At 71.8% G+C, this 57,671-nt stretch carries 50 protein-coding genes (1 of these 50 cut by a window edge); 37 read left to right on the forward strand and 13 right to left on the reverse strand.

The features are described 5' to 3' along the window. Positions 1–179 precede the first annotated feature (179 nt). Entirely contained in the window at positions 180–1,031 is an 852-nt protein-coding gene (locus tag EMA17_RS07095) for a PAC2 family protein (RefSeq protein WP_126636026.1), read from the reverse strand. Positions 1,032–1,379: 348 nt separating this feature from the next. On the opposite strand from EMA17_RS07095, the gene metH reads away from it, so the two are divergent. The 5 genes from metH to EMA17_RS07120 all read left to right on the forward strand — a co-directional run bounded on the left by metH (position 1,380) and on the right by EMA17_RS07120 (position 9,272). Next, complete coding sequence (gene metH / locus EMA17_RS07100) at positions 1,380–4,856, forward strand: methionine synthase (RefSeq protein ID WP_126636027.1); 3,477 nt, start codon at positions 1,380–1,382, stop codon at positions 4,854–4,856. A 71-nt stretch (positions 4,857–4,927) separates the two neighbouring features. Next, positions 4,928–5,776 (forward strand): putative RNA methyltransferase, encoded by an 849-nt coding sequence (locus EMA17_RS07105; protein ID WP_126636028.1) that lies wholly within the window; start codon positions 4,928–4,930, stop codon positions 5,774–5,776. 128 nt (positions 5,777–5,904) lie between these two features. Beyond that, positions 5,905–6,609 (forward strand): HAD family hydrolase, encoded by a 705-nt coding sequence (locus EMA17_RS07110; RefSeq protein WP_126636029.1) that lies wholly within the window; start codon positions 5,905–5,907, stop codon positions 6,607–6,609. Between the two features lie 615 nt (positions 6,610–7,224). Then, positions 7,225–8,598, forward strand: coding sequence for a sensor histidine kinase (locus EMA17_RS07115; protein WP_218042681.1), 1,374 nt, complete (start codon positions 7,225–7,227; stop codon positions 8,596–8,598). Continuing rightward, positions 8,595–9,272, forward strand: coding sequence for a response regulator (locus EMA17_RS07120; RefSeq protein ID WP_078978583.1), 678 nt, complete (start codon positions 8,595–8,597; stop codon positions 9,270–9,272). Before EMA17_RS07115 ends, EMA17_RS07120 begins: the two co-directional genes overlap by 4 nt. 34 nt (positions 9,273–9,306) lie before the next feature. Here the strand turns inward: EMA17_RS07120 and EMA17_RS07125 are convergent, their stop codons facing one another. Beyond that, positions 9,307–10,218, reverse strand: a complete 912-nt coding sequence (locus EMA17_RS07125; RefSeq protein WP_126636030.1) for a RecB family exonuclease — start codon at positions 10,216–10,218, stop codon at positions 9,307–9,309. Between the two features lie 180 nt (positions 10,219–10,398). On the opposite strand from EMA17_RS07125, the gene EMA17_RS07130 reads away from it, so the two are divergent. Then, a complete protein-coding gene (locus EMA17_RS07130) occupies positions 10,399–11,841 on the forward strand; it encodes a cellulase family glycosylhydrolase (RefSeq protein ID WP_126636031.1) in 1,443 nt (480 codons plus the stop codon). A 356-nt stretch (positions 11,842–12,197) separates the two neighbouring features. Here EMA17_RS07130 and EMA17_RS07135 read toward each other — a convergent pair whose 3' ends face one another. Then, positions 12,198–13,373, reverse strand: a complete 1,176-nt coding sequence (locus EMA17_RS07135) for a site-2 protease family protein (RefSeq protein WP_307721529.1) — start codon at positions 13,371–13,373, stop codon at positions 12,198–12,200. A gap of 95 nt (positions 13,374–13,468) precedes the next feature. Here EMA17_RS07135 and EMA17_RS07140 point away from each other — a divergent pair, with 95 nt between their 5' ends. Further along, complete coding sequence (locus tag EMA17_RS07140) at positions 13,469–14,377, forward strand: tRNA (adenine-N1)-methyltransferase (RefSeq protein WP_126636032.1); 909 nt, start codon at positions 13,469–13,471, stop codon at positions 14,375–14,377. A gap of 98 nt (positions 14,378–14,475) precedes the next feature. Further along, positions 14,476–15,237 (forward strand): hypothetical protein, encoded by a 762-nt coding sequence (locus EMA17_RS07145; RefSeq protein ID WP_160161334.1) that lies wholly within the window; start codon positions 14,476–14,478, stop codon positions 15,235–15,237. A 33-nt stretch (positions 15,238–15,270) separates the two neighbouring features. Here EMA17_RS07145 and EMA17_RS07150 read toward each other — a convergent pair whose 3' ends face one another. After that, positions 15,271–15,558: a ferredoxin gene (locus EMA17_RS07150; protein WP_126636034.1), complete on the reverse strand. Its 288-nt coding sequence runs from the start codon at positions 15,556–15,558 to the stop codon at positions 15,271–15,273. A 224-nt stretch (positions 15,559–15,782) separates the two neighbouring features. On the opposite strand from EMA17_RS07150, the gene arc reads away from it, so the two are divergent. The 6 genes from arc (at position 15,783) to prcA (ending at position 21,910) form a co-directional block, all read left to right on the forward strand. Beyond that, positions 15,783–17,549 (forward strand): proteasome ATPase, encoded by a 1,767-nt coding sequence (arc, locus tag EMA17_RS07160; protein WP_078978592.1) that lies wholly within the window; start codon positions 15,783–15,785, stop codon positions 17,547–17,549. A gap of 220 nt (positions 17,550–17,769) precedes the next feature. Next, positions 17,770–19,275: a depupylase/deamidase Dop gene (dop, locus tag EMA17_RS07165; protein WP_126636035.1), complete on the forward strand. Its 1,506-nt coding sequence runs from the start codon at positions 17,770–17,772 to the stop codon at positions 19,273–19,275. Between the two features lie 175 nt (positions 19,276–19,450). After that, positions 19,451–19,660 carry a ubiquitin-like protein Pup gene (locus tag EMA17_RS07170; RefSeq protein WP_078978594.1) on the forward strand — a complete coding sequence of 70 codons (210 nt, stop codon included), beginning with the start codon at positions 19,451–19,453 and terminating at the stop codon, positions 19,658–19,660. Between the two features lie 192 nt (positions 19,661–19,852). After that, positions 19,853–20,272: an endonuclease VII domain-containing protein gene (locus tag EMA17_RS07175; RefSeq protein WP_307721530.1), complete on the forward strand. Its 420-nt coding sequence runs from the start codon at positions 19,853–19,855 to the stop codon at positions 20,270–20,272. After that, positions 20,224–21,069 carry a proteasome subunit beta gene (prcB, locus tag EMA17_RS07180; RefSeq protein ID WP_126636037.1) on the forward strand — a complete coding sequence of 282 codons (846 nt, stop codon included), beginning with the start codon at positions 20,224–20,226 and terminating at the stop codon, positions 21,067–21,069. Before EMA17_RS07175 ends, prcB begins: the two co-directional genes overlap by 49 nt. 64 nt (positions 21,070–21,133) lie before the next feature. Continuing rightward, a complete protein-coding gene (prcA, locus tag EMA17_RS07185) occupies positions 21,134–21,910 on the forward strand; it encodes a proteasome subunit alpha (protein ID WP_126636038.1) in 777 nt (258 codons plus the stop codon). Positions 21,911–22,019: 109 nt separating this feature from the next. On the opposite strand, the gene EMA17_RS07190 is transcribed toward prcA, so the two are convergent. Further along, positions 22,020–23,042 (reverse strand): LacI family DNA-binding transcriptional regulator, encoded by a 1,023-nt coding sequence (locus EMA17_RS07190; RefSeq protein ID WP_126636039.1) that lies wholly within the window; start codon positions 23,040–23,042, stop codon positions 22,020–22,022. Positions 23,043–23,176: 134 nt separating this feature from the next. Here EMA17_RS07190 and EMA17_RS07195 point away from each other — a divergent pair, with 134 nt between their 5' ends. From EMA17_RS07195 to EMA17_RS07215, 5 genes are all read left to right on the forward strand, one after another. Next, positions 23,177–24,451, forward strand: a complete 1,275-nt coding sequence (locus tag EMA17_RS07195) for an MFS transporter (RefSeq protein WP_246126499.1) — start codon at positions 23,177–23,179, stop codon at positions 24,449–24,451. A 9-nt stretch (positions 24,452–24,460) separates the two neighbouring features. Further along, positions 24,461–25,822, forward strand: coding sequence for a Pup--protein ligase (pafA, locus tag EMA17_RS07200; RefSeq protein WP_078978599.1), 1,362 nt, complete (start codon positions 24,461–24,463; stop codon positions 25,820–25,822). A 99-nt stretch (positions 25,823–25,921) separates the two neighbouring features. Then, positions 25,922–26,758 carry an ABC transporter ATP-binding protein gene (locus tag EMA17_RS07205; protein WP_246126500.1) on the forward strand — a complete coding sequence of 279 codons (837 nt, stop codon included), beginning with the start codon at positions 25,922–25,924 and terminating at the stop codon, positions 26,756–26,758. A gap of 179 nt (positions 26,759–26,937) precedes the next feature. Further along, entirely contained in the window at positions 26,938–27,750 is an 813-nt protein-coding gene (locus EMA17_RS07210; RefSeq protein ID WP_160161335.1) for an FKBP-type peptidyl-prolyl cis-trans isomerase, read from the forward strand. Positions 27,751–27,832: 82 nt separating this feature from the next. Further along, a complete protein-coding gene (locus tag EMA17_RS07215) occupies positions 27,833–28,210 on the forward strand; it encodes an FKBP-type peptidyl-prolyl cis-trans isomerase (protein WP_126636041.1) in 378 nt (125 codons plus the stop codon). Between the two features lie 805 nt (positions 28,211–29,015). Here EMA17_RS07215 and EMA17_RS07220 read toward each other — a convergent pair. After that, the gene (locus EMA17_RS07220) at positions 29,016–30,110 is read right to left on the reverse strand and encodes a DUF3866 family protein (RefSeq protein ID WP_126636042.1); all 1,095 of its coding nucleotides are present in this window, start codon (positions 30,108–30,110) and stop codon (positions 29,016–29,018) included. 127 nt (positions 30,111–30,237) lie between these two features. Here EMA17_RS07220 and EMA17_RS07225 point away from each other — a divergent pair, with 127 nt between their 5' ends. The 9 genes from EMA17_RS07225 to EMA17_RS07265 all read left to right on the forward strand — a co-directional run bounded on the left by EMA17_RS07225 (position 30,238) and on the right by EMA17_RS07265 (position 39,521). Then, positions 30,238–31,221: a helix-turn-helix transcriptional regulator gene (locus tag EMA17_RS07225; RefSeq protein ID WP_126636043.1), complete on the forward strand. Its 984-nt coding sequence runs from the start codon at positions 30,238–30,240 to the stop codon at positions 31,219–31,221. Further along, positions 31,218–32,183, forward strand: coding sequence for a helix-turn-helix transcriptional regulator (locus tag EMA17_RS07230; protein ID WP_126636044.1), 966 nt, complete (start codon positions 31,218–31,220; stop codon positions 32,181–32,183). Before EMA17_RS07225 ends, EMA17_RS07230 begins: the two co-directional genes overlap by 4 nt. Positions 32,184–32,301: 118 nt before the next feature. Next, on the forward strand, positions 32,302–32,505 hold the full coding sequence (locus EMA17_RS07235; RefSeq protein WP_078978606.1) for a hypothetical protein: 204 nt from the start codon (positions 32,302–32,304) through the stop codon (positions 32,503–32,505). A 32-nt stretch (positions 32,506–32,537) separates the two neighbouring features. Next, a complete protein-coding gene (locus tag EMA17_RS07240; protein ID WP_126636045.1) occupies positions 32,538–32,765 on the forward strand; it encodes a hypothetical protein in 228 nt (75 codons plus the stop codon). A gap of 128 nt (positions 32,766–32,893) precedes the next feature. Then, the gene (gene tatA, locus EMA17_RS07245) at positions 32,894–33,175 is read left to right on the forward strand and encodes a Sec-independent protein translocase subunit TatA (protein WP_126636046.1); all 282 of its coding nucleotides are present in this window, start codon (positions 32,894–32,896) and stop codon (positions 33,173–33,175) included. Between the two features lie 34 nt (positions 33,176–33,209). Then, positions 33,210–34,160, forward strand: coding sequence for a twin-arginine translocase subunit TatC (gene tatC, locus EMA17_RS07250; protein ID WP_246126501.1), 951 nt, complete (start codon positions 33,210–33,212; stop codon positions 34,158–34,160). Between the two features lie 26 nt (positions 34,161–34,186). Beyond that, positions 34,187–35,074 (forward strand): YegS/Rv2252/BmrU family lipid kinase, encoded by an 888-nt coding sequence (locus EMA17_RS07255; protein ID WP_126636047.1) that lies wholly within the window; start codon positions 34,187–34,189, stop codon positions 35,072–35,074. Positions 35,075–35,202: 128 nt separating this feature from the next. Continuing rightward, positions 35,203–37,974, forward strand: coding sequence for a DEAD/DEAH box helicase (locus tag EMA17_RS07260; RefSeq protein ID WP_126636048.1), 2,772 nt, complete (start codon positions 35,203–35,205; stop codon positions 37,972–37,974). A 122-nt stretch (positions 37,975–38,096) separates the two neighbouring features. Beyond that, a complete protein-coding gene (locus EMA17_RS07265; RefSeq protein WP_218042684.1) occupies positions 38,097–39,521 on the forward strand; it encodes an amidase in 1,425 nt (474 codons plus the stop codon). 18 nt (positions 39,522–39,539) lie between these two features. Here the strand turns inward: EMA17_RS07265 and EMA17_RS55235 are convergent, their stop codons facing one another. From EMA17_RS55235 to EMA17_RS07290, 5 genes are all read right to left on the reverse strand, one after another. Continuing rightward, entirely contained in the window at positions 39,540–41,288 is a 1,749-nt protein-coding gene (locus EMA17_RS55235; protein ID WP_160161336.1) for an RNA polymerase sigma factor, read from the reverse strand. 243 nt (positions 41,289–41,531) lie between these two features. Next, positions 41,532–42,260, reverse strand: a complete 729-nt coding sequence (locus tag EMA17_RS07275) for a hypothetical protein (RefSeq protein ID WP_126636049.1) — start codon at positions 42,258–42,260, stop codon at positions 41,532–41,534. A gap of 154 nt (positions 42,261–42,414) precedes the next feature. Next, on the reverse strand, positions 42,415–43,356 hold the full coding sequence (locus EMA17_RS07280; RefSeq protein WP_126636050.1) for a 5'-3' exonuclease: 942 nt from the start codon (positions 43,354–43,356) through the stop codon (positions 42,415–42,417). 65 nt (positions 43,357–43,421) lie between these two features. Then, entirely contained in the window at positions 43,422–43,796 is a 375-nt protein-coding gene (locus EMA17_RS07285; protein ID WP_020552020.1) for an STAS domain-containing protein, read from the reverse strand. A gap of 218 nt (positions 43,797–44,014) precedes the next feature. Beyond that, positions 44,015–45,262 (reverse strand): amino acid deaminase/aldolase, encoded by a 1,248-nt coding sequence (locus EMA17_RS07290; protein ID WP_126636051.1) that lies wholly within the window; start codon positions 45,260–45,262, stop codon positions 44,015–44,017. Positions 45,263–45,415: 153 nt separating this feature from the next. Here EMA17_RS07290 and EMA17_RS07295 point away from each other — a divergent pair, with 153 nt between their 5' ends. Both EMA17_RS07295 and EMA17_RS07300 read left to right on the forward strand, forming a co-directional pair. Continuing rightward, the gene (locus EMA17_RS07295; RefSeq protein ID WP_126636052.1) at positions 45,416–46,939 is read left to right on the forward strand and encodes a carboxyl transferase domain-containing protein; all 1,524 of its coding nucleotides are present in this window, start codon (positions 45,416–45,418) and stop codon (positions 46,937–46,939) included. Positions 46,940–47,957: 1,018 nt separating this feature from the next. Then, a complete protein-coding gene (locus EMA17_RS07300) occupies positions 47,958–48,695 on the forward strand; it encodes an SseB family protein (RefSeq protein ID WP_246126502.1) in 738 nt (245 codons plus the stop codon). Positions 48,696–48,785: 90 nt separating this feature from the next. On the opposite strand, the gene EMA17_RS07305 is transcribed toward EMA17_RS07300, so the two are convergent. Further along, positions 48,786–49,154 (reverse strand): DUF1844 domain-containing protein, encoded by a 369-nt coding sequence (locus EMA17_RS07305; RefSeq protein ID WP_126636054.1) that lies wholly within the window; start codon positions 49,152–49,154, stop codon positions 48,786–48,788. Positions 49,155–49,528: 374 nt separating this feature from the next. On the opposite strand from EMA17_RS07305, the gene infC reads away from it, so the two are divergent. From infC to pheT, 7 genes are all read left to right on the forward strand, one after another. Further along, positions 49,529–50,224 carry a translation initiation factor IF-3 gene (gene infC, locus EMA17_RS07310; protein WP_126636055.1) on the forward strand — a complete coding sequence of 232 codons (696 nt, stop codon included), beginning with the start codon at positions 49,529–49,531 and terminating at the stop codon, positions 50,222–50,224. Positions 50,225–50,318: 94 nt separating this feature from the next. Continuing rightward, the gene (rpmI, locus tag EMA17_RS07315; protein ID WP_078978620.1) at positions 50,319–50,513 is read left to right on the forward strand and encodes a 50S ribosomal protein L35; all 195 of its coding nucleotides are present in this window, start codon (positions 50,319–50,321) and stop codon (positions 50,511–50,513) included. Between the two features lie 120 nt (positions 50,514–50,633). After that, positions 50,634–51,026 carry a 50S ribosomal protein L20 gene (gene rplT / locus EMA17_RS07320; RefSeq protein WP_020552013.1) on the forward strand — a complete coding sequence of 131 codons (393 nt, stop codon included), beginning with the start codon at positions 50,634–50,636 and terminating at the stop codon, positions 51,024–51,026. A 73-nt stretch (positions 51,027–51,099) separates the two neighbouring features. Next, positions 51,100–51,948 carry a TrmH family RNA methyltransferase gene (locus EMA17_RS07325; RefSeq protein ID WP_126636056.1) on the forward strand — a complete coding sequence of 283 codons (849 nt, stop codon included), beginning with the start codon at positions 51,100–51,102 and terminating at the stop codon, positions 51,946–51,948. 136 nt (positions 51,949–52,084) lie between these two features. Beyond that, on the forward strand, positions 52,085–53,134 hold the full coding sequence (locus tag EMA17_RS07330) for a sensor histidine kinase (RefSeq protein ID WP_174861320.1): 1,050 nt from the start codon (positions 52,085–52,087) through the stop codon (positions 53,132–53,134). A 158-nt stretch (positions 53,135–53,292) separates the two neighbouring features. Then, positions 53,293–54,414 (forward strand): phenylalanine--tRNA ligase subunit alpha, encoded by a 1,122-nt coding sequence (gene pheS, locus EMA17_RS07335; RefSeq protein WP_126636058.1) that lies wholly within the window; start codon positions 53,293–53,295, stop codon positions 54,412–54,414. Continuing rightward, the gene (gene pheT, locus EMA17_RS07340) at positions 54,414–56,921 is read left to right on the forward strand and encodes a phenylalanine--tRNA ligase subunit beta (protein ID WP_126636059.1); all 2,508 of its coding nucleotides are present in this window, start codon (positions 54,414–54,416) and stop codon (positions 56,919–56,921) included. Before pheS ends, pheT begins: the two co-directional genes overlap by 1 nt. A 90-nt stretch (positions 56,922–57,011) precedes the next feature. Here the strand turns inward: pheT and EMA17_RS07345 are convergent, their stop codons facing one another. Then, positions 57,012–57,671, reverse strand: partial view of an arabinofuranosyltransferase AftB family protein gene (locus EMA17_RS07345; RefSeq protein WP_126636060.1) — the 3' portion only. The gene runs 1,209 nt beyond the window's last position; the window shows 660 of its 1,869 coding nt (coding positions 1,210–1,869); the start codon falls outside the window, past its right edge — the gene reads right to left on this strand; the stop codon is at positions 57,012–57,014.

The following is a 57,671-nucleotide window of genomic DNA, read 5'->3' on the forward strand; positions in this document are numbered from 1 at the left end:
GTCCGGCGTTTGAGGACAGGCGGGGCGCAGCCCGGTTGCGGGGGCGTTCGGGCCCAATTCCAGCCCGTCCGGCGTTTGAGGACAACCGGGCCGGAGGCCGGCCACCGACGGACGCCAACGGCGTCGAGCGCACCGGCCCCCGGTCCCAGCCCCATCAGGGCCATGTGGCCGCGAGCCTTTCACCCCTCCGGCTGATCACCCTTACGCTTCAAATACCGCTCGAACTCCGCCGCGATCGCATCGCCCGACGCCTCCGGCAGGTCCTCGGTGTCCCGCGCCGCCTCCAGCGACCGCACGTACTCCGCCACCTCGGTGTCCTCGGCCGCGAGCTGATCCACGCCCACCTGCCACGCCCGCGCGTCCTCCGCGAGCTCGCCCATCGGCACGTTCACGTCGAGGAAGTCCTCCAGCCGCCGCAGCAGCGCCAGCGTGGCCTTCGGCGACGGCGGCTGCGCCACATAGTGCGGAACCGAGGCCCAAAACGTCAGCGCCGGCATGCCCGCGTGCGCGCACGCCTCCTGGAACACGCCCACGATCCCGGTCGGCCCCTCGTAGCGCGACTGCTCCAGCCCCACATTGCGCGCCACCACCGGGTCGGAGGTCGTCCCGTTGACCGGGACGGGCCGCGAGTGCGGCGCGTCGCCCAGCATCGCGCCCAGCACCACCACCGTCTCCACGCCCAACTCGTGCGCGAAGCCCAGCAGTTCGTTGCAGAACGAACGCCAGCGCAGATTCGGCTCTATCCCGTGCACCAGCACCAGGTCGCGGCGCGGCTCGGTCAGCCGGACCACCGACAGCCGCGTGGTGGGCCAGGTGATCCGCCGGGTGTCGCCGTCGAGCCATATGGTCGGCCGGTTCACCTGGAAGTCGTAATAGTCCTCGGCGTCCAGCGCCGCGAACACCTCGCCCTTCCAGACCCGGTCCAGGTGCTCGATCGCGGCGGAAGCGGCGTCGCCTGCGTCGTTCCAGCCCTCGAACGCGGCCACCATGACGGGGTCGATCAGCTCGGGCAGGTCGTCGAGCTCGATCACCCAGTGCCTCCTTCCGGCCGGGGCCGGGATCCGTGCGCCGCGGCCGACCGTACTCCGGGACCGCGAGAGCTGTACGGTCCCCACATTACGGGTTGCGGCACCCGCGACCAGACCCGCCGGCGCCGACTTCGCCCACAGTGAAATCGACGCCCCGCCCGGCGGCCACGCGGCCAACGCGCCCCATACGGCCCGCTAAACACGAGTGACCGGACGGTGACCAGTGGGACACGTCACCCGCGAGTCATCGAGCTCCCGACGAGGATCGCATTAAGCTGGCGCTCTGGCCCGAGCCGTCACGACGGCACCGGGCAAGCCGACAGCCGTCGCACCCATCGGAGACGCATTCTCATGACAGCAACCCCGCAGCAACTTCGCGAAGCACTCGCCACCCGCGTCGTCGTCGCCGATGGAGCGATGGGAACCATGCTCCAGGCCCAGGATCCCAGCCTGGACGATTTCCAGGGCCACGAAGGCTGCAACGAGGTCCTGAACGTCACCCGACCCGACATCGTGCGCAACGTGCACAAGGAATACTTCGACGTCGGCGTGGACTGCGTCGAGACCAACACATTCGGCGCCAACCTCGGCAACCTGGGTGAATACGACATCCAGGACCGGATCTACGAACTCGCCGAAGCCGGCGCCCGGATCGCCCGTGAAGTGGCCGACGGCTACACCACGCCCGACCGCCCCCGCTGGGTGCTCGGCTCGATCGGCCCCGGCACCAAGCTGCCCAGCCTCGGCCACGTGCCCTTCGCCACGCTGCGCGACGCGTTCGAGGTCAACGCCGCCGGCCTGATCGACGGCGGCGCGCACGCCCTGCTCATCGAGACCAGCCAGGACCTGCTGCAGACCAAGGCCTCGATCATCGGCGCCCAGCGCGCCCTGAAGAAGGCCGGCGTCGACCTGCCGATCTTCGCCCAGGTCACCGTCGAGACCACCGGCGCCATGCTGATGGGCTCCGAGATCGGCGCCGCGCTCACCGCGCTGGAGCCGCTGGGCATCGACTTCATCGGCCTCAACTGCGCCACCGGCCCGGTCGAGATGAGCGAGCACCTGCGCCACCTCGCCAAGCACGCCGGCATCGGCGTCACCGCGATGCCCAACGCCGGCCTGCCGATCCTGACCAAGGACGGCGCGCACTACCCGCTCAGCCCCGACGAACTGGCCGACGCGCACGACACCTTCACCCGCGACTACGGCCTGGCCCTGGTCGGCGGCTGCTGCGGCACCACCCCCGCGCACCTGAAGGCCGTGGTCGAGCGGGTGCACGGGCGCGAGCTGACCCCGCGCAACCCCCGCCACGAGCCCGCCGCCGCCTCGCTCTACCAGTCGGTGCCCTTCCGCCAGGACCTGTCGTACCTGTCCATCGGCGAGCGCACCAACGCCAACGGCTCCAAGGCGTTCCGCGAGGCCATGCTCGAAGGCCGCTACGACGACTGCCTCGACATCGCCCGCGACCAGACCCGCGACGGCGCGCACATGCTCGACCTCAACATCGACTACGTCGGCCGCGACGGCGTCGCCGACATGCGCGAACTCGCCGGCCGCCTCGCCACCGCCTCCACCCTGCCGATCATGCTCGACTCCACCGAGCCCGAGGTCCTCGAAGCCGGCCTCGAACTGCTCGGCGGGCGCGCCGTGGTCAACTCGGTCAACTACGAGGACGGCGACGGCCCCACCTCCCGCTTCCGGCGCATCATGCCGCTGGTCAAGGAGCACGGCGCGGCCGTGGTCGCGCTGACCATCGACGAGGAGGGCCAGGCCCGCACCGCCGAATGGAAGGTCCGCGTCGCCGAGCGGCTGATCACCGCGCTCACCGAGGAGTGGGGGATCGCGGTCTCCGACATCATCATCGACGCGCTCACCTTCCCCATCGGCACCGGCCAGGAGGAGACCCGCCGCGACGGCATCGAGACCATCGACGCGATCCGCGAGATCAAGCGCCGCCACCCCGAGGTGCAGACCACCCTCGGCCTGTCCAACGTCTCCTTCGGCCTCAACCCGGCCGCGCGCATCGTGCTCAACTCGGTCTTCCTCAACGAGTGCATCGAAGCCGGCCTCGACTCCGCGATCGTGCACGCCAGCAAGATCCTGCCGATGGCGCGCATCCCCGAGGAGCAGCGCGAGGTCGCCCTCGACATGGTCTACGACCGCCGGCGCGAGGACTACGACCCGCTCCAGCGCTTCCTGGAACTGTTCGACGGCGTCGACGCCAAGTCCGTACGCGCCACCCGCGCCCAGGAACTGGCCGCGCTCCCGCTGAACGAACGCCTGGAGCGGCGGATCATCGACGGCGAACGCGCCGGCCTCGAGGAGGACCTCGACGAGGCGCTGCGCGAACGCAGCGCGCTGGTGATCATCAACGACACCCTGCTGGCCGGCATGAAGGTCGTCGGCGAGCTGTTCGGCTCCGGCCAGATGCAGCTGCCGTTCGTGCTCCAGTCCGCCGAGGTGATGAAGTCCGCCGTCGCGCACCTGGAACCGCACATCGAAAAGGTCGAGGGCGAGGACGGCAAGGGCACCATCGTGCTCGCCACCGTCAAGGGCGACGTGCACGACATCGGCAAGAACCTCGTCGACATCATCCTGTCCAACAACGGCTACAACGTGGTCAACATCGGCATCAAGCAGCCGGTGGCGGCCATCCTCGAAGCCGCCGAGGAACACCGCGCCGACGTGATCGGGATGTCCGGCCTGCTGGTCAAGTCCACCGTGATCATGAAGGAAAACCTCCAGGAGCTGAACACCCGCGGCCTGGCCGCCGGCTACCCCGTCATCCTCGGCGGCGCCGCCCTCACCCGCGCCTACGTCGAAGAGGACCTGTACGACATCTACGCCGGCGAGGTCCGCTACGCCCGCGACGCCTTCGAGGGCCTGCGCCTGATGGACGCCCTGATGGGCGTCAAGCGCGGCGTACCCGGGGTGGAGCTGCCCGCGCTGCGCCGGCGCAAGGTCGCCGCCGCCAAGGTGATCGAGACCGAGCCCGAGGAGATGCCCGCCCGCTCCGACGTGGCGATCGACAACCCCGTGCCCACCCCGCCGTTCTGGGGCGACCGCGTGGTCAAGGGCATCCAGCTGAACGACTACGCGTCCTGGCTGGACGAGCGCGCCACCTTCATGGGCCAGTGGGGCCTCAAGCCCACCCGCGGCGGCGACGGGCCCTCCTACGAGGAACTCGTCGAGACCGAGGGCCGCCCGCGCCTGCGCTACTGGCTCGACCGCATCGTCACCGACAACCTCCTCGACGCCGGCGTGGTCTACGGCTACTTCCCGTGCGTGTCCAAGGGCGACGACCTCATCGTGCTCGACGACGCCGGCAACGAGCGCACCCGCTTCACCTTCCCGCGCCAACGGCGCGACCGGCACCTGTGCCTGGCCGACTTCTTCCGCCCCGAGGATTCCGGCGAGATCGACGTGGTCGGCTTCCAGATCGCCACCATGGGCCCGCGCCTGTCCGGCGCCACCGCCGAACTGTTCGCGGAGAACTCCTACCGCGACTACCTCGAACTGCACGGGCTGTCCGTACAACTCGCCGAGGCCCTCGCCGAATACTGGCACGCGCGCGTGCGCGCCGAACTCGGCTTCGCCGGCGAGGACCCCGCCGACCTCGACGGCATGCTCAAGCTGCACTACCGCGGTGCGCGCTTCTCGCTCGGCTACGGCGCCTGCCCCGACCTCGAGGACCGGGCCAAGATCACCGCGCTCCTGCGGCCCGAACGCATCGGCGTCGAACTGTCCGAGGAGTTCCAACTGCACCCCGAACAGTCCACCGACGCCATCGTGCTCCACCACCCCGAGGCGAACTACTTCAACGCCCGCTGACCCACCCACCCACACCGGTCCCGGCCGGGGCGCCATCCGCCCCGGCCGCACCGGCGGCCCGAACGAGGCACATGCTCGGCGACGTCCCGCACACCCTCGCCTGCCCGCACTGCGGCGCCGACCTGGCGGGGGAGGACACCGGCCTGCGCTGCGCCGCCGGGCACACCTTCGACATCGCCCGCCAGGGCTACGTCAACCTGCTCACCGGCGCCGGCCCCACCGGTACCGCCGACACCGCCGCCATGGTCGCCGCCCGGGTCGACTTCCTCGGCGCCGGCCACTACGACCGGCTCGGCGACGCGCTCGCCGCGGCCTGCGCCGACGCGCCGCCCGGCACCCTCGTCGACGTCGGCGCCGGCACCGGACACCACCTCGCGCGCGTCCTGGACGCGCTGCCGGACCGCCGCGGGCTCGCCCTCGACATCTCCAAATACGCGCTGCGCCGCGCCGCCCGCGCCCACCCCCGCATGGGCGCGGCCGTCTGCGACGCCTGGCGCCCGCTGCCGGTGCGCACCGGCGTCGCCGCCCGCGTACTCAACGTGTTCGCCCCGCGCAACCCACCCGAACTGCACCGCATCCTCCACCCCGACGGCGCCCTGGTCGTCGCCGCCCCCGCCCCCGGACACCTCGGCGAACTCGTCCCCGCCCTCGACCTGCTCCGCGTCGACGCGGACAAGCGGGAGCGGATCGACGCCAAACTCGCCCCCTGGTTCACCGTGCGCGCTCGGCGGACCCTCACCTACCCCATGACGCTCGACCACGCCGCGATCGCCACCGTGGTCGCGATGGGCCCCAGCGCCTGGCACACCGACCCCGAAGACCTGCGCACACGGCTCGCCGCGCTGGCGAACCCGCAGGTCGTGACCGCTTCGATCACCGTTTCCGTATACGACCCCGTTCGGCGGTTGCCCAATCCCTGACGACGCCGCACAATCGAGGACCCGCCGGAGCCAACCGGCGGATCCGACCCCTGGAGAACCCGCGTGAGGAGATTCACCCACCCCATCCACACCACCACGCCGCGCACCGGCGGAGAGGCGGCCACCCGATGACGGCAGCGCTGACGACCACCACCGGAGCCCGCCCGGGCCACGGCCTCCAAGCCGTCCTGTTCGACATGGACGGCACCCTGGTCGACACCGAACGCCACTGGTTCGCCACCGAGACCGCGGTGATGGCCGACCTCGACTTCACCCTCACCGCGCAACACGCCGAGCAACTCCTCGGCAGCCCCATGGAGCGCGCGGTCGCCTACCTGCTCTCGGTCTCCGGCCTCGACGTGCCGCCCGGCGAACTGGAGCACCGGATCAACACCGACATGGTGCGCCGCCTGCGCGACGGCGTGGACCTGCGCCCCGGCGCCAAACGGCTGCTCGCCGAGGTCGACGACGCGGGCGTGCCGTGCGCGCTCGTCACCGCCTCCCAGCGGCTGATCGTGGACGCCGTACTGCCCTCGATCGGCGCCCACCACTTCCGCCTCACCCTCGCCGGCGACGAGATCGCGCGCACCAAGCCGCACCCCGACCCGTACCTGACCGCGGCCCGCCGGCTCGATGCCGAACCCTGGGCCTGCGTGGTCGTCGAGGACTCGCCCACCGGGATCGCCGCCGGCGAGGCCGCCGGGTGCGCCGTGCTGGCCGTGCCGAGCATGACGCCCATCCCGCCCGCGCCCACGCGCACCGTGGTCGACTCCCTCGAGGAAGTCGACCTCGCGTATCTGCGCGACCTGGCCCGGGCCCGCGTCGCCCGCTGACGGGCGCCACCGCCGCCCCCGCGGTCGCCACACCCGCAAAGCCGCCACACCCGTAAACGGGTGGGAGCGGACGGGCCCGAAGGCCCGCCCGCTCCCACATCCCCGTGTTTCCCCCGTACCGCTTTCCCCGTTCCCCGCGGTTCCCCCGAACCGCGGTTCCCGTGCTCCCCTGGTTCGGTCCCCGCGATTCCCCCGAATCGCGGTTCCCGTGTCCCCCGAACCGGAGCCCCCGTGCTCCGACCCACAGTTCCCCGTCGGTCCTGTCGACCTCCCGGCGGCGGTTTCCCCCGTCCCCGTGACCGCCGAGAGGTCTCCCGGTCGTGCTCCGCCCGATCCCCGAAGGAATCGGACCCCCGTAGTACTACCCCCGTAGTACTGCCCGTGGTTCCCGTTGCCGGGTTCCCCGTGTGATGTCCAGTGTTCGCGATCGGAAAGGGCAGGGCTTCAGGGAAGTCCCTCGCGTTGTCCCGCACTCCCTCGCGCGCCCCGCCAGACCGTTGAGTACGGACCGCGACTCCGCCCCTGGGAGGAGATCGCCCCACCGCTCCTCCCAAGGGACGAGACCGAGGCCCCGGGGGGTCAAAACCCCCGGCCGGGGGCCCTACCTTAAGAGACGTGCGCGCCGTGACCCCCGACCCGGACACCCCCGCCGGGACCTCAGACCGACCCGCCCCGAGCGACCTCGCGCCCCGGGTCGTGCGACCACGGGCCGGCCTCGCCGACATCGTCCACGAACTCGGCCGCGACGCGCAGCAACCCTGGCCACGCCCCACCGTGCTCGACCTGGCCCTGGTGGTCCTGCTGTCGGTGTTCTCCGTCGGCGGCCTGTACTTTCGCGAACTCGGCATGCGCGACGTGCGCGACCCCGACGTGTGGGGCGTACTGCTCGCCCTGCTGACCGCGGTGCCGCTGCTGTGGCGCGGCGCGCACTCGCTGCGCGTGCTCGTCGCCGTCAGCGCCGCCGGCCTGCTGCTCGCCGGCGCGCACTACGAGTCCGCGGGCGCCGGCATCGGCCAGATCGTCGCGCTGTACGCCGTCGCCGTCGGCCGCTCCCGGGTACCCGCCGCCCTCGCGCTCGCCTTCACCGAGAGCGCCACCGTCGTATGGCTCGCGCTCCGCGACAGCGACATCGTCTTCCTCGACGTGGTGGCCAACCTCGCCGCGATCTTCGCCGTCTGGGCCTTCGCCCGCAGCGTCGGCTTCCGCCGCGCCTACACCGCCGAACTCGAGGCCCGCGCCGAGCGCCTGGAACGCACCCGCGAAGCCGACACCCGCGCCGCGATCGCCGAGGAACGCGGCCGCATCGCCCGCGAACTGCACGACGTCGTCGCCCACCACGTCTCGGTGATGACCGTGCAGGCCTCCGCCGCGCAGCGCATGGTCGCGCGCAACCCCGACCGGGCCAAGGAGGCGATGGCCGCCGTCGAGCAGACCGGCCGCGGCGCCCTCGTCGAGATGCGCCGCCTCGTCGGCATCCTGCGCGACACCACCGACGCCGTCGGCGGCCCCAACGAGGGACACAACGCCCCCCAACCCGGCCTGGACCAACTCGACACCCTCGTCACCCAGGTCCGCGAGGCCGGCCTGCCCGTCGAGCTGTCCCTGGAAGGCGCCCCCTGCGCCCTGCCGCCCGGCATCGACCTCGCCGCCTACCGGATCGTCCAGGAAGCCCTCACGAACACGCTCAAGCACGCCGGCCCCGCCGAGGCCCGGGTGCTGCTGCGCTACAGCCGCACCGAACTCCTGGTCCGCGTCGCCGACGACGGCCGCGGCGGCAGCACCGCGCCCACCGGCGAACGCACCGGACACGGCCTGCTCGGCATGCGTGAGAGGGTCTCCCTCTACGGTGGACGCCTGTACGCGGGACCCCGCGCCCAGGACGGCTTCGAAGTCCTCGCCCGCATCCCCCTGTCCGCCACGAACCCCAACGACACCGCCGCCCCGCCGGACGGTGTCGCCCCCGACCGACTGGAGCAGACCCGCCCATGACGATCCGCGTCATCCTGGTCGACGATCAGCCGCTGCTGCGCACCGGCTTCCGGATGATCCTGGAGGCCGAACCCGACATCGCCGTCGTCGGCGAGGCCGCCGACGGCGAACAGGCCGTCGAACAGGTCCGCGCCCTACAGCCCGACGTGGTGCTGATGGACATCCGCATGCCCCGGATGGACGGCGTCGAGGCCACCCGCCGGATCGCCGGATCGGGCCGCGACGGGGAGAACGCCGCCCGCGTCCTCGTGCTCACCACGTTCGACCTCGACGAATACGTGGTCGAGGCGCTGCGCGCGGGAGCCAGCGGCTTCCTGCTCAAGGACGTGCCCGCCGACGACCTCGTCGCCGCCATCCGGGTCATCGCCGAGGGCGAGGCGCTGCTCGCGCCCAGCATCACCCGGCGCCTGCTCGACATGTACGCCGCCCGGCTGCCCTCCGCCGAGGACCCCACCCCCGACACGCTCGCGATGCTCACCGAGCGCGAGGTGGAGGTGCTGCGCCTGGTCGCGCGCGGGATGTCCAACGCGGAGATCGCCGCCGAGCTGTACGTCAGCGAGACCACCGTCAAGACCCACGTCGGCCACGTGCTGACCAAACTCGGCCTGCGCGACCGGGTCCAGGCCGCCGTCTACGCCTACGAGAGCGGCCTGGTGCGCCCCGGCGCCATCTGAGCGCCCGCCCGCCGAGCCCCGCCGGACGGGACCGCTACGGGGCCGGCACCACCGGCAGCGGATACACCGGGGGTGTGCCGCCGAACTCGGGGCACACCTCCCGGTGGTCGCACCAACCGCACAACTTCGACTTGCGCGGCAGCCACTCGCCCGTGCGCGTGGCCAGGTCGATCGCCTCCCACAGCGCGCGCAGCTTGCGCTCGACCGCGAGCAGCTCGCCCTCGTCCGGGTCGTAGGTGATCACGTCGCCGCTGCCCAGGTAGACCAGCTGCAACCGGCGCGGCACCCGGCCGCCTTGGCGCCACAACACCAGGGCGTAGAACTTCATCTGGAACAGCGGCTTGTCCTGGAACATCGGCGACGGCGCCTTGCCCGTCTTGTAGTCCACCACCCGCAGATCGCCCGCCGGCGCCACGTCCAGCCGGTCCACGACCCCGCGCAACACCAGGCCGTCCTCCAGCGTGGTCTCCACGTAGAGCTCGCGCCGGGCGGGCTCCAGGCGATTCGGATCCTCCAACGTGAAATAGCGCTCCACCAGCTTGTCGGCGTCGGCCAGCCACGTGCCCAGGCCCGCGACATCCTCACCGAACAACTCGGCCAGCTCCGGCCGCTCGGCCGACAACGCCTCCCACGCCGGCCGCACCATCGCCACCGCCCGCTCCGGCGTGCGCTGCCCGCTCGGCAGGTCGAACAGCCGCTCCAGGACGGTGTGCACCACCGTGCCGCGCGTGGCCGCCGCGCTCGGCTTCTCCGGCAGCTTGTCGATCACCCGCAGCCGATACAGCAGCGGGCACTGCATGAAGTCGGCGGCCCGCGACGGCGACAACGACACCGGCGGCCGCGGCTCCCGCGCACCGGCCTGGGCGGGCACCGCGACACTCGGCGCGACGGCGGGATCGACATCGGCCGACGCGACGCCGGCGGCTTCGGAGGAGCTGGCACTCATGCCGCACACCCTATGCGCGCACGGCGACACCCTGTGCGCCCGAGCGGGTCGAAGGCCCTTCGAAGGCCCTGTCCATCGCGACTACCAGTCAGTAGAGTCCGGCTCCGCGAGGCGCGGCACCGGCCCGCGCGTCCCACGCACGCCCTCCCCGTCCCCTCCCCTCGTCACGACGGAGGCCCCATGCGCGTCCCCACCCGCACCCGACTGCTCGGCGCCGCGACACTCGTCGGCGGCCTGCTCCTGGCGGGCCTGCCCGGCCCCGCGTACGCGCAGGGCGGGCACCACGGCCGCGGACCCGACAAGATCACCGTCGGCGACCGCACCTTCATCGCCGACGAGCACGGGCGGGCCACCCAGTGGCGCGGCTTCAACATCGGCGACAAGGCCCACCGCGGCGCGCAGGCGTTCCGCGACGTCACCGAGAACCAGTTCCGCGAACTGTCCACGCGCGGCTTCAACCTCGCCCGGGTGCTGTTCTTCTGGGACGACCTGGAACCGCGCCCGGGCCGCTACGACCGCGACTACCTCGCCCGCATCGGCCGCATCCTCGACTGGGCCGAGAAGTACCACGTGAAGGTGATCCTCGACGCGCACCAGGACGTCTACGGGCCCTACTTCTCCGACCACCGCGGCAACCCCGAGTGGACCACCCGCGACGAGGGCCTGCCGTACGAGCCGGTGCCCGGCGACTGGTTCGCCGAGTACTACACGCCCGGCGTCCAGGCCGCGTTCGACCACCTCTACCAGGACCGCGACCTGCGGCGCGCGCAGGCGGCCATGTGGACCAGGGTCGCCGCCGCCTTCGGCCGGCACCCCGCGGTGCTCGGCTACGACCTGATGAACGAGCCGATGGGCCGCTTCCTCGACGGCGAGGACATCCCCACCGCCGCCGCCCGGCTCGAATCGACCCGGATCACCGACATGTGGAACCGGCTCACCGACGCCATCCGCCTCGTCGACCGCCGCAACTGGATCTTCGTCGAACCCACCCCGATCGTCGGCCTCGGCGTGCCCACCGCGCTCGGCCCGATCAGCGACGACAAGGTCGCCTATGCCCCGCACTTCTACGAGACCGCCATGGAGACCGGCGCCGACTACGACCCGGCCGGCGGCTTCATCGAGAACTACGAGGCCGCGATCACCGCCTACCCCAAGGCGAACAAACTCCCGCTGATCGTGGGGGAGTGGGGCCCGCCCGACCAGTCGCTGCCCAACATCCCGCTGTTCTACCGGCGGATGACCGCCGCCATGGACCGCTTCGGCACCGGCTGGGCCGGCTGGCAGTGGTGCAACGGCGGCGGCTACTGCACCTTCGACGCCGACGGCCGGATGAAGCCCAACAACACACTCCTGATCCAGCCCTACGCCCGCGCGGTGGCCGGAAACCCGGAGTCGTACACCTACGACATCGACACCCGCACCTACACGCTGACCTTCACCGCCCGTCGAGGCACCGACGCCCCCACGGAGATCACCCTCCCGAAGGACGTCTACGCCCAACCCCCCACGATCCGCGCCACCGGCCCCGGCCGAGCCCGCGTGAACACCCACGGCACCACGACCCACATCGACACCCCGACCCCGGGGCGATACACGGTGACGATCGTTCCGAAGGGCGGCTGAGTATTGGCGCCTGGCTGCGGGGTGGGGGGGTGGGGGTGGGGCGTGGCGTGGGCGGAGGGTCGCACGTCTGCTCCGCAGCCGCGGCCGGGTCTTCGCTCCGCGCCGAGACGCGCGTCCGCTACGCGGCCGGGGGCGCTGCGGACGGTGGTGTGGGGCTGGGCTGGACGGGGGGGTTGCGTCGCGTCGCGGTACGCGTCCGCTACGCGGCCGGAGGCAGCCCACTCAGCCCGGCCGGCGTTTGAGGCCAAAAAAGGTCCGCCATTACCTGTCGCGACCTTGATGCGTGGCGTGAGTAAGACCCTCGGCCCGGCCGGCGCATGAGGCCACGCGCGGCGTGTGAGGCCGGAAGCTCGTGCTCAGCCTCGCATCATGGCCAGAAACGCATGTTCCACGTCCGTCCGAGCCAGTACCCCGTACACCCGCCCATCCGGCTCCACGGCCAGATACTCACTCGCGGGAGCGCCCCGCATGGCCACCAACAACTCCTCACCCGCCAAATCCGCCGGCACCCGCATCCCCTCCGCCAGATCGCGCGCCAACGCTCCCACCGCGACCCAGGGCCGACGGTGCTCCGGCGTCGCCAACACCGCCGCCTCGCGCACCAGCGCGACCGGATCCCCGGCCCCGTCCACCACGACCAGCCCGCGTGCGCCCTCCTCGTGCGCCCGCCGCAACGCCTCCGCCAACGGCATGTCGGCCGCCACCGGGATCGCCCGCCGCGTCAGCACCCGCACCCGCAACTGCGGCAACCGCTCGCGCAACCGCTCCGCCCGCAGCGACTGCACCGCACCCGCCCACATGAAACCGGCCACCAGCGCGCCGAAGATCATCGTGTACGTACGCGCGCCCGCGTCCGCCCCCAGCGACCACGCCAGCGCGGCGACCAGCACCACCACCGCCAGCACCCGCCCCGCCCACGACGCCGCGATCGTGCCCGCCAACGGCCGCCCGCTGAGCCGCCACACCACCGCCCGCAACATTCGGCCACCGTCCAACGGCAACCCCGGCAGCAGGTTGAACGCCGCCACCAGCAGATTGGACACCGCCAACAACGCGATCATCCGCCCCGGCAACGTGTCCACGTCCAGCGCCAGGCCGATCACCCAGAACCCGCCGCCCAGGACCAGCGACAACGCCGGCCCCGCCGCCGAGACCAGGAACTCGTGCCGCGCCGTCTCCGGCTTGTCGATCTCCGACACCCCGCCCAGGAACTGGATGGTGATCCGCCGCACCGGCAGGCCGAGCCGTAGCGCCGTCACCGCGTGCGCCAACTCGTGCACCAGCACCGACACGTACAACAGCACCGCGAAGCCGAACGACAACACGAACCGCCACGGCCCCAGATCCGGGAACAGACTCTCGAACGTCGGCGCGAACAACACGGTGATCACCGCCGCGATCACGAACCAGGTCGGCGCCACATAGACCGGCACCCCGAACGGGCGCCCCATGAGCAGGCCACGCCTCGGCTCCCGGCGCGGAGCCTCGTCCTGCCGCACCCGGCGTCCCTGCGGCCTGCTCGAATCAGTCACGGTCAAGATGCTATGCAACCGAGCCCCGGTTCGACCCCCATGGCCCCCGGACCCACGCGTCGGAGCGTCGCCGCCGACCGACTAGGCTGACCCCCATGTCCGAACCGACCGGTACCGCGCGCAGGCGCGGACCCTTCCAGGTCGGGGACCAGGTTCAGCTGACCGATCCCAAGGGCCGCCACCACACCTTCACCCTCGAAGCGGGCAAGGCGTTCCACACCCACAAGGGCTCGTTTCAACACGACGCGCTGATCGGCGCCCCCGAAGGAACCGTCGTACGGTCCACCGGGAACACCGACTACCTCGCGCTGCGACCTCTGCTCCCCGACTTCGTCCTGTCCATGCCCCGCGGCGCCGCGGTGATCTACCCCAAGGACGCCGGCCAGATCCTCGCGATGGCCGACATCTTCGCCGGCGCCCGCGTCGTCGAGGCCGGCGTCGGCTCCGGAGCGCTGAGCACCTTCCTGCTCCGCGCCATCGGCGACAGCGGGCAGCTCGCCTCCTACGAACGCCGACAGGACTTCGCGGACATCGCCCGCAAGAACGTCGAACGCTACTTCGGCGCCCCCCACCCGGCGTGGAAACTGACCGTCGGCGACCTCCAGGACAACCTCGTCGAGACCGGCGTCGACCGCGTCATCCTCGACATGCTCGCGCCCTGGGAATGCCTCGACGCGGTCTACAAGGCGCTCGCCCCCGGCGGCCTGGTCTGCTGCTACGTGGCCACCACCACGCAGCTCTCGCGCACCGTGGAGACCATGCGGGTGATGAACTGCTTCACCGAGCCGCAGCCGTTCGAGTCGATGGTGCGCTCCTGGCACGTCGAGGGCCTCGCGGTGCGCCCCGACCACCGGATGATCGGACACACCGGCTTCCTGGTCACCGCCCGCAGGCTGGCCGACGGGGTGGAGCCGCCGCTGCGCCGGCGCCGCCCGTCCAAGGGCTCCTACGGCGACGACTACGCCGGCCCCGGCGCGGAGGCGGGCGACTCGGCGGGATCCTGACCCGCCGTCAGGCGAGCGTCGAACCGCCGGTAATGGTTGAGACAAGGCGGGCCGGAACCCTGTACCGGGGCCCGGCCCGCCGCATATCGTCATCCACCGTGGCGGACGATCACTCTGAGAACCGGCCCGTGCGCGGCGACAGTCCCCGCGGGCTCGCGACCACCGACGGACCACCCGGCACCACGATCCCCCCGCACCGCGAGGTACCCGACGTACGCAACGGCATCGCCTTCGCCGCCGCGGGCATCGTGTTCCTGTTCATCGTCCTGACCGGCCTGGTCATCTGGGCCGCCGCGTCCCTCGACGGCGGCATACCCGGCGTCACCGCACCGGCCCGGGGCCGCCCCAACCAGCAGGATCCCCCGGCCGCGCCGCGCACCCTCGAACCCACCCACGCCGGCGGCACCACCACCGAGCAGGGGCGAAAACCGGCCGGCCCACCCGCCGAGACGGTGCAGGCCGCGCCGCTCGCCGGCAACCGCCGACCCACCGGCGGGCCGAGCGCCGCCGAACTCGCCGGGATCGCCCTCCCGCTCGACTGCCCCGGCGTGGGCACCCGCGTCGAAAGCGTGCTCACCGACCCCGATGGGCCCACCGTGGTCCGCGTCACCTGCGCGGCCGGCTCCGGCAGCCCGCCCACCGCGCTCCTCGCCTACGCCTGGGACGCCGGCGCGCCGCGCCTGGTGGCCACCCTCCTCGGCACCGACGAGGGCCTCCTGGTCGACGACCTCACCCGCGCCGGCGACACGGTCACCGCACAGGCGCAGGGCTGGTCCACGCCCGGCATCCCGCGCTGCTGCCCCGACACGAGCACGACACTGCGCTGGCGACTGACTCCACTCGGTGCCCAACGGATCTGACGCGTCGCCAGACACGAGACCACAAAGCGGAATTCAGGAGGCTTCCGGCCCGAATACCTCGACGCCGTCGGAAACCCGACGCATGTGGATGCATTCCCCCGGACACTTGCGTGTGGCGTCGATCACGTCCACGAGCAGCGGCGGGGGCACCGGAACCACCGCGCCCGGCTCGGTGCGCAGCTCGTCGTCCGCGCCCTTGACGTACGCCAGCCCGTCGATGTCCAGCTCGAAGACCTCCCGCGCGTATTGGACGCAGATGCCGTCCCCGGTGCAGAGATCCTGATCGATCCAGACCTCGAGGGGTTCGTTTTCCGCGGACATGCGGCCTCTCTCTTCACCGATTCGTACCGACACGCGACCAACAGACCCTACTCGCGCCTGCTTCCCGACGCGGTCGGGTGGGTATCTGATCCTCACAAGCGTGGGGGCAATCGCACGGGTGAAGATCGGACACGCCCGGACAGTCTTGCTGATCAAGGGGTTTCAACCCCTCCTGCCATAGGTAGGGTCGGAGACGTCGCAGCTCCCAGGAGGAGGTGAGGGCCGTGGCAGTCCACGACGACGACATGAACCGTGGTGGGAGGCCGGCTCGGGGTACGGACGACCTCGTAAGCCAGGTTTCTTTTCTAGAGCAGGAAGTCGCCGTCCTGCGTCGCAAGCTCGCCGACTCACCGCGCCAGAGCCGTTTGCTCGAGGAGCGGGTCGTCGATCTTCAGACGTCCTTGGCCGGCATGACCACACAAAACGAGCGACTGGTCGCGACCTTGCGAGAGGCCCGCGATCAGATCGTGGCCCTCAAGGAGGAAGTGGACCGACTCGCCCAACCCCCCTCGGGGTTCGGCGTGTTCCTACAGGCCAACGAGGACGGCACGGCCGACATCTTCACCGGCGGGCGCAAGCTGCGCGTGAACGTCAGCCCCAACATCGAGCCCGACGAACTCCGGCGCGGCCAAGAGGTCATGCTCAACGAGGCCATGAACGTGGTCGACGCCATGGAGTACGAGCTGATCGGCGACGTCGTGATGCTCAAGGAACTGCTCGAGGACGGCGAACGGGCCCTGGTCATCGGGCACACCGACGAGGAGCGCGTGGTGCGCCTCGCCGAGCCGCTGCTCGACGCCCCGCTGCGCGCGGGCGACTCGCTCCTGCTCGACTCCCGGTCGGGATACGTGTACGAGCGGGTGCCCAAGAGCGAGGTCGAGGAACTGGTCCTCGAAGAGGTCCCGGACATCGACTACACCAAGATCGGCGGTCTGCGGAACCAGATCGAGATGATCCGCGACGCGGTGGAACTGCCCTACCTCCACCCCGACCTGTTCAAGGAACACGAGCTGCGCCCGCCCAAGGGCATCCTGCTGTACGGTCCGCCCGGCTGCGGCAAGACGCTGATCGCCAAGGCCGTGGCCAACTCCCTCGCGAAGAAGGTCGCCGAGGCCCAGGGCAACGAACAGGGCAAGAGCTACTTCCTCAACATCAAGGGTCCCGAACTCCTCAACAAGTACGTCGGCGAGACCGAGCGACACATCCGCCTGGTCTTCCAGCGGGCCCGCGAGAAGGCCAGCGAGGGCACCCCCGTCATCGTCTTCTTCGACGAGATGGACTCGCTCTTCCGTACCCGCGGCTCGGGCGTCAGCTCGGACGTGGAGAACACCATCGTCCCCCAGCTGCTGTCCGAGATCGACGGCGTGGAGGGCCTGGAGAACGTCATCGTCATCGGCGCCTCCAACCGCGAGGACATGATCGACCCGGCCATCCTGCGCCCGGGCCGACTCGACGTGAAGATCAAGATCGAACGTCCGGACGCCGAGGCGGCCAAGGACATCTTCGCGAAGTACCTCAAGGTCTCGCTGCCCCTGCACGACGACGACCTGGCCGAACACGACGGCAACCGCGACTCCACGGTCACCGGGATGATCCAGGTCGCGGTGGAGCGGATGTACTCGGAGAACGAGGAGAACCGCTTCCTGGAGGTCACCTACGCCAACGGTGACAAGGAGACCCTGTACTTCAAGGACTTCAACTCCGGCGCGATGATCGAGAACATCGTGGGCCGTGCGAAGAAGATGGCGATCAAGGACTTCCTGGAGCACCGCCAGAAGGGCATCCGGGTGGCCCACCTGCTCGCCGCGTGCGTCGACGAGTTCAAGGAGAACGAGGACCTGCCCAACACCACCAACCCCGACGACTGGGCCCGGATCTCCGGCAAGAAGGGCGAGCGGATCGTCTACATCCGCACCCTGGTCTCGGGCAAGCAGGGCGACGAGGCCGGGCGCTCCATCGACACGGTGGCCAACACCGGTCAGTACCTCTGATCCCCATCGAGCATCGATTGACCACCGCCGCCGCGATCCGTGTTCCGGTCGAACACGGGTCGCGGCGCCGTGCCGGCACGACACTTCCGCACAGGGCAATAGTTCCGGCCGTATCCCCAAGGCAATCCAACGGCAATAGGCTCGGCAGCATGACCAGGGTGTACCCCGACCACGGAGAGTGTGGGACGGGTACCGGCCGGGTGAGGGACGAGGGGGTCGCATGACCGTCCGGCGTGTGATGGGCATCGAAACCGAGTATGGGATCTCCGTACCCGGACATCCGAACGCCAACGCGATGTTGACGTCTTCCCAGATCGTGAACGCGTACGCCGCAGCGATGCAGCGGGCCCGCCGGGCCCGCTGGGACTTCGAGGAGGAGAACCCGCTGCGCGACGCGCGCGGGTTCGACCTGGCGCGCGAGCTGGCCGACTCGAGCCAGCTGACCGACGAGGACGTCGGTCTGGCCAACGTCATCCTGACCAACGGCGCTCGGCTCTACGTCGACCACGCCCACCCGGAGTACAGCGCGCCCGAGACCACCAACCCGCGCGACGCGGTGATCTGGGACAAGGCCGGCGAGCGGATCATGGCCGAGGCCGCCCGCCGGGCTGGCGAGCTGCCCGGCGGGCAACAGATCCTGCTCTACAAGAACAACACCGACAACAAGGGCGCGTCCTACGGCACCCACGAGAACTACCTCATGCAGCGCGCCACGCCGTTCGCCGACATCGTCCGGCACCTGACCCCGTTCTTCGTCTCCCGGCAGGTGATCTGCGGCGCGGGCCGGGTGGGCATCGGTCAGGACGGCTCCACGCACGGCTTCCAGATCAGCCAGCGCGCGGACTACTTCGAGGTCGAGGTCGGCCTGGAGACCACCCTCAAGCGGCCGATCATCAACACCCGCGACGAACCGCACGCGGACGCGGAGAAGTACCGCCGCCTGCACGTGATCATCGGCGACGCCAACCTGTCCGAGGTGTCCACCTACCTCAAGCTCGGCACCACCGCGCTGGTCCTGTCGATGATCGAGGACCGCTTCCTGGGCAACGACCTGACCGTCGACCAGCCGGTGCGCACGCTGCACGAGGTGTCCCACGACCCGACCCTCAAGCAGCTGATCACGCTGCGCAGCGGCCGGAAGCTGACCGCGATCCAGCTCCAGCTCGAATACCTCGAGTTGGCCCGGAAGTACGTCGAGAACCGGTTCGGCAAGGATGTCGACGCGGACACCACGGACGTGCTCGACCGCTGGGAGTCGGTGCTCGCCCGCCTGGAGACCGATCCGATGTCGCTGGCGCGCGAGCTGGACTGGGTGGCCAAGCTCCGACTCCTGGAGGGCTACCGACAGCGGGACGCCCTCGACTGGGACGCGCCGAGGCTGCACCTGGTCGACCTCCAGTACGCCGACGTACGGCCCGACAAGGGGCTGTACAACAAGCTGGAGGACCGCTTCGAGCGGATCGCCGGCGAGGCCGAGGTGCAGCGCGCGGTGCATCTGCCGCCGGAGGACACCAGGGCCTACTTCCGCGGCCGGTGTCTGGAGCAGTACGCCGACGAGGTCGCGGCGGCCTCGTGGGACTCGGTGATCTTCGACGTCGCCGGTCACGACTCGCTCCAGCGGGTGCCCACCCTGGAGCCGCTGCGCGGGACGAAGGCCCACGTGAAGGACCTGCTCGACCGCTGTCGCACCGCCGAGGATCTGGTCCGCGCGCTCACGGGTGGGTGACCTCGCCCGTTCGCGGGAACAAAGCGAACGGACGGATAAATCGCGTTCCGGAACACCGGGCATCCGACACTCGTTGGCACTTACACCCCCGATCCTTCGGGATCGGGGGTGTGGATCCTCCGGGGAATGGATAAGCACCGGTTCAAGGAAATGATCTCAAGGTGGGGTGAGTGACATGGCCACTAAGGACAGCGGCGGTCAACAGCGCGCGACAAAGCGCTCGGAAGAGGTCGAGGAGACCACCGCCGAAGCCCAGTCGGACGTGCAGGAACGGCACGAGAAGTTGACGGACGACGTCGACGCGGTATTGGACGAAATTGACGAGGTGCTAGAGGAGAATGCCGAGGAATTCGTGCGTGGATTTGTCCAAAAGGGTGGTGAATAGGGGTAAATGTCCGATTTGAGATCGGGCAAGAATTGCCCTGATTGCAAGGAGTGGAAACCCGTCCGGGACTTCGGATCCAACGTGAAGAGCCCGGACGGGCTTTCATTCTATTGCCTTGGGTGTAATCGGCGGCGTAATTCGGCGTCCTACCGCGCACGGCGGGAGCGTGCCGGATTCAAGGTGCGGCCCAGAGTGGACGTGCCGGACGGACATAAGCGCTGCCCGAAATGTGAAGAGATCAAGCCGCATTCCGAATGGCATAAAAGTTCACGGCAATGGGACGGTTTGACGGCGGCCTGTAAGGCCTGTCGTAAGGTCGAGGGTCGCGCCGGGCATCTCAAGCGTAAATATGGCATGACCGAGGCGGATTATCGGGCCATGCTCGCCGACCAAATGGGCGTATGTCCGATCTGTCAGTCCACCAGGCCCGAGCACGTCGATCATGATCACGAAACCGGTAGGGTCCGAGCCGTACTCTGCTTCAACTGCAATGCCGCACTGGGCATGTTCAAGGATCGACCCGACGCGTTGCGCCGGGCCGCAACCTATGTGGAAGGGATCGTGTGGAAGCCAACACTCGTGGCACCGGGCGTCTACCGGCTGCCTTCCTGACCCCCGGGTCGTCCTCGTTCGCCGAATTCCTCGACGCGTATCGGCCCGAGCTGCTGCCCGCGCGCAGGACGCCGCCGCTGCAGCCCGTGACGATCGAGGCGCCGCACGGTACGACGATCGTGACCGCGACGTTCGAGGGCGGCGTGGTGATGGCCGGCGACCGGCGGGCCACGATGGGGAACCTGATCGCACAGCGGGACATCGAGAAGGTGTTCCCGGCCGACGAGTACTCGGTCGTGGGCATCGCCGGCACCGCCGGCCTCGCGGTCGAGATGGTCCGGCTGTTCCAGGTCGAACTCGAGCACTACGAGAAGATCGAGGGCACCACGCTCTCGCTGGAGGGCAAGGCCAACCGGCTGTCGCAGATGATCCGCGGCAACCTCGGCATGGCCATGCAGGGCCTCGCGGTGGTTCCGCTGTTCGCCGGCTTCGACGTGGACGGCGGGGTCGGGCGGATCTTCAGCTACGACGTCACCGGCGGTCGGTCGGAGGAGCACGGCTTCCACGCGGTGGGTTCGGGCTCGCTGTTCGCCCGGGGCGCGCTGAAGAAGCTGTACCGCTCCGATCTGGACGCCGACGGCATCGTGCAGGTGTGCATCCAGGCGCTCTACGACGCGGCCGACGACGACTCCGCCACCGGTGGTCCCGACCTGACCCGACGGATCTTCCCGGTGGTCACCCTGGTGACCGAGGACGGCATCCGCCGGCTCTCGTCCGACGAGGTCGGTGCCATCGTCCGGACCGTGGTGAACGCCCGCATGGACGCGCCCGACGGCCCGACCGCCCCGCTGACCTGACGTCGATGTCGACGACCCCACCAGCCGACCCTTCGCGACCGGCTTCGACGAAAAGGACTCCACGGTGACGACGCCCTTCTATGTGTCGCCGCAGCAGGCCATGGCGGACCGGGCCGACTATGCCCGCAAGGGCATCGCCCGGGGCCGCAGCGTGGTCGTGCTGACCTACGCGGACGGCATCCTGTTCGTGGCGGAGAACTACTCTCGCGCCCTGCACAAGATCAGTGAGATCTACGACCGCATCGCGTTCGCCGCGGTGGGCAAGTACAACGAGTTCGAGAACCTGCGGATCGGCGGTGTGCGCTACGCCGACATCCGCGGCTACTCGTACGCGCGCAACGACGTCACCGCCCGCGGCCTGGCGAACGTGTACGCGCAGACGCTGGGCACGATCTTCTCCAGCGGGGGGGAGAAGCCCTACGAGGTGGAGCTGATCGTCGCCGAGGTGGGCGCCGCGCCCGAGGACGACCAGATCTATCGGCTCACCTACGACGGTTCGGTCGCCGACGAGCACAACTACGTGGCGATGGGCGGCAACGTCGAGCAGATCACCGACCAGCTCAAGCGCCGGCACCGCGAGGGGCTGTCGCTGGAGGACGCGCTCAAGGTGGCGGTCGACGCCCTCTCGCGCGACGGTGTCGGCGAGAAGCGCTCCATCACGGCCTCGCAGTTGGAGGTCGCGACGCTGGATCGCACCAGGCCGCAGCAGCGCAAGTTCAAGCGTCTGGTGGGCGGTCAGCTGACCCGCCTGCTCGGCGAGGCCGAGTCGGCCGGCGAGGCGGCGGAGGAGGGGGCGGCCGAGGCCGCTCCGGGGACCGCTCCCGAGGCCGGCGAGGAGTAGGTCCGCGGGCTTTCCCGCCCCGGGCGCCCCGTCCGTCCGGATCCCGTCACAGGGCCCGTACACCGCCTCGGTGTGCGGGCCCTGACGCGTGTGGGCGGCGCCGGCGGGGTCAGGCCGGCGTCGGGGGCGCGGTGGAACCGCGGATCACCAGTTCGCCGGGCAGGACCACGTCCGGGCCCGCGTCGCCGGTGTCGAGCAGGTCCAGGAGCGCGGTCATGCCGCGGGCGCCCAGTTCGACGGCGGGCAGCCGGAAAGTGGTCAGTTCGGGCTCGACCACGCGCGCGTAGCGCATGTCGTCGAAGCCGGTGACGGACAGGTCGTCGGGCACCCGCAGGCCCAGCGCGCGGGCGGCCTTGTAGGCGCCGGCCGCCTGGAGGTCGTCGTCGCAGAGCAGCGCGGTGGGTCGGGCGGGCGCGGCGAGCAGGCTCAGCGCCGCCTCGCGCCCGCCGTCCAGGGTCAGCGGGGCGCACGCCTCGGCGACCACCTCGGCGGGGCCGAGCGCGGCGCGGAAGGCCGCGTCGCGGGCCTCGAACGTCCAGGTCCGCACGGTGGAGCGCAGCCGGGCCACACGCCGGTGGCCGAGGCCGACCACGTACTCCGCGATCGTGCGCATGCCCTCGGCGACGTCGTGGTTGACCGTCGGCACGCCGTGTCCGGGTTCGCTGTCGAGCATGACCAGGGGCAGGTGGCCGGTGCCGGGTCCGGCGGAGCGCAGCACGTCGAGCGGTTCGGCGGCCATCGAGGAGGCGAGCACGCCGTCGATGGCGGCCGGGGAGAAGGCGTTGGGGGCCAGGTCGGCGCCGTCGAGGGTGGGGTAGACGACGACGCCGAAGTCGCGCTCGGCCGCCACCCGGGCGGCGCCGCTGTGCACGGCGCCGAAGAACGGCGAGGTGAGGACCGGTACGACGAGCATCACCGTGCGGGTTCGGCCCAGGCGCAGCGACCGTGCCGAGGTGTTGGGTCGGTAGCCGAGGGCCGCGGCCGCGTCGCGCACGGTCTCGACGGTGGCGGGGGAGACCCGGCCGCGCCATTTGCCGGCGAGGACTAGGGACACGGTGGACTGCGACACGCCGGCGTGTCGGGCGACGTCCTTGCTGGTCGGGCGACCGGCGGGGGGCGGGGGCGACGGCACGGTGACCTCGGGCGGCGGAGTCGGGGCGGGGTGGCGGGGTGGGGTGGTGGGGCGGGTCCAGCCTAGAACGCGCTTGCCATACGGCCGAGCGGGCGGGCACAGTGACAGGGGATAGTCATACGTATGACTTAGGGATGAGCGGACGTGTCGGGTGCGGCACGGGAGGGCGGTATCCGCCGATGCGGACCTATCTGGAGCTGCTGCGCGTGCCCTACGCGGGGCGGCTGCTCGGCGGGACCCTGTTCGGGCGACTGCCCAACGGGATGGGCGCGTTGGCGGTGTTGCTGCTGGTGCGCGCGGACGGCGGCGGCTACGGCCTGGCGGGCGCGTTGTCCGCGGTGTACGGGCTGGCCAGCGCGGCGGGGCAGCCGGTGCTCGGGCGGTGGATGGACCGGCGCGGGCAGACCGGGGTGTTGATCGGTTCGGCGACGGTGTCCGCGCTGGCCTACGCGGTGTTCGCGCTGGTGGGCGCCCGTCCGCTGCCGGTGGCGGTGGCGGCGGTCCTGGTGGCGGGCTTCACCACGCCGCCGCTGGAGGCCGGGCTGCGGGCGCTGTGGCCCTCGGTGCTCACCCCCGAGCGGGTGCAGGCCGCCTACGCGCTGGACGCCGCCGCCCAGGAGGTGCTGTTCACCGTGGGGCCGCTGATCGTGGTGGTGGTCGTACAGCTGGGCTCGGCGCAGCTGGCCGTGCTCTTGACCGGATTGGTCGGGGTCGCGGGCACGCTGATCGTGGCCACCTCCCACCCGTCGCGGGTCTGGCGCGGCGAGCCGCACACGCCGCACTGGGCCGGGGCGCTGCGTTCGCCCGGCCTGCGCGTGGTGTTGCCGGCCTTCACGCTGGCCGGGATCGCGCTGGGCGTGCTGAGCGTGGCGGCGGTGGCGTACGCCGACCGTGAGGGCTCGGACGCGCTGTCGGGGGTGTTCCTGGCGGCGATGTCGTTCGGCGCGCTCCTGGGCGGCCTCGTGCACGGGGTACGGGCCTGGCGTACCCCGCCGGCCCGCCGGCTGTTGTGGTTCATGGCGTGGCTGACGCTGTGTTACCTGCCGCTGATCGTGGTGCCGGGGCCGTGGCTGATGATGCCGTTGGCGGTGTTGTCGGGGGTGTTCCTGGCGCCGGCGATCGCGTGCGTGTTCACGTTGATCGACGAGTTGGCGCCGCGGGGCACGGTGACCGAGGCGTTCGCGTGGCTGGTGGCCGCGATGGGCGCGGGCGCGGCGGTGGGCATGGCGCTGGCCGGCTGGGCCGGCGAAGTGGCCGGCGCGCGGGGTGCCTTCGCGGTCGCGGGGGTCGGGGCGGGGCTCGGATTGCTGGTATTGCTGGCCGGTCGGGGCCGGCTGATCTCAAACGTGATCCAGCTTGTGGAAACCGCCGACCCCGAGTTGTCCCGGAACGGCGCGTCGTCGGCGTAATGTTGCTGCATGGACCGCCGCATCTTCGGGCTGGAGAACGAGTACGGCGTCACCTGTACGTTCCGGGGGCAGCGCAGGCTCTCCCCGGACGAGGTGGCGCGGTACCTCTTCCGCCGAGTCGTTTCGTGGGGCCGAAGCAGCAATGTCTTCCTACGCAATGGGGCCCGGCTGTATCTGGACGTGGGCAGCCACCCCGAATACGCGACGCCCGAGTGCGACTCGGTGCCGGAACTTGTCGTGCACGACAAGGCCGGTGAGCGCATTCTCGAGGGTCTTCTCGTCGACGCCGAACGGCGGCTGCACGAAGAGGGCATCGCGGGTGACGTGTATCTCTTCAAGAACAACACCGATTCCGCCGGCAACTCCTACGGTTGCCACGAGAACTATTGTGTGGCGCGGCACGGGGAATTCTCCCGGCTCGCCGACGTGCTCATCCCGTTCCTGGTGACCCGTCAGATGTTGTGCGGCGCGGGCAAGGTGCTCCAGACGCCGCGCGGTGCGGTGTACTGCGTGAGTCAGCGCGCCGAACACATTTGGGAGGGCGTCAGTTCCGCCACGACCCGTTCCCGTCCGATAATCAACACGCGCGACGAACCGCATGCCGACGCCGAGCGCTATCGGCGACTGCATGTCATCGTCGGCGACTCCAACATGGCCGAGCCCACCACGCTGCTCAAGGTCGGCTCGACCGACCTGGTGCTGCGGATGATCGAGGCCGGGATCGTCATGCGCGACCTGACCCTGGAGAACCCGATCCGGGCGATCCGCGAGGTCAGCCACGACATGACCGGCTCGCGCAAGGTGCGGCTGGCCAACGGCCGCGAGGCCAGCGCGTTGGACATCCAGCGCGAATACCTGACCAAGGCGCAGGAGTTCGCCGATCGCCGGGGCATCCGCACCGGCACGGTCGAGAAGGTGCTCGATCTGTGGGAGCGCACCCTCGAGGCGATCGACTCCGGCAATCTCGATCTGGTCGGGCGCGAGATCGACTGGGTGATCAAGTATCAGCTGATCGAGCGCTACCGGGCCAAGCACAACCTGCCCATGTCCTCGCCGCGGGTGGCGCAGATAGACCTCGCCTACCACGACATCCATCGGCGCCGAGGGCTCTACTACCTGATGGAGCGACGCGGACAGGTCGATCGGATCGGCAACGACCTGAAGATCTTCGAGGCGAAGTCGTTGCCGCCGCAGACCACTCGGGCGCGGCTGCGCGGCGAGTTCATCAAGAAGGCCCAGGAGCAGCGGCGCGACTTCACCGTCGACTGGGTGCACCTCAAGCTCAACGACCAGGCGCAGCGCACCGTGCTGTGCAAGGACCCCTTCCGGTCGGTGGACGACCGCGTGGAGAAGTTGATCGCCAGCATGTGAGCCGGCCGTCTCGACCCGCGCCGGCCGGCATGTGAGACGAGGCCGCCGCCCACCCCCTCCCGAGGTCGGGAGGCGGTGGGCGGCCGGCATGCTTGATCGATGGTCGATACACCTGCATGGGACATCGCTCCGCCCGTCTTCGAGCTCGACGGGGTGGATGTGTGGGCGCACGGGCCCGCCGGGCGCACCGACATGCTCGTCGGCGTGGACTGGACGGTCCGCGAGGGCGAGCGCTGGGCGCTGCTGGGGCACAACGGCGCGGGCAAGAGCACGATCCTGGCGCTGGCGGGCGCGTTGCGCTTTCCGGGCAACGGCGCCGTGACGGTGCTGGGCAAGCGGCTGGGCAAGGTCGACGTGCGCGAGGTCCGGGCGCAGGTGGGCGCGGTCAACGCGGCGCTGCGGGTGCCGGAATACCTGACGGTGACCGACTACGTGCTCACCGGTGCGAGCGGCACGGTGCAGCCCCTGTACGGCAAGTACGGGCCGGCCGAGCACGCCCGGGCGGCGGAGTTGATCGCGCTGCTCGGCCTGGAGCGGTTGGCGCGGCGCGAGATCGCGGTGTGTTCGCAGGGCGAGCGCGGCCGGGCCCGGATCGCCCGGGCGCTGATGCCCGATCCGAGGCTGCTGCTGCTCGACGAGCCGGCCAACGCGCTCGATCTGCCCAGCCGTGAGGAACTGCTCGAGGCGATCGACTCGCTGACGCGCGAGTATCCGCGGTTGACCCTGGTGATCGTGACCCACCACCTGGAGGAGTTGCCCACGGCGGTGTCCCACGCGCTGTTGCTGCGGCGCGGTGCGACGGTGGCCGCGGGGCCGGTGCGCGAGGTGATGACCGACGCCAACCTCAGCGAATGCTTCGGGATTCCGCTGACGGTGCGCGCCGAGGACGGGCGCTGGGCGGCGCGGCTGCGCCGGCCGGGTCGCGAAGTCGCCTGAACGCGATTGTCGTCTTCACGTCGCCCTCACATCGGGACCCCATAGAGTGTCCCGGTCCTTGTCCATCTCAGCAGAGGAACATCGTGCGCCGTCTCGCTGCGCTCCTTCTGGTCCCCGCACTGGCCTTCACCGCGGTCGCGTGTGGCGATGACGACGGAGGAAAAACCGTTACACCCATCGTGACCGGTGCCTTCGGGCAGAAGCCGGACATCAAGATCCCCAAGGGGAAGTCCGGCGACAAGACGACGACCAAGATCCTCATCGAGGGCACCGGCGACGTGATCAAGGACAAGGATTACGTCGTCGCGGACACCGTCGGCAAGAACTGGGACGGCTCGGACGCGGGCAACTCGTACGACACCAAGACCCCCGAGGTCTTCCAGGCGGGCAGCCAGGAGCTCCTGAAGGAGATCGGGCAGGGGATAATCGGCAAGAAGGTCGGCACCCGGATGCTCGTGGTGGTCCCGGCCAAGGTCACCCAGGAAAAGCAGGCCGTCGTGCTCATGCTGGACCTGAAGGCGACGAAGACGATCGACAGCAAGGCGGAGGCCAAGGGCGCCGCGGTGACCCCGCCGGCCGGTCTGCCGCTCGCGAAGGTCGAGTCGGGCAAGGCCGCGGAGATCTCCATCCCGCCGGGCACCGCCGCGCCGACCAAGCTGGTCGTGCAGCCGCTGATCGAGGGCACCGGCCCGGTGGTCCAGAAGGGCCAGACGCTGGTGGCGCAGTACACCGGCGCGCTCTTCGACAAGGGCACCAAGTTCGACTCGTCGTGGGACCACGGCGGCGCGACCGCGTTCAAGATCGGTGTCGGCCAGGTCGTGCCCGGGTGGGACGAGGGTCTGGTGGGCCAGAAGGTCGGCAGCCGCGTCCTGCTGGTGCTGCCCGCGGACAAGGGCTACGGCGCCGAGGGCAAGCCGCCGACAATCCCGGCCAACTCGACGCTGGTGTTCGTCGTGGACATCATCGACGCGCTGGGCGGCACGGCCGCCTGACGGTCGGTGTGATGGTCGGATCGGGCGGGTGGCCCGGTACGTTGGACGCGCATTCAGTACTCGAACGGATACGGATACCGCTGTGAGCAAGCTTACGAAGCCCGAGATCGACTTCCCCGAGGGTGGCGTGCCCGCCGACCTGGAGATCACCGAGATCTGGGAGGGCGACGGCGCGGTGGCCCGGGCGGGCCAGGACGTCAGCGTGCACTACGTCGGCGTGTCGTTCTCCTCCGGTGAGGAGTTCGACGCGTCCTGGAACCGTGGCCGGCCGCTGGACTTCCGGCTGGGTATCGGTCAGGTCATCGAGGGCTGGGACCGCGGCGTGCAGGGGATGAAGGTCGGGGGTCGGCGCAAGCTGGTCATTCCGGCGCACCTGGCGTACGGGGACCGCGGATCGCCGGGGGCGATCGCGCCCGGGGAGACGCTGATCTTCGTGGTGGACCTGTTGAACGTGCGCTAGTCGCACGCGTCGACGGCTCCGGTTCGCGCAGGCGCTGCGCGGGTCGGGGCCGTTTGCGTTTCCGGCGGGTCCTCATGCGCCGGACGGGCTGGTGTTGGGCCGACTGTTCTTGGGGCCGAGCCGGTCGGGTGTTGGCCGGCCTCCGGCCCGCCGGTCCTCATGCGCCGGACGGGCTGGGGCGTGGCTTGCCTGTGGTGGACGCCGGGCGGGGTGTGTTGGCCGGTGTGCGGTTCGCTGGTCCTCGTGCGCCGGATGGGCTGGTGTTGGGCTGACTGTTCTTGGGGCTGAGCTGGCCGGGTGTTGGCCGGCCTGCGGCCCGCCGGTCCTCATGCGCCGGACGGGCTGGGGGGTGGCTTGCCTGTGGTGGACGCCGGCCGGGGTGCGTTGGCCGGCCTGTGGCTCGCCGGTCCTCAAGCGCCGGATGGGCTGGTGTTGGGCTGACTGTTCTTGGGGCTGAGCCGGTCGGGTGTTGGCCGGCCTGCGGCCCGCCGGTCCTCATGCGCCGGACGGGCTGGGGGTGGCTTGCCTGTGGTGGACGTCGGGCGGGGTGTGTTGGCCGGCCTGCGGCCCGCCGGTCCTCAAGCGCCGGACGGGCTGGGGGTGGCTTGTCTGTGGTGGACGCCGGGCGGGGTGTGTTGGCCGGCGTGCGGCTTGTTGGGCCTCAAGCGCCGGGCGGGCTGGATTCGGGCGGGTTGGGGTTCGGATGCGATGGGCTTGTGTGGGCTGGGTTCGGGTCGGGCCGGGTTTGAGTGAGTTGGGTTTGGATGGGTGGGATCCGGATGAGGTGGGTTTGGATGGGTTGAGATTAGGTGGGTTGGGTTGGGAGGTTGGTTGCGGCCCAGCGGCCGGCTGCGGCTGCGGCCAGGAAGTAGGCGTGGTCGGCTTCCAGGGGGCGGCCCATGGTGGACAGGCGGGCCGGGCTGGTTCGTAGGGCTTCGTCCAGGCCTTCGGTGGGCTCGGTGTGGATTCGGTGGCGGGCGTGGAGTGGGGCGATGTCGGCCGCCACCCGCGTGGCCAGGGGTTCGGGCAGGGCCGGGACGATCACGTCCGCCGCGGCGAGGGCGACGCGGCCGTACGCGGTGAGGCTGTGGTGGGAGACGCCGCGGTGGCGTTCGCGTCCGTCGGCGTCGGAGATGCGCAGCGACGCGACGGGGCGGCCGCCGAGCGTGGCGACCGTGTTGATCGCCTCGCCGGCCGCGACTCCGGAGAAGCCCCACCGGGTGCCCGTGCCGAGGTTGCCGGGGCCCTGCGCGACGATCGCCACGTCGGCGTGCTCGACGTGGCGGGCGGCCAGCAGGCCGGTGTGCAGCGTGACCGCCTCAAGGTCGCCGCCCAGCGCCTGGCCGACGGTGATCGAGGCGGCCAGCCATCCGTGCGTGCGCAGCGTGTCGACGGTCATCGAGAACCACAGCGGCAGCGTGCCGCCGTCGGTCATCACGTACACCACCCGCGCGTCCGGCCGCGCGGCGCGGATCCCGGCGCAGATCGCGGGCAGCGCCGAGTGCAGGTCGGCGATCACCACCGGCATGCCGTCGAGCGAGTCGGCCGCGCTCAGCGTGGCGTGGTGCGGCGAGTCCTGCTCGTCGACGCCGAGCACCACCGCCTGCATCGGGGTGTAGCGCGCCTTGACCACGTGCCCCGGCCCGGGCGGCGGGTCCGCGGGCAGCCGCTCGGGCAGCGCCACCACCAGCGCGTAGCCGCCGGTGCCCAGGCCCATGTCCTGCGCGGTGGTGTTGAGCAGCACCGCGTCGCCGACCTCGGGGGTGCCGGTCAGGTGCGGGTAGGCGATCGCGCGCAACACGCGGGCGGGCTCCGGCTCGGGCACCGCCACCGTCACCTCCACGGCCCCGCGCCAGGCCCGTCGGATCGCCGTCACTTCGCCGCGTCGCCAGGTGATCACGGTCCGGGAGCCTAACGGCGCCGGCCTGCGGCGGGCGAACTCGGGGGGCAGATCGGCGGGCGGGACCAACCCGCGCGCCGAACGCGGTACGGTCGGGGCTGCGCCGTGTGGGAGGGACTGGGATCTGATGGCGATTCCGAAGCAGGAGCGGTTGGTGAGTCTGGTCATGTGCCTGCTCGCCGCCCGTCGCTACGTCACCAAGGAAGAGTTGCGGCAGTCGATCGAGTCGTATCGACTGTGCACGTCCGACGAGGCCTTCGACCGCATGTTCGAGCGGGACAAGGACGACGTACGCGAGCTCGGCTTCATCGTCGAGACCGGTGCCAACGACCCGCTGATCGAGTCGGCCGACGGCTACCGCATCCGTCCCGAGGCGAACACGCTGCCCCCGGTGGAGTTGGACCCGGAGGAGGCCGCGGCGCTCGCCCTGGCCGCCGGCGCCTGGCAGCAGTCCGCGCTGGCCGGCGCCGCCACCGGCGCGCTGTACAAGCTCAAGGCCGCGGGCGTGGAGATCGACTCGGCCCCGCTGACCAGCGTCGAGCCGAGGGTCACCGCCCGCGAGCCGGCGTTCGGTCCGCTCCTGGACGCGCTGCGCACCCGCCGGCCGATCCAGTTCGCCTACCGCCGCTCGGGCGCCGCGGAGGTCACCGCGCGTGTGGTCGAGCCGTGGGGGATGAGCTGCTGGCGCGGCCGCTGGTACCTGGTGGGCTTCGCCCGCGACCGGGGCGAGCAGCGGGTGTTCCGGCTGGACCGGATCGCCGACAAGCCCAAGCCGAAGCCGCTGAAGGAGCCGTTCTCGGCCGAGGTGCCGGCCAAGGTGGACGTGCGCGCCCAGGTCGCGCGTTTCGCCGGCGAGGGCGGCGAGGGCGTCGCCCGGATCCGGGTGCGCGCCGGCGCCGGGTTCCCGCTGCGGGCGCGCGCGAGCGCGGTGCGTCCGGGCGGCGAGGGCTGGGACGAGTTGGAGATGAGTCACGGACACGGACTGCACCACTGGCTCGCCGAGTTCGGCCCCGACGTGGTCGTGCTCGAGCCGCCCCACCTGCGCGACGCCGTGGTCGCGCAACTGCGCGAGGCCGCCCACGGGGCGACGGGACAGGTGAAGGTCGGATGAGCAACGCGATCGACGACACCCGACGGTTGTTGTCCCTGGTGGCCTACCTGCGCGAGCGCCCGGGCACCCAACTCGACGACGTGGCACGCGCCTTCGGCCTGCCGGTGACCCAGGTCGAGGCGGACCTGGGCACCCTGCACATGTGCGGCACCAGCTTCATGGCCGACGACCTCCTGGAGCCGCACGTCGACTTCGAGGGCCGGGTCTTCCTGGACAACGCCGACGCCCCGGTGCGCCCGGTGCGCCTGGCCCCGCACGAGGCGTTGGCGCTGCTCGTGGCGCTGCGCGCGCTGGCCGGGCTGTCCGGGCTGCGCGAGCGGGACAAGGTCGCGCTCGGCCGGGTGACCGCCAAGCTGGAGGACGCGGCCGGCGAGGCGGCGCGCGCCGCCGAGGGGGTGACCGTCGAGTTCGAGGGCGACGACGCGGCCCAGGAGTCGGCGTTCGCCACGATGGACCGAGCGGTGAGCGAGAAGCGGCGGTTGCGGCTGCGCTACTACGTGCCGCGCCGGGACGAGATCACCGAGCGCGAGGTGGACCCGATCCGCCTCGTCCTGGTCGACGGACACACCTACCTGGTGGCGTGGTGTCGCCAGGCCGAGGGGCGCCGGTTGTTCCGGCTCGACCGGGTCGCCGAGGCGGTGCTGCTGGACGAGGCGTCCGAGCCGCAGCCGATCGAACCGCTCGACCTGGCCGACGGCTTCGCGCCGACCGCCGCCGACGGCATCGAGGTGGTGCTCGAACTGGGGCCCGGCGGGCGCTGGGTCACCGAGTACTACCGCTACGACAAGGTCGAGGAGTTGGCCGACGGCGGTCTGCGCCTGACCCTGCGCACGCCCGACCCCGCCGGGATCCGGCGACTGGCGCTGCGCCTGGGCGGACACGGCAGGGTGATCTCCCCGCCGGAGCTGGTCGACGATGTACGACGCACCGCGTCGGCCGCGCTCGCGGCCTACGCGGAGTAGACCGAGCGGCCGGGTCCGCGGGCGACTGTCCAAAAACGGCACACGCCCCGGATCCGGCCCGCCGGCACCTCCCGGTACCACCGACGACAACCTTCCCGACCTTGCGAGGAGGCCCACGGTGTCGACGTTCACGGCGCGCTGCCCGGTATGCGGACGGGTCGAGCTGACGGCGGATCAGCTACGGCTGGTGCTCCGCCCGAACAAGTCCTTCTACCTCTTCCGCTGCCCCACCTGCGCGGACTCGGTGCGCCGCCCGGCCGGTGAGCGGATCGTCGAACTGCTCACCGACGGCGGGGTGTCGTCCATGCAGGTGGCACGCTGAACGGGGCCTTCGCGGGCTGTTAGGGTCGCCGCATGTTGCCGTGGGTCCTGCTCTTCCTCGTGCTCGTGCTCGTCGGGCTCGGCGTCCTCGCCTGGCTCGCCGTGCGGTTGTTCGGTGACGTGCGCCGATTGGGCGGTACCGTCGCCGACGCCGGCGACCGGTTGTCCCGGGCGGCGGCCGAACTGGACGAGGCGGGCCGCCCCGCGGCGCGAGAGGACGTCGTACCGCCCCCGCGGTCCGCGTCCGCGCACCGGCACTGATTCGCCCGCGTGACCCCTGGGGGTTACGCCCGGTGCAGTTGTTCGCCACCATTGCGTTGCACGTGCGTCATCCGCACCGGCGTACGATCGATCCGTAACCCCCCGGCCCCGGCAATGAGGTACTGACTATGTTTGGCAAGCTCGGTTGGCCCGAGATCATCCTGATCCTGGTTGTCGTCGTGCTGTTGTTCGGCGCCAAGCGTCTGCCGGACACGGCGCGGGCGCTGGGTCGCTCGCTGCGCATCCTCAAGAGCGAGACCAAGGCGATGAAGGAGGACGGGACGGCCGAGGCCCCCGCGTCCGACAAGAGTGCCAAGACCACCGAGGCGCCGCCGCGCACCATCTCGGCCGCTCCGGGCGACGTGAACGAGGCGCGGCCGGTCGGCGAGCCCGACCACAACCGTCGCTGAGTCCGTACGCGCCCTTTAGGAGTCGGCCCTCAAGGTGCTTGACAAGGCAGGGCGCGGACGAGAGTCCGGCCCGAAACAAAAGAAGATCAAGGACGCCGAGGGGCGCATGCCCCTGATGGAGCACTTGCGCGAACTGCGCAATCGTCTCGTCAAGGCGCTCCTGGCCATCATCGTCGTGACCATCGTCGCCGCGTTCTTCTACGAGGACATCGGCCGATTCCTGGTCCATCCCGTCTGCGACCTCAAGGACGTCAAGGGCACGGGTGTCACCAAGTGTGGTCAGGGTGTCCTGGTCCAGCAGGGCGTGCTCTCGCCGTTCTCGATGGCCCTGAAGATCTCCCTGGCCACCGGCATCATCGCGGCCTCGCCGATCTGGCTCTACCAGATGTGGGCCTTCCTGGCGCCGGGGCTGCACAAGCACGAGAAGAAGTACTCGCTGGCCTTCGTCGGCGTGGGTGTGCCGCTGTTCCTGGGCGGTGCCTACTTCTCGTACTGGATCCTGCCGCACGCCCTGCAGGTGCTCCTGGACTTCACGCTCGCGGACGCGAGCAATCAGATCCAACTGGACGACTACCTCAACTTCGTCATCCGCATGGTCGTGGTCTTCGGCATCGCGTGCGAATTGCCGCTCGTGCTGATCATGCTGAACATCGGCGGGGTCGTCACCGCGAAGCAACTCGCGAGTTGGTGGCGCTGGGTGGTGATGGGCATCTTCATCTTCGGCGCGGTGGCCACCCCCACCACGGACCCGCTGACGATGATCCTGCTGTCCATCCCGATCACGATCCTGTACGGGATCGCGCTGATCGTGGCCTGGATCAACGACCGCCGGCGCGGCAGGCGGCGCGAGGAAGTGTTCGGCGCCGACCTCGACGACGACGAGGCGTCGGTCCTGGACACCTCGGTGCGCCCGGTCGAGCGCCCGAGCGCCGTCGGCGACGACCCGGACCCGGGCTCCGCCGCCAGGGTGGACGACATTACCTGAGGTCGGGTGGGCTACTCTCGCGCCTTGTGTCTCGGGAGATCGCAATATTCGTCAACCCCACCGCGGGCCGCGGGCGTGGCCTGAAAGCCGCGTCGATCGCGGCCGACCTGCTGCGCGACCGGGGGCTGACGCCGCATCAGGTGTCCGCTCCCGGCGTCGCGGAGGGCATCGCCCGGCTGCGCTCGGTGGTGCGCGCGGGTGTGGACGCGGTGGTCGCGGTCGGCGGCGACGGTACCGTCGCGGCCGCGCTGCAGGCGGTCGCCGGCACCCCGACGCCGCTGGGCGTGATACCGATCGGCTCCGGCAACGACTTCGCCCGCGCGCTGGACCTGCCGCTGGGCGACGTGGCCGCGGCGGCCCGCGTGGTGGCGGATCGGCACATCCGCCCGGTGGACCTGGGCCGGGTCGGCGAGCGCTGGTTCGGCACGATCCTGTGCACCGGCTTCGACTCGCGCGTCAACGAGCGGGCCAACCGGATGACCTGGGCGGGCGGGCGGACCCGCTACAACGCCGCGCTGCTGGGCGAACTGGGCGCGCTGAAGGCGATCGACTACGAGCTGGAACTGGACGGCAAGCCGTTCGAGGTCGAGGCCACGCTGATAGCGGTCGGCAACGGTCGCTCCTACGGCGGCGGCATGCGGATGTGCCCGGGCGCCGATCTCGCCGACGGGCTGTTCGACATAACGGTGGTGGCCGCGTGCGGGCGGGCCGAGCTGTTGCGGGTGTTCCCCGGGGTCTACGGCGGGCGGCACGTGAACCACCCGCTGGTCACCGTGCACCGGGCCGCGACCGTGTCGCTGACCGCGCGCGGGCTCAGCGGCTGGGCCGACGGGGAGCGGCTGGGCGCGCTGCCGCTGACCGCGGACTGCGTGCCGGCGGCGGTGCGGGCACTGGTCCCCGCGCCGGCCGGCTGAGCCGGGCCCCGGGGCCGGGCGGGGCGGATCGGGCGGGTGCGATTCGGTCGGTCGTTCGACCCGTGGGCGGCAAGATCGAAAAAAGGTGATCACAGCCGTCGGTCCCGGCCGGTAGTCTGCTTGACGAGATGCCTCTCGATCCCGCACGCGGCACGGACCGCGATACGCAGATGTCCCCGGCCGAGCACTACGCGGCCGCCCGGCGCCGTGCCGCCGACGAACGCACGAGTCTGCACGCGTTCCGCGAGCAGTACCCCTTCGGCCTCGACGCCTTCCAGGTCGAGGCATGCCGCGCCCTGGAGGCCGGCAAGGGGGTCCTGGTCGCCGCGCCCACCGGTTCGGGCAAGACGGTGGTCGGCGAGTTCGCCGTGCACCTGGCCCTCGAACAGGGCCGCAAGTGCTTCTACACCACGCCGATCAAGGCGCTGTCGAACCAGAAGTTCGCCGACTTCCAGAAGCTCTACGGCGCGGCCAACGTGGGCCTGCTCACCGGCGACAACTCGGTCAACGCCGACGCCCCGGTGATCGTGATGACCACCGAGGTCCTGCGCAACATGCTCTACGCGTCCTCGAACGCGCTCGCCGGCCTGGGCTACGTGGTCATGGACGAGGTGCACTACCTCTCCGACCGCTTCCGCGGCGCGGTGTGGGAGGAGGTGATCATCCACCTCCCCGAATCGGTCACCCTGGTCTCGCTCTCGGCGACGGTCAGCAACGCCGAGGAGTTCGGCGACTGGCTGGGCACCGTGCGCGGCGACACCGAGGTCGTGGTCTCCGAGCACCGCCCGGTGCCGCTGTGGCAGCACGTGATCGCGGGCAACCGCACCTACGACCTGTTCACCGACGAGAACCACACCGAGGTCAACCCCGATCTGGTGCGCCTGGGGCGGATGGACAGCGAGCGGGCCGGGCGCCCCCAGGACCGCTACCGGCGCAACCGCGGCCAGGAGACCCGGCCGGTGCGCAGCCGGATCTGGACGCCCAGCCGCGCCGAGGTGATCGACCGGCTCGACGCCGAGGGCCTGCTGCCCGCGATCACCTTCATCTTCAGCCGCAAGGGCTGCGAGGCCGCGGTCCAGCAGTGCCTGCACGCGGGCCTGCGGCTCAACGGCGACGCGGAGCGGGCCGAGGTGCGCACGATCGTCGAGGCGCGCACCACCGGCATCCCCGACGAGGACCGGCACGTCCTGGGCTACCACTCCTGGCTCGACGCGCTCCAGCGCGGCATCGCCGCACACCACGCGGGCATGTTGCCGACCTTCAAGGAGGTCGTCGAGGAGTTGTTCGTCAAGGGCCTGGTCAAGGCGGTCTTCGCGACCGAGACGCTGGCCCTGGGGATCAACATGCCCGCCCGCTCGGTGGTGCTGGAGAAGCTGGTCAAGTGGAACGGCGAGACGCACGCCGACCTGACCGCGGGCGAGTACACCCAGCTCACCGGCCGTGCCGGGCGGCGCGGCATCGACATCGAGGGCCACGCGGTGGTGCTGTGGCACCAGGGCTTCGACGCGGCCCACCTGGCCGGTCTGGCGGGCACCCGTACGTATCCGCTGCGGTCCTCCTTCAAGCCGTCCTACAACATGGCGGTCAACCTGGTCGGCCAGGTCGGCCGGCACCGCTCGCGCGAGCTGTTGGAGACCTCGTTCGCGCAGTTCCAGGCGGACCGCTCGGTGGTCGGGCTGACCCGTCAGGTGCAGCGCAACGAGGAGGGGCTGGCCGGCTACCGCGAGGCGATGACCTGCCACCTCGGCGACTTCGCGGAATACGGGAGTCTGCGCCGCGCGCTCAAGGACCGCGAGACGGAACTGGCCCGCGAGGGCGCCGTCCAGCGCCGGGCCGCGGCCGCCGCGTCGCTGGAGAAGCTCAAGTCGGGTGACATCATCATGGTGCCCACCGGCAAGTACGCGGGCCTGGCCGTGGTCCTGGACCCCGGCACCGACCAGGGCCCGGAGGGGCCGCGCCCGTTCGTGCTCACCGTGGACCGACAGGCCCGCCGGCTGGCCGGGATCGACTTCCCCGTGCCGGTCGAGGCGATCGACCGGCTGCGCATCCCGCGTTCGTTCAACGCGCGCAATCCGCAGTCCCGCCGCGACCTGGCGTCCTCGCTGCGCACCAAGGCCGGCCACGTGGACCACCCCCGGGGACGCAAGCAGCGCTCGCCGGCCGCCGACGACGCCGAACTGGCCCGGCTGCGCCAGGAGATCCGGCAACACCCGTGCCACGGCTGCGACGACCGCGAGGAGCACGCGCGCTGGGCCGAGCGCTACCACCGGCTGCTGCGGGACACCCAGGTGATCGAGAGCCGGATGAAGGGCCGCACGCACACCATCGCGCGCACCTTCGACCGGGTCTGCGCGATGCTCACCGACCTGGGCTACCTGGCGGGCGACACGGTCACCGAGGACGGGCGCCGGCTGGCCCGGATCTACGCCGAGTTGGACCTGCTGACCGCCGAGTGCCTGCGCGAGGGCCTGTGGGAGGAGTTGTCCCCGGCGGAGCTGGCCGCGTGCGCGTCCGCGCTGGTGTACGAGTCGCGTCAGCCCGACGACGCGATGTCGCCGAAGGTGCCGGCGGGGACGACGACGTCGGCGCTGGTCGACATGGTCCGGCTGTGGGGCCACCTCGACGCGCTGGAGGGGCAGCACCACCTCGACTTCCTGCGCGAGCCGGACCTGGGCTTCGCCTGGACCGCGTACTCGTGGGCGTCGGGCATGAGCCTGGACGCGGTGCTCGGCGACGCCGACCTGCCGGCGGGCGACTTCGTCCGCTGGATCAAGCAACTGGTCGACGTACTCGGCCAGATCGCCGCGGCGGCGCCCGACGACAGCAAGGTCGGCGGCACCGCCCGCAAGGCGATCGAGGGGCTGCGCCGCGGCGTGGTCGCCTACTCCTCGGTCGGCTGAGCGGGCGGCGTCCCGCCGGGACGCGCCGGATTGTGCCGATCCGCCGAGCGGCCACACGGCGAGTCGGCACGGTCGCGTACGGTGCGGGGCGGACGTGTTTCCCCAGCCCAGGAGGTCCCACCGTGCGCATCGACGAGTATCAGTCCCATGACGCCACCGGACTCGCGGGCCTGATCGCCCGCGGGGAGGTGACCGCGGACGAGGTGCTCGACGTCGCCTTCGCCGCGATCAAGGAGCGCGAGCCGGCCCTGGGCGCGGTGGTCGCGCTGTGCGAGGAGCAGGCCCGGTCCGCCGTCGCGGGCCTCTTGCCCGGCGTGCTGGCCGGGGTGCCGTACCTGATCAAGGACCTCGAGTGCGACGTGGCCGGCACGCCCACCACCAACGGCTCGCGCCTGTTCGCGGGGGCACCGGCGAAGCGGGACAGCACCCTGGTCACCCGGCTGCGGGTGGCGGGCGTGCTGATCGTGGGCAAGACCAACACCCCCGAGTTCGGCCTGGGCACCACCACCGAGTCGGGCCTGTTCGGTCCCGCGCACAACCCCTGGCGGCTCGATCACAGCGCCGGCGGTTCCAGCGGCGGTTCGGCGGCGGCGGTCGCGGCGGGCATGGTGCCGGTCGCGCACGCCACCGACGGGGGCGGCTCGATCCGGATCCCGGCCTCGTGCTGCGGGTTGTTCGGCCTCAAGCCGAGCCGGGGCCGGGTCACCGCGGGGCCCGACCGCGGCGAGTCGTGGGCCGGGCTCTCGGTGGCGCACGCGGTCACCCGCACGGTCCGCGACAGCGCCACGCTGCTCGATGTCACCGGCACTCCGGAGCCGGGCGACCCCTACCACGCGCCGCAGCCGGTCGGCCCGTACGCCGCCGAGGTGGGCACGGACCCGGGGCGGCTGCGGATCGGGCTGATCCTGAACCCCGTGGACGCCGACGTGCTCGTGGACGCCGAGTGCACCCGGGCCGCGCAGGAGGCGGCGGCGCTGTGCGAGGCGCTGGGGCACGACGTGGAGCCGGTCGAATGGCCGGACACGCTGACCCGGCCCGGCGAGGTGATCGCGCCGATCAGCGCCGCGCACATGGCGCGCATGGTGGACCTGCGACTGGCCGAGCTGGGACGCGAGTTGCGGCCCGACGATCTGGACGCGGCGACCGAGTTGATCGTGGAGAAGGGTCGGCGGCTGACACTGGCGCGCTATCTGGCCGCGGTGGACACGATGCACACCATCGGGCGCGCGGTGACCCGGCTGACCGGGCGCTTCGACGTGCTGCTCACCCCGACGATGGCGGTGGTGCCGCCGAAGCTGGGCGAGTTGGACCCCAACCGCGATCCGCGGGCGGCGCTGGCGGGGATGCGCGGGATGGCGGCGTTCACCAGCCTGTTCAACGTCACCGGGCAGCCGGCCATGTCGGTGCCGTTGGGCGGTACGGCCGACGGGATGCCGGTGGGCGTGCAGTTCGCGGGCCGCTACGGCGACGAGACGACGCTGCTGCGCCTCGCCGGGCAGTTGGAGGCGGCGGCGCCGTGGGCGGGTACGGCGCGCACCCCGCGATAGCGGCCCTCGACCGGCGGCTCAGCGTCGGCACAGGGTGTAGTGCGAGCCGTTCTTGCCCTTGATCTCGGTGCACGCGGCGGTGGAGCCGGGCGGCATCAGCGGTGCGGCCAGGGCGCTGGGCACGGTGATGGTCGGGTTCTCGCACCATTTGCCGGCGCCGTTGTCGCACCGGAAGCCGACCTTGTCGTCGTCGGCCCGGAACTCCTTGTTGTCGGCCACCAGCGTCGGTCCGGAGCGGGTGGGCTTGACCGTCGGGGCGGGCCTGGTCGGCGGGTGGGTGGTGGGCGCCGGGCGCGGCGAGGCGGCCGGCGGGGTCGGCGCGGGTGACTCCACCTCGGCCGGCTTGGGCGGCGAGGGTTGCGGGGGGCGGGTCTCGGCGGGGGGCGGGGCCGGCGGCATGGGTGCCGGGGCGGAGGCGGCGACCGGCGGGGAGGGGTGTTTCGGCTTGGGCTTGTCGGTGTCCACCAGGGCGAACGCGGCGACCGCGACGGCGACCACCACCCCGCCCGCGATCAGCGACGAGCGGCCGGCGGTCTGCCCGCCCCGGGCCGCGCCCTTGACCGCGGCGGTGCCCACGCCCGCCCCCGCCGCCGCGCCGCCGGCCGCGGCGGCGCCCGCGGCCACGCCGGTCGCGACGCCGCCCGCGCCCGTGGCGCCGACCGCCAGGCCGAGCCCGCCGGCCACCGCCGCCCCCGCCGCGGCGGTGCCGGCGGCCACGGCGGTACCGCTGAGGAAGATCGGCGCGGTGACGCCGATCAGCGCGAGTGCGATCGGCCCGTACCGGTCGCGCACGTCGGCCATCTCCGCGTAGGTGTCGTGACACCTGCTGCATTTCTTCAGGTGCGCGTCGATGGTCTCCCGGCGCCGTTCCGAGTCCATGCGGTTGCGCAGGTGCCGGCCGTAGTGCCGGGTGAACTTCTTGCACTTCTCGTCGTCGACACCGCCGGTGGCGAACGCCACGAAGTAGTTGTCCTTGAGCTCCTGGCGGGCCCGCTCCAGGATCTTGCGCACGTTGTCGGGGTTCTCGCCGACCAACGGGGCGACCTGGACGGCCTGTTCGCCCTCGATGTCCACGTGCCACAACACCGTCCGGGAGCGCTCGGGCAACTCCTGGAACGCCTGGTACGCCAGCCGCGTGTCGTCCGCCCTCACCAGCGGATCCTGGTTCTCGCACGCCGATTCGAAGAGGGCGAAGTCCTCGGTGAGCCATTCGCGCCGGTTGTTCCTGGTCCAGCTGATCGCCAGGTGGCGCACGGTGGTGAGCAGGTAGGCCCGGAACGCCTCCCGGGGCCCGCCCCCCGCCCGCAGCGCCTCGAGGGTGGCCGCGAAGGCGTCGGCGCACAGGTCGTCGGCGGCCTCGGGGGTGCGGGTGCAGGTGCGGGCGAAGCCGCGCACCGAGCGCACGTGCCGCTGATAGAGCAGGCCGTAGGCGTTGTTGTCGCCGGCGCGCACCCGGTCGGCCAACTCCAGGTCCGAGGGCCCCTCGAACACGGGGACCGCCTCGTCCTCGTCCGGTGGGCGCCAGGCCTCGTCGCCGCCCGATTCGGGCGTGACGGGGTCGGCCGCTGCGGCGTGGGCCGACCCGGGCTGGGCCGGTTCGGCTGCGGCCGGCTCGGCGGGCCCGAGGTCGCCGTCGTACGCCCGAGAGTGATGCACGCCGCGCTGGCCGGGGACGAAGGGGGCACCGGATCCGGTCGCCTCCGCGGCGCCGCCGCCCGCGTCGCCGCCGCTGGGGTCCGGGGTCGCCGAGTCGTCCTCGCGTGCCACCGTTTGCCCCCTTGTGCCCTTGCCGTGCCCGATCGTTCGCACAGCATCGTGACCATCCGGCCACGGTCTGTCCAGAAGCGATGGGCCTCGGCAAGGCACCCGGAGTGCGCTCCGGCGCAGGTGGTGCGGTACGGGCGCGGATGGTCGAGGTTCGCGCCCGTACCGACGGTGAACCCGCGGCCGGGGTGACGCTGCGTCGTTCGGGTGACGAACGAAGGTGCGAAGAGGTGGTTCGTCACGGTGCTATCGACCCGTCGTGCCCGGCGCGGTGGTCACCCGCACGCTCGACCGGGGGATCCGCGGCGCGCCGCCGGGCGCGCCGCCGGGGCCGTCCAGCGGGTCGACGGGGGCCCGGCACAACCGGTCGAGCCGGTCGGGCAGTTCCGGGTCGTCGCCGTCGACCAGGGCCATCAGTCGGCCGGGCGGCACCGCGTAGGCGAGGTCGCCCAGGGCCCGCTCCAGGTGGCGGGCGGTGAGCAGCAGGTGGCGCAGGTGTCCCCACAGCAGGGACTCGGGCACCTCCAGGCGCACCACGACGATGCGTACGTGTTCGCCGGCGGCGGTGCGCTCGACGAGTCGCTGCTGGAGGAGGGCGGCGGAGGGGAGTTCGGTGATCGGGTCGGTGCCGGGGGGCAGGGTGCCGGGCGGGTTGGCCCGGGCGCGGGTGCTCAGGTAGGCCTGGACGAGCGGGCCGGGGGTGCCGTGCCCGAGGCCGCACAGGAACAGCGCGTCCAGTTCGGCGAGCGCCACCTCCAGCGGGATCTCGGCGGCGGCCCGGTCCCGGGCCAGGGCCAGGCACGCCGCGTGGGTCCGGTCGCCGCGGACGAAGGCGTCCAGGCACTGCTCGACGGCGTCGCTGTGCCAGGCGACGCGGGTGGGCCAACCGGCCCGCAGGGTCACTCGCCGCCACTCGCCTCGGAGCCAGTCGCGGTCGGGTTGGGCGGTGATCGGGGTGTCACACTCGGTACGCATGGCGGTCGAGAGGAGCCTTTGCGGCGAACGTGACAAAGTTCGCCGAAGTTTTCTTGAATGTGACCCGGGTCACATTCACGCCCGTGCGCCCGGCGCGTTCCGGAGCGACCCTTTCGAGTGGCCGGCCGCCGTCCTTACGTGGAGATTCCGGGCATCACCGGCGGGCTGCGAGCACATCGAGCAGCCGGTGCACCGGACCGGTGAGACCCCACTGCCGGCGCAGCGTGTCCAGCGCCGCCGGATCGGCCGGCTCGGTGGGCAGGGGTCGGTCCCATTCGGCCGCCGGCGGCAGCGGGACGTCGCGCACCACGCGCACCACACCGGGCGCCACGTCGAGGTAGTCGCTCGCCTCGACGATCCGCGCCCGCCGGGCGGGGGTGAGCCCGGCCCGGGGATCGGCCGCCGCCCGGCGCACCCCCGCCAGGTCGCCGTATTCGACGATCAGCTGGGCGGCGGTCTTGTCCCCGACGCCCTTGACCCCCGGCAGCCCGTCGCTGGCGTCGCCGCGCAGCGTGGCGAAGTCGGCGTAGGCCGAGGCGGGTACGCCGTAGCGGGCCAGCACCGCCGCCTCGTCGATCACCTCGTGCGCGGCCACGCCCTTGACCGTGTAGAGCACCCGGATCGAGCGCGCGTCGTCGACGAGTTGGAACAGGTCCCGGTCGCCGGTGACGATGTCCACCGCGGTCGGCGAGCGGGTGGCCAGCGTGGCGATCACGTCGTCGGCCTCGAAGCCCGCGACCCCCACGCGCGGGATGCCCAGCGCGTCCAACGCCTGTTCGATCACCGGCACCTGCGGACCGAGCGTGTCCGGGATCTCCTCCTCGTCGGGACCGGCCTCCTCGGCGACTCGATGCGCCTTGTAGGAGGGGATCGCGTCGACCCGGAACTGCGGCCGCCAGTCGGCGTCCATGCACGCGACCAGCCGGGTCGGTTCGCGGTCCTCGACCAGGCGGGTGATGAAGTCGAGCAGGCCGCGCACGGCGTTGACGGGTGTGCCGTCGGGGGCCTTGACGGATTCCGGGACGCCGAAGTAGGCGCGGAAGTACAGGGACGCGGTGTCGAGGAGCATCAGACGTTCGGTCACGAGCCCGATCATGCCGCACCGGACCGACGCGGGACCCGATCCCGCGCGGGTCGCGCGGGCCGGCGCCGGCGCCGGCGTCAGTCGGCGAACTCGTCCAGGACTTCCTGGAGGGTGTCGCGCACGCCGAGCACGTCGATCAGGCCGGTCATCCGCAGCGTCGCCCGCACGTTGCGGTCGGGCGCGGCCAGCCGCAGCTCGCCGGAGAACGCGTGCATCGACTTGAACGCGTCTATCAGCACACCCAGGCCGACCGAGTCGCAGAAGTTCAGCCCGGTGGCGTCCACCACCACCCGGCGACACCCGCCGTCGATCAACTCGATCAGGGTGCGGTGCAACAACGGGGCATTGTGCAGGTCCAGTTCGCCGGCCAGGTGGACGACCGCACAGCCGCGCCAGATCGTCACCCCGGTGACGGGATGTTCCTGCCCGAGGGTGCCCAAGCGCGCGATCATGGCTGCGACCTTTCACCGGCCGGACGTACCGCCGCGCCGATACGGCGCCGGCAATGGGCATTGTGGGCCATCCGGAGTGGTGCCGGACAGCCCCTCAACGGGTCGTTTTTCGCGCGGTGCGCCGAACGGGTGGGTCTTGTCCGGGTAACGGCAGGTCGGTTCGGGTGCCGACGGCCGACACGGAGGGCCGGGACGGGCCCGGTTTTCGGTGCGGCGGCCTACAGGAACGTGTGGCCCTCGCCCCGATACGTGGGCACCGTACGCACCACCCGGTCGCCCTCGACCAGATGCAGCGCGTCGAAACGTTCGCACAACTCGCCCGCCTTCGCGTGCCGGAACCACACCGAGTCGCCGATCCGCAGATCGTCGGCCGGCGCGCCGCGCAGCGGGGTCTGCACCTCGCCCGCGGCCTCCTGCGCGTGGTACGTCAGGCCCGCGGGCAGGTACGGCTGGGGCAGCCGGTCGGGCGCGGGCACGCCGGACGCGGGATAGCCGCCGCCGAGCACGGTCACGCAGCCGTGGCCGGGCCGGCGCACCACCGGCAGGGCGAACAGCGCGGCGGGCCGGCCCCGGAAGGCGGTGTAGTGGTCGAACAGGCGCGGCTGGAACAGCCCGGAGCCGGCCGCGACCTCGGTGATCGAGGTCTCCGACACGGTGCGCTCCACACTGCCGGTACCGCCGCCGTTGACGAACTCCAGCGGCGCGACCGCCCGCACCGCGCGCACGATGTCCGCCCGGCGTCGGCTCAGTTCGGCCCCCGAGCGCGCCTGCATCGCCCGCACCACCCGGCCGTACAGTGCACGACCCTCGGGCGCGTCGCCGACACCCGCGATGTGCGCCTCGTAGGCCATCAGGCCGACCAGCCGAAAGCCCGGCCGCCGCACGACCGCCTCGGCGACCGCGGCCACCTGCTCCGGGGTGCGCAGCGGCGAGCGGTGCGCGCCGATGTGCACCCGGCCGCCGAGGAGTTGCCACGAGGTGTCGATGTCCAGGCACACCCGCACCTCGGCCCGGGGCCGCACGTCGGCGAGCGCGCGCTCGATCAGGTCCAACTGCGCCGGGTCGTCGATCATCACCGTCACCCGCGCGGCGGCCTCGGCGTCGGCTGCCAGTCGGCGATACGCCGCGCGGTCCGCGGAGGGGTAGGCCACCAGGATGTCGGTGACGCCCTCGGCCGCGAGCCACAGGCCCTCGGGCAGGGTGAAGGCCATCACGCCGCGGTAGCCGTCCATGGCCAGCACCTCGCGCAGCAGCGGCAGGCAGCGCACCGACTTGGTGGCCACCCGCACCGGCGTGCCCGCCGCGCGGCGCACCAGGTCCGCGGCGTTGGCCCGGAAGGCGTCGAGGTCGACGATCGCGAAGGGGGCGTCCAGGTGCGCGGTGGCCCGGTCGTAGCGGGATCGGTCGGCGCTCGCGCTCGGCGTCGGGGCGGGAGCGGACACGGGGGGCGCGGCGGCGGAGACCATTGCCGCAGCCTGCCAGATCGACGTACCGATCGGTAGCACCGGCCGGTAGGACTCGGGCCTGCCGGGAGGACCTGCCGGGAGGACCCGCGGGCTCGTCGGGCGGCCCGGGTACGCCTGCGCCGAGTTGCGCTGACGGTGCGTTAGCTTGATCGCATGAGTCACCCCGAGCGTGTGAGGGCGCTCGACCTGATCGACCGCGTGCTGGACCCGGGCAGCTTCCGGGCCTGGAACGACCCGCTGCCGACACTCGCCGCCCCGGACCCGGACTACGCGGCCGAACTGGCGGCGGCCCGCGAGCGCACCGGCCTGGACGAGGCGCTGGTCACCGGCGAGGGCCGGATCCACGCGCGCCGGGTTGCGGTGGTGGCCTGCGAGTTCGACTTCCTGGCCGGCTCGATCGGCGTCGCGGGGGCGGAACGGCTCACCCTCGCGGTCGAGCGCGCCACCGCCGAGGGCCTGCCGCTGGTCGCCTCGCCCACCTCGGGCGGCACCCGCATGCAGGAGGGCACCGTCGCGTTCCTGCAGATGGTCAAGATCTCCGCGGCGGTGGCCGCGCACCGCGCCGCGGGTCTGCCGTACCTGGTCTATCTGCGCCACCCCACCACGGGCGGCGTGTTCGCGTCCTGGGGCTCGCTCGGCCACGTCACCGCCGCCCAGCCCGGCGCGCTGATCGGCTTTCTCGGGCCGAGGGTGTACCAGGCGCTGCACGATCGCCCGTTCCCCGGCGGGGTCCAGGTCGCGGAGAACCTGTACGAGCACGGGCTGATCGACGCGGTGGTGCCGCCGGAGGAGTTGCGCCGGGCGGTGATCCGGGTCCTCGACGTACTCGGGCCCGACACCGCGCCGCCCGCACCGCCGGAGCCGGCCGCCGAGGCCGTCGCCGAACCGCCGCCCGACGTGCCGGCCTGGACGTCGGTGCGGCGCTCGCGCGACCCGCGCCGCCCGGGCCTGCGCACGCTGCTGCGCCACGGCGCGCGCTCGGTCACCCCGCTGCGCGGGACGGGGGAGGGGGAGAGCGAACCGGCGCTGCGCCTGGTGCTGGCCCGGTTCGGGGTCGGGGCCGGTCCCGGGGCGCCGTGTGTGGTGCTGGGCCAGGATCGCACCCGGCAGAGCGAGCACGGCCCGTTCGGCCCGGCGGGCCTGCGCCAGGCCCGGCGCGGAATGCGGCTCGCGGCCGAGTTGGGGCTGCCGCTGGTGACCGTGGTGGACACCGCCGGGGCGGCGCTGTCCCCGGAGGCGGAGGAGGGCGGGCTGGCCGGGGAGATCGCCCGATGCCTGGCCGAACTGGTGCTGTTGCCCGCACCGACGGTGTGCCTGCTGCTGGGACAGGGCTCCGGCGGCGGCGCCCTCGCGCTGCTGCCCGCCGACCGGGTCGTCTGCGCCCGACATGGCTGGTTGTCGCCGCTGCCCCCGGAGGGCGCGTCGGCGATCCTGTACCGCACCACGGATCGCGCCGCCGAGATCGCCGGCCGCCAGGGCATCCGAGCCGCCGACCTGCACCGCGACGCCATCGTCGACCGCGTGGTCCCCGAACACCCGGACGCCGCCACCGAACCCGTGGCGTTCGCCCACCGAGTCGCCGAAGCCCTCCGCGAAGAACTACACACCCTGCGAACCATGAACACCGAACACCGATTGGCGATCAGACACTCACGCTACCGAAAACTGGGCCTCTGAAACCCCCACACGAAAACCCCACACAACAACCTCCCACCACCTCGACCACCCCGAACCACCCCAACCCCCCTCCGCCGCCCCCAGACCGCCCCGGGCCACCCCTAGGCGCGTCAGCGCCCACGATGCGGGCCACCTGTGGAGATCGACGCGCGAAGCGCGGAGAGCGGCGGAGCCGCAAAACTTGGGTCGGATGGCCCGGAGCGAAGCGGAGGGACAGCCGACCCCGAGCGAGGGGCCGCTCTTTTCTCGGAGGAGCGAAGCGGGGGAGAGAAAAGAGCGGCCCCTCGCGAGCCGGCGCGAAACGCCCAAAAAAGCACCGCGGCACACGAGCCCGATCGCTCGGACGCCTCCTTCCGCGCCCCTGATCCCCGCGTCGGCTTACGATGCGCCCCTGTCCTCGCCCCTCAGCCACGTCCCCCCAGCCGTAACGGTCTGTAGGCCGCTGTCGGCCTGATCACGGCCTGATCACGGCCTGATCACGGCCTGATCGCAGCCTGATCACGGCCTGCTAGCAGCCTGCTCGCGCCCTGGCCCCTCCCCCACCCCGCCCCACCAACGGCCCCGTCATCCCCCCACCTCATGACCCACGCGTTCGCCCCCCTCTCCCGATGCGCTCGTGTGACGGCGGCAGCCCCCGCTCGGAGTCGGCACACGGCAGACGCCCACGTGACGGCGGCGGGGCAAGCAAATGAGGTTCGATTCACTCGAACGGGTGAGCGTGGTGGGAGTCCCCAACGGCAAATCCCGCCGGACCTACGCTGAACGCGGTTCGGGATCCGGGCCGGTTTCAGCCCGACCCGTCCGAGCACGGGCCAGGACGGGTCGGCTCGGCCCGGCGCCTCGTCCGGCCGTCCCGCGGCCGTGGCGGCTCGATCGCGCCGTCACGGGTCGGGTGCGGGGCGGGCGAGCCGGACCTCGATAGGGGGGTCGCGGGTCGGCAAGTGGTCGCCGACCCGCGATGCTCCCGGGGACGGTCCGGGGTGGTGGCGGCGACCGGTCGGTGGCCTACAGTCGACGGGTGGATTTCAGCGGCAAGAGCATTCCCGACACCGGATTTCCCGACGACGACGGCAGCGCGCACCCCGCGCTGGAACGGGCGCTGGCGGCGCCGGAGGTGGACGACGAGGCGGTCTCGCGGGCCCTGTGCGAGGCGCGACTGCTGGTTCCGGTGGTGGCGATCCTGACCGAGGAGGAGGACGTCGCGCCGGGGGAGTTGCGGCGGGAGAAATCCAGCGACATGGCGGTGCCCACGATCCAGGGGCCGGATGGGCGGCGGGCGCTGCCGGCGTTCACCTCGGTCGCGGCGCTGGCGCGTTGGCGGGCGGACGCCCGGCCGATCCCGGTCGAGGCCGCCCGCGCCGCGCACGCCGCGTACGCGGAGGAGGCGGACACGCTGTTGCTCGACCTGGCCGGGCCGTATCCGCACGAGGTGTCGGGCAGTCGGCTGCGGGCGGTGGCGGAGGGGCGGGCGCATCTGGCTCCGCATCGGGACCCGGAGGTCCTGGGCGCGGTGCGGGAGGCGGTGCACAGCGAGAGCGCGGTGTCGGCGGTGTACCTGACCGAGGGTGGCGGCAACGACCTGACGCTGAGCCTGGTGGCGGCGGCGTCACCGGTCGAGGTGACCGAGGCCGCGCGGCGGATCGTGGGGCGGCTGGCCGAGGACGACGTGGTGCGGGCCCGGCTGGATCGTGGGCTGGACCTGGCGATGTTGCCGCCGGGCGCTTCGCTGGAGGCGGAGCCGCTCTTTTCGCGGTAGATCGGGCTCGCGCTGCGCTCGTGGCCGGTGTGCCCGTGCCGGGCGGATCGTGTGGGGTGCCGGGCCGGGGGTCGCCGGCCCGGCTTCGGGCTAGTGGACCGGTCCGGTGAGTTTTTCGCCGGGGCCCTTTCCTGGGACGTCCGGGTATGCGGAGGCTTCGCGGAAGGCCAGCTGGAGGGTTTTCAGGCCGTCGCGCAGGGGGCCCGCGTGGTAGGAGCCGACCTCTGGGGCCGCGGCGGTGACCAGGCCCGCCAGAGCGGTGATCAGTTTGCGGGCCTCGTCGAGGTCCTTGTGCGCCTCGCCGTCCTCGGCCAGGCCCAGTTTGACCGCCGCCGCGCTCATCAGGTGGACGGACAGCGTGGTGATGACCTCGACGGCCGGCACGTCCGCGATGTCGCGGGTCATGACGTCGACGTCGTCGGCCGGGCCGGGTGCAATATGGGGGGCGCTCTCGCTCATGGGGACCAGTCTCGGGTATGCCCCCGAATCGGGGAACAACGGGGCCCTTCGGCATGTTCGAGCCAGTGGTAGAGTGGTGTATCGACCGACCGGGCATCTGCATGCCCGGCCTGCAAGCGGAGGCTCCGTCTCCCACCCGATCGACCTCACGGACGACGGGTACCGGTCCGGTGCGACGCACTTCGTGTGCGTCCGTTCCACGTTTGCCGCCCTGTGGGCGGCTTCGTCAGCCGGTGGTGGAGCCTCGCATGCAACCGTGCGAGGCTTTTTCGCGTTGCCTGGATGGCTTCGCGGGGAACCTGGCTCGGGGGGAAGTAACACCGAGACACATGTGACCGCTTCGCCCGCGGTCGCTTCAGGTATGAGGAGGCCCCATCAGCGCCGAGCCCCGCATCAACGACCGGATTCGCGTCCCCGAGGTGCGACTCGTTGGTCCTGGCGGCGAGCAGGTCGGAATCGTCCCGCTGGCCAAGGCCATGGAACTTGCCCAGGAGTACGACCTCGACCTCGTAGAGGTCGCGGCCAACGCCCGGCCGCCGGTCTGCAAGCTCATGGACTACGGCAAGTTCAAGTACGAGTCGGCCATGAAGGCCCGTGAGGCGCGCAAGAACCAGGCGCACACGGTCATCAAGGAGATGAAGCTCCGGCCGAAGATCGACCCGCACGACTACGACACCAAGAAGGGTCACGTCGAGCGGTTCCTGAAGCAGGGCGACAAGGTCAAGATCACGATCATGTTCCGTGGTCGCGAGCAGTCCCGGCCCGAACTGGGCTACCGACTGCTGCAGCGTCTCGCGACGGACGTCCAGGAGCTCGGGTTCATCGAATCGAACCCGAAGCAGGACGGCCGCAACATGATCATGGTTCTCGGCCCGCACAAGAAGAAGACCGAGGCCATGGCCGAGGCTCGCGAGGCCCAGGCGGCGCGCAAGGACGCGCGTCGGGTGGCCGTCGAGTCCGGGGTGGAACGCCCCGACGAGTCGGAAGCCGGCAAGGCCGAGGCCGCCGCTCAGGTCGCCGAAGCCCCCGTCGAGACCGACGCGGAGCCGAAGGCCGAAGAGCAGGTCTGACCCGGAACGGGTCGCCCCGCGCCGATTTGCACACACACCTGTGCCTGCCCGGTGGTACCGGGCGGGTACGGCACGACGAGGAGACTGCGGCGACATGCCGAAGAACAAGACCCACAGCGGTGCCAGCAAGCGCTTTCGTATCACCGGCTCCGGCAAGGTGCTGCGCCAGCGTGCGGGTCGCCGTCACCTTCTCGAACACAAGCCCTCGACCCTGACCCGGCGCCTCGCCGGCGTCGTCGAGGTGGCCCCGGCCGACGCCAAGAAGATCAAGAAGCTGCTCAAGAAGTAGCAGTAGGCAGCAGTCGTCGCACCGGCTGACGAGAACCCACCGGTCGGCGACAGGCGACGGTCCCAGACTTACCCGGGCCGCGGTCGATACACCGCGGTCTGACATCAAGGAGTTCATCAAGTGGCACGCGTCAAGCGGTCGGTCAACGCCCACAAGAAGCGCCGCGTCATCCTCGAGCGGGCGTCCGGCTACCGCGGCCAGCGGTCCCGTCTGTACAGGAAGGCCAAGGAGCAGGTCACCCACTCCATGGTCTACAACTACAACGACCGCAAGAAGCGGAAGGGGGACTTCCGTCAGCTGTGGATCCAGCGCATCAACGCCGCTGCCCGCCTGAACGGGATGACCTACAACCGCTTCGTGCAGGGCCTCAAGGCCGCCGGTGTGGAGATCGACCGCAAGATGCTCGCCGAGCTCGCGGTCAACGACGCCCCGGCGTTCGCCGCCCTCGTCGAGGTAGCGCAGAAGGCCCTCCCGGCCGACGTCAACGCGAAGAAGGAAGACGCCGCGGCCTGATCGTCGACCCACGTCGCCGATGTCGCAGCACTTCCCAGGCCGTTGCAGGTCGAGAGCAGAGAACGGTAACGCGATGGCGAGCCCCGAGCTGACGTCCACCCGATCACCACGAGTGGCGGCGGCCCGGCGGCTCGCCAAACGCGCTTTCCGGGCCCGGGAGCGGTTGTTCCTGGCCGAGGGGCCGCAGGCGGTGCGCGAGGCGGTGGCCCTGCCGGGCACACTGCGCGAGATGTACATCACCCCCGAGGTGGCCGAGCGCTACCCCGATCTGGTCGCGGGCGCGCACGAGGCCCGGGTGCCGGTGTTCACCGCCACCGACGAGGTGGTCGCCGCGATCAGCCAGACCGTCACCCCGCAGGGCGTGGTGGCGCTGTGCCGGTTCGTGGACGTGCCCCTGGAGCACGCGATGGCGGCGCGGCCGCACCTGGTCGCGGTGTTGGCGAACGTGCGCGACCCCGGCAACGCGGGCACCGTGCTGCGGGCGGCCGACGCGGCCGGCGCCGAGGCGGTCGTCCTCACCGACGCCTCGGTGGACCCGTACAACCCCAAAGCCGTGCGCGCCTCGGTGGGCAGCCTCTTTCATCTGCCTGTCGTCACCGGTGCCCGGATCGAGGACACCGTCGCCGCGCTGCGCGCCGCCGGGATGCGGATCCTGGCCGCGGACGGCGCCGGCGAGGCCGATCTGGACGGCGAACTGGACGCGGGCGGGCTGGCCGGACCCACCGCGTGGATATTCGGCAACGAGGCGTGGGGCCTCCCCGAGGAGACCCGCGCGCTGGCCGACGCCGTGGTGCGGGTGCCGATCCACGGACGGGCCGAGAGCCTGAACCTGGCGACCGCCGCGGCCGTGTGTCTGTATGCCTCCGCCCGCGCGCAACGCGGACACGGGGGCTGCCGCTCCGGCGCGCGAAACGCGCGATGACCCCGACGTACCCGGCTTGACCGGCGAGTGCCGGGGAACGAGCCGGTTGCGTCCGGCGCACCCGGACGGCACGCTGCGCCTTGGGATAGTGTGTCCGGCCCGGAACTCCCTCGGGCCCGAAACGGGAAGGGGGCCGATGGACGCCGACATGCTGCCCGACGGCCTGGTGGTCGCGGACGAGAACGGCACGGTGGTCACCTTCAACACCGCCGCCGCCCGGATCACCGGGACGCGTCCCGAGGACGCGCTCGGCAAACACATCGCCGACGCGCTGCCGTTGGAGGACATCGAGGGCCGGCGCTGGTGGGTGTGCACGGATCCGTACGGCGGACTGTCCACCCGGACCCGCCAACCCGAGCGCAATCTGCTGCTCGCCGGGCGGGAAATCCTGGTCACCGCGTCCTACGTGCGCGCCGGCGGCCCGCGCGGCCCGCTGAGCAAGCTCGTGGTGTCGCTGCGCTGCACCGACGCGCGCAGGCGGATCGAGCGCGGCCACTCCGACCTGATCGCCACCGTGGCACACGAGTTGCGCTCGCCGCTCACCTCGGTCAAGGGCTTCACGGCGACGCTGCTCGCCAAGTGGGAGCGGTTCACCGACGAGCAGAAGCGGCTGATGCTGGAGACGGTCGACGCCGACGCGGACCGGGTCACCCGGCTGATCACCGAACTCCTGGACATCTCCCGGATCGACGCGGGCCGGCTGCAACTGAACCGCCAGGTCGTCGACATGGAGGAGGCGGTACAGCGGCACCTGCGCGCGCTCGAATGCAACGGCCTGCCCGACGAACGCTTCGTGGTCGTGGTGGACGGGCCGCTGCCCAGCATGTGGCTCGACGCCGACAAACTCGACCAGATTCTCGGCAACCTGCTGGAAAACGCGGTGCGCCACGGCGCGGGAACCGTCACCATCGAGATGCGCGCGGTCTCCATCGGGTCCGCGCCCGGTGCGCACGGGACGGAGATCACGGTGAGCGACGAGGGCCCGGGCATCCCGGACGAACTCCTCGAGCGCGTCTTCACCCGCTTTTGGCGCGGCAACCGCCGCGGTGGCACCGGCCTGGGGCTGTACATCGTCAAGGGCCTGGTCCAGGCGCACGCGGGCACCATCGGCGTGGATCGCGCCGAGTGCGGCGGGGCCCGATTTCGATTTACCCTGCCGGCCGCGATGCCGGACGTCCTCATGTAGCGCTGCCCGCGCGGAGGAAGTCCCACCCACGTCGTCGCGGTCCGGCGGCCGCGGACACGCACGCCCATCGGGCGTCAGTAAACTCGGAGCGCGGACGTCGCAGGACGTCATTGCCGCCTCCACCACCGGCGGATCCCCCACAGGAGCACTGGACACAGATGTCGGCACCGAACAAGTCGTACGACCCGGTCGAGGTCGAGGCGTTGAAACCCGAGGAAGTCGAGCGGGCCAGGGACGCGGCGCTCGCCGCGGTCGCGGCCGCCGACGACCTGGCCGCGCTGCAGGAGGCGAAGGTCGCGCACACCGGCGACCGCTCGCCGCTGGCGCTGGCCAACCGCGAGATCGGCGCACTCCCCCCGCAGGCCAAGGCCGAGGCGGGCAAGCGCGTCGGCCAGGCTCGCGGCGCGGTCAAGCAGGCCCTGGAGCGGCGCCTGGTCGAGTTGGAGGCGGAGCGCGACGCGCGCGTGCTCGTCGAGGAGGCGGTCGACGTCACGCTGCCGTGGGACCGTGCCCCGCGCGGCGCCCGGCACCCGCTGACCACGCTCTCCGAGCGCATCGAGGACCTGTTCGTGGCGATGGGCTACGAGGTCGCCGAGGGCCCGCAGGTCGAGGCCGAGTGGTACAACTTCGACGCGCTCAACATCCTGCCGGACCACCCCGCGCGGACCATGCAGGACACCTTCTTCGTGCGCGCCGAGGACGGCTCCGCGGACTCCGGCGTGGTGCTGCGCACGCACACCTCGCCCGTGCAGATCCGCACCATGCTCACCCGCACGCCGCCGATCTACGTGATCTGTCCCGGCCGGGTGTACCGCACCGACGAGCTGGACGCCACGCACACGCCGGTGTTCGGCCAGATCGAGGGCCTGGCCGTCGACAAGGGCCTGACCATGGGCGACCTCAAGGGCACGCTCGACCACTTCGTGCAGGCCATGTTCGGCGAGGGCATCGTCACCCGGCTGCGCCCGTCGTACTTCCCGTTCACCGAGCCGTCCGCCGAGCTCGACCTCAAGTGCTTCGTGTGCCGCGGCGCCTCGGTGGGCGACCCCGAGCACCCGTGCCGGACCTGCCGGTCCGAGGGCTGGATCGAGTGGGGCGGCTGCGGCATGGTCAACCCGCGCGTGCTGATCGCGTGCGGCATCGACCCCGAGGTGTACAGCGGTTTCGCGTTCGGTGTGGGTCTGGAGCGCGCGCTGATGTTCCGGCACAACGTCGAGGACATGCGGGACATGGTCGAGGGTGACGTCCGGTTCACCCTTCCGTTCGGGATGGAGATCTGATGCGGGTCCCGCTTTCGTGGTTGCGGGAGTACGTCGACCTCCCCGCCGGCGAGTCCGGGCGCGACGTCGCCGACAAGCTCGTGGCGCTCGGCCTCGAGGTCGAGACGGTCGAACAGCTCGGCGCGGACCTCAAGGGTCCGCTCGTGGTCGGACAGGTGCTGGAGATCGAGGAGCTGGAGGGCTTCAAGAAGCCGATCCGGTTCTGCAAGGTCGACGTCGGCGACGCCAACGGCACCGGCGAGCCGCAGGAGATCGTCTGCGGCGCGCGCAACTTCGAGGTCGACGACAAGGTCGTGGTGATCCTGCCGGGCGGCGTGCTGCCCGGGCCGTTCGAGATCGCCGAGCGCAAGACCTACGGGCGCGTGTCGCGCGGAATGATCTGCTCGGCCCGCGAACTGGGCATGGGCGACGACCACGACGGCATCATCGTGCTGCCGATCGAGGCGCAGATCGGCGCGGACGCGATCGAACTGCTCGGCCTGGTCGACGAGGTGCTCGACATCGCGGTCACCCCGGACCGCGGCTACTGCCTGTCGATGCGCGGCGTCGCCCGCGAGGCGGCGATCGCCTACGGGCAGCCGCTGCGCGACCCGGCGCTGCTGGACGTGCCCGACGCCAACGGGTACGGCTACCCGGTGCGGGTCGAGGACCCGGCCGGCTGCGACCGCTTCGTCGCGCGCACCGTGGTCGGCGTCGACCCCGACGCGCCCTCGCCGCTGTGGGTGCAGCGCCGCGTGCAGATGAGCGGCATGCGGCCGATCTCGCTGGTCGTGGACGTGACCAACTACGTCATGCTCGAACTGGGCCAGCCGCTGCACGCCTACGACCGGGCCCGCCTGCAGGGTCCGATCGTGGTGCGCCGCGCGCAGGCCGGCGAGAAGCTGACCACCCTCGACGACGCCGAGCGCACGCTCGACCCCGAGGACCTGCTGATCTGCGACAACCGCGGGCCGATCGGCCTCGCGGGCGTGATGGGCGGCGAGAGCACCGAGATCGGCGACGACACGAGCGACATCGTGATCGAGGCCGCGCACTTCGACCCGGTGGCCATCGCGCGCACCGCGCGTCGGCACAGGCTGTCCTCGGAGGCGTCGCGCCGGTTCGAGCGCGGCGTGGACCCGGAGGCGGCCCGCGCGGCGGCGCAGCGCGCGGTCGACCTGCTGGCCGCGCTCGGCGGCGAGCGGGCCCAGGCCGAGGCGGGCGTGACCGAGGTGGACGCGCCGCGCGAACCGGTGCGGATCACCCTGGCCGCCGACCACGCGGCGAAGGTCGCGGGCGTGCCCTACACCCGCGAGACGGTGGCCCAGCGGCTGCAGGAGGTGGGCTGCTCGGTCGAGGGCATCGACACGCTCACCGTCGGCCCGCCGACCTGGCGGCCCGACCTGACCGATCCCAACGACCTGGCCGAAGAGGTCATCCGGTTGGAGGGCTACGACCGGGTGCCCGCCACGCTGCCGCAGGTGCCGGCCGGTCGCGGGCTGACCGCCGACCAGCGGCGCCGGCGCCGGCTGGGCCGGGCACTGGCGGGCGCGGGCTACACCGAGGTGCTGAACTACCCGTTCCTGGGGCAGAGCGCGTTCGACGACCTCGGCCTGGCCGAGGACGACGCGCGGCGGCGCACGGTGGTGCTGGTCAACCCGATCTCCGAGGAGGAGCCGGCGCTGCGCACCACGCTGCTGCCGGGCCTGCTGGACACGCTGCGTCGCAACCTCGGGCGCGGCAACGCCGACCTCGCGCTGTTCGAGTCGGGTGTGGTCTTCCGGCCGAACGCCGCGACCCCGCCGGCGCCCGTGCTCGCCGTGGACCGGCGGCCGAGCGAGGAGGAACTGGCCGCGCTGGCCGCGGCGTTGCCGCACCAGCCGCAGCGGATCGCGGTCGTGCTGTCCGGGGAGCGCGAGCGCTCCGGGTGGTGGGGCAAGGGCCGGCCGCAGAACTGGGCGGACGCGATCGAGGCCGCGCGGGTGGTCGCGGACGCCGTCGGGGTCGAGCTGACCGTGCGGGCGGACCGGCACGAGCCGTGGCACCCGGGGCGCTGCGCCGCGCTGGTGGCGACCGCGCCGGACGGGAGCGAGCGGGTCGTCGGGCACGCCGGCGAACTGCACCCGAGGGTGCTCAAGACGCTGCACCTGCCGGAGCGGGTCGGCGCGATGGAGTTGGACCTGGACCTGCTCACCGCCGACCTGGACGGGGAGCACGCGGTCCAGGCCGGGCACGTCTCCTCCTACCCGGTGGCCACCCAGGACGTGGCGCTCGTGGTGCCCGACTCGGTGCCGGCCGCCGCGGTGCAGGCCGCGCTGGTCGAGGGGGCCGGGGCGCTGCTCGAATCGGTGCGCCTGTTCGACGTGTACACCGGGTCGCAGGTCGGCGAGGGCAGCAAGTCGCTGGCGTACGCGCTGCGCTTCCGGGCGCAGGACCGCACGCTCACGGTCGAGGAGGCGACGGCCGCGCGCGACGCGGCGGTGGCGCTCGCGGCGGAGCGGACCGGGGCGGTGCTGCGCGGGGCGTGACGCCTCGGGCCGGATCGGTCGACGTGGGCCCGCACACCGTGACGGTGTGCGGGCCCACCGGCGTGTGCGGGGTCGCCGGTCGGGCTCCGGTCAGCGGTGGGTGGGGTCGGTGGGCAGGACGCCCGGGGCCAGGACGTCGACGCCGCAGATCTGCCTGGCGGCGGCGATCGGGTCGTTGGGGAAGCGGAAGGACGTGCGGCGCACGGCGCCGGTGAGGTTGGCGACGAAGCGGTGCCGGGTCAGCGGGGCGCGGGTCGAGTCCAGCAGTTCCTTGAGCCGGCCGCGGTTCGTGTCGCCGCAGGTGAGGGTGTAGCGGGCGGCCGCGATGCGGATCGGGTCGATGCCCGGGGGTGGCGGGGCGGCCGGGTCGGCGTACTGGGCGAGCACCCAGGCCGGGTCGATCTGCTTCTCGTGGCCGGGGCGGCCCCGGGTGGACAGCTGTACGTGCGCGGCGAGCGGATAGGCCAGGCCCAGGTCGTCGAGGGCGATGCCGGTGAGCGGGACGGCCGCGCCGAGCATGCCCAGGGAGGGCCACATCGCCACGATCGGCGCGGCGACGTCCGGGCGCAGCGGGGCGTCGAGGGTGTGTGTGGGGGAGCGGTCGACCAGGGTGTGTCGGTATCCCGGGCGGGGGCCGCGGACGACGGTGGGGAAGCCGGGGTAGCCGTCGATGAAGGCGTCGGCGGTGACGGGGTTGGCCACGCCCAGGACGGAGGTGTAGAAGCCGCGTTCGTCGGCGATGCCGGCCGG

The sequence above is a fragment of the Embleya hyalina genome (genome assembly GCF_003967355.1).
GTDB lineage: Bacteria > Actinomycetota > Actinomycetes > Streptomycetales > Streptomycetaceae > Embleya > Embleya hyalina.

Coding starts and splice junctions, on each gene's coding strand:
- EMA17_RS07260 (WP_126636048.1), top strand. CDS start 35,203: ATGCCTCTCGATCCCGCACGCGGCACGGACCGCGATACGCAGATGTCC.
- EMA17_RS07125 (WP_126636030.1), bottom strand. CDS start 10,218: ATGAGTGCCAGCTCCTCCGAAGCCGCCGGCGTCGCGTCGGCCGATGTC.
- EMA17_RS07330 (WP_174861320.1), top strand. CDS start 52,085: ATGGACGCCGACATGCTGCCCGACGGCCTGGTGGTCGCGGACGAGAAC.
- EMA17_RS07105 (WP_126636028.1), top strand. CDS start 4,928: ATGCTCGGCGACGTCCCGCACACCCTCGCCTGCCCGCACTGCGGCGCC.
- EMA17_RS07170 (WP_078978594.1), top strand. CDS start 19,451: ATGGCCACTAAGGACAGCGGCGGTCAACAGCGCGCGACAAAGCGCTCG.
- pafA (WP_078978599.1), top strand. CDS start 24,461: ATGGACCGCCGCATCTTCGGGCTGGAGAACGAGTACGGCGTCACCTGT.
- EMA17_RS07295 (WP_126636052.1), top strand. CDS start 45,416: ATGAGTCACCCCGAGCGTGTGAGGGCGCTCGACCTGATCGACCGCGTG.
- EMA17_RS07195 (WP_246126499.1), top strand. CDS start 23,177: ATGAGCGGACGTGTCGGGTGCGGCACGGGAGGGCGGTATCCGCCGATG.
- EMA17_RS07325 (WP_126636056.1), top strand. CDS start 51,100: ATGGCGAGCCCCGAGCTGACGTCCACCCGATCACCACGAGTGGCGGCG.
- tatA (WP_126636046.1), top strand. CDS start 32,894: ATGTTTGGCAAGCTCGGTTGGCCCGAGATCATCCTGATCCTGGTTGTC.
- metH (WP_126636027.1), top strand. CDS start 1,380: ATGACAGCAACCCCGCAGCAACTTCGCGAAGCACTCGCCACCCGCGTC.
- EMA17_RS07290 (WP_126636051.1), bottom strand. CDS start 45,262: ATGGTCTCCGCCGCCGCGCCCCCCGTGTCCGCTCCCGCCCCGACGCCG.
- EMA17_RS07205 (WP_246126500.1), top strand. CDS start 25,922: ATGGTCGATACACCTGCATGGGACATCGCTCCGCCCGTCTTCGAGCTC.
- EMA17_RS07230 (WP_126636044.1), top strand. CDS start 31,218: ATGAGCAACGCGATCGACGACACCCGACGGTTGTTGTCCCTGGTGGCC.
- EMA17_RS07275 (WP_126636049.1), bottom strand. CDS start 42,260: ATGCGTACCGAGTGTGACACCCCGATCACCGCCCAACCCGACCGCGAC.
- dop (WP_126636035.1), top strand. CDS start 17,770: ATGACCGTCCGGCGTGTGATGGGCATCGAAACCGAGTATGGGATCTCC.
- EMA17_RS07225 (WP_126636043.1), top strand. CDS start 30,238: ATGGCGATTCCGAAGCAGGAGCGGTTGGTGAGTCTGGTCATGTGCCTG.
- EMA17_RS07140 (WP_126636032.1), top strand. CDS start 13,469: ATGTCCGAACCGACCGGTACCGCGCGCAGGCGCGGACCCTTCCAGGTC.
- rpmI (WP_078978620.1), top strand. CDS start 50,319: ATGCCGAAGAACAAGACCCACAGCGGTGCCAGCAAGCGCTTTCGTATC.
- EMA17_RS07110 (WP_126636029.1), top strand. CDS start 5,905: ATGACGGCAGCGCTGACGACCACCACCGGAGCCCGCCCGGGCCACGGC.
- EMA17_RS07240 (WP_126636045.1), top strand. CDS start 32,538: ATGTTGCCGTGGGTCCTGCTCTTCCTCGTGCTCGTGCTCGTCGGGCTC.
- EMA17_RS07150 (WP_126636034.1), bottom strand. CDS start 15,558: ATGTCCGCGGAAAACGAACCCCTCGAGGTCTGGATCGATCAGGATCTC.
- pheS (WP_126636058.1), top strand. CDS start 53,293: ATGTCGGCACCGAACAAGTCGTACGACCCGGTCGAGGTCGAGGCGTTG.
- EMA17_RS07285 (WP_020552020.1), bottom strand. CDS start 43,796: ATGATCGCGCGCTTGGGCACCCTCGGGCAGGAACATCCCGTCACCGGG.
- EMA17_RS07305 (WP_126636054.1), bottom strand. CDS start 49,154: ATGAGCGAGAGCGCCCCCCATATTGCACCCGGCCCGGCCGACGACGTC.
- EMA17_RS07120 (WP_078978583.1), top strand. CDS start 8,595: ATGACGATCCGCGTCATCCTGGTCGACGATCAGCCGCTGCTGCGCACC.
- EMA17_RS07280 (WP_126636050.1), bottom strand. CDS start 43,356: ATGATCGGGCTCGTGACCGAACGTCTGATGCTCCTCGACACCGCGTCC.
- EMA17_RS07130 (WP_126636031.1), top strand. CDS start 10,399: ATGCGCGTCCCCACCCGCACCCGACTGCTCGGCGCCGCGACACTCGTC.
- pheT (WP_126636059.1), top strand. CDS start 54,414: ATGCGGGTCCCGCTTTCGTGGTTGCGGGAGTACGTCGACCTCCCCGCC.